The 49,714-nt window shown below is 46.5% G+C and carries 47 protein-coding genes, 1 tRNA gene, 1 rRNA gene, 1 other RNA gene and 1 riboswitch; of the genes, 38 read left to right on the forward strand and 12 right to left on the reverse strand.

The genetic code is table 11. The annotated features are described in order from the left end of the window. The 10 genes from rrf to QVE09_RS30645 form a co-directional block, all read left to right on the forward strand. Nucleotides 1–109: ribosomal RNA gene (gene rrf, locus QVE09_RS30600) — 5S ribosomal RNA — on the forward strand; the annotation flags it as partial. A 367-nt stretch (nt 110–476) separates the two neighbouring features. Then, complete coding sequence (gene guaB, locus QVE09_RS30605) at nt 477–1,934, forward strand: IMP dehydrogenase (protein ID WP_289390816.1); 1,458 nt, start codon at nt 477–479, stop codon at nt 1,932–1,934. 417 nt (nt 1,935–2,351) lie between these two features. Then, complete coding sequence (locus QVE09_RS30610) at nt 2,352–3,737, forward strand: D-alanyl-D-alanine carboxypeptidase family protein (RefSeq protein WP_315939815.1); 1,386 nt, start codon at nt 2,352–2,354, stop codon at nt 3,735–3,737. A 240-nt stretch (nt 3,738–3,977) separates the two neighbouring features. Then, complete coding sequence (pdxT, locus tag QVE09_RS30615; protein ID WP_315939816.1) at nt 3,978–4,568, forward strand: pyridoxal 5'-phosphate synthase glutaminase subunit PdxT; 591 nt, start codon at nt 3,978–3,980, stop codon at nt 4,566–4,568. A 273-nt stretch (nt 4,569–4,841) separates the two neighbouring features. Then, the gene (serS, locus tag QVE09_RS30620; RefSeq protein ID WP_315939817.1) at nt 4,842–6,125 is read left to right on the forward strand and encodes a serine--tRNA ligase; all 1,284 of its coding nucleotides are present in this window, start codon (nt 4,842–4,844) and stop codon (nt 6,123–6,125) included. A 193-nt stretch (nt 6,126–6,318) separates the two neighbouring features. Beyond that, a tRNA-Ser gene (locus QVE09_RS30625) sits at nt 6,319–6,407 on the forward strand. 192 nt (nt 6,408–6,599) lie between these two features. Continuing rightward, nucleotides 6,600–6,938, forward strand: coding sequence for a hypothetical protein (locus QVE09_RS30630; RefSeq protein ID WP_315939818.1), 339 nt, complete (start codon nt 6,600–6,602; stop codon nt 6,936–6,938). 29 nt (nt 6,939–6,967) lie between these two features. Then, entirely contained in the window at nt 6,968–7,144 is a 177-nt protein-coding gene (locus QVE09_RS30635; protein ID WP_017691325.1) for a hypothetical protein, read from the forward strand. A gap of 21 nt (nt 7,145–7,165) precedes the next feature. Further along, complete coding sequence (locus QVE09_RS30640; RefSeq protein ID WP_315939819.1) at nt 7,166–7,318, forward strand: small acid-soluble spore protein P; 153 nt, start codon at nt 7,166–7,168, stop codon at nt 7,316–7,318. Between the two features lie 234 nt (nt 7,319–7,552). Further along, a complete protein-coding gene (locus QVE09_RS30645; protein ID WP_315939820.1) occupies nt 7,553–8,647 on the forward strand; it encodes a hypothetical protein in 1,095 nt (364 codons plus the stop codon). Nucleotides 8,648–8,905: 258 nt separating this feature from the next. Here the strand turns inward: QVE09_RS30645 and QVE09_RS30650 are convergent, their stop codons facing one another. Together QVE09_RS30650 and tadA are read right to left on the reverse strand one after the other, a co-directional pair. Continuing rightward, a complete protein-coding gene (locus tag QVE09_RS30650; RefSeq protein WP_315939821.1) occupies nt 8,906–9,475 on the reverse strand; it encodes a GNAT family N-acetyltransferase in 570 nt (189 codons plus the stop codon). A 43-nt stretch (nt 9,476–9,518) separates the two neighbouring features. Then, complete coding sequence (gene tadA / locus QVE09_RS30655; protein ID WP_315939822.1) at nt 9,519–10,025, reverse strand: tRNA adenosine(34) deaminase TadA; 507 nt, start codon at nt 10,023–10,025, stop codon at nt 9,519–9,521. 332 nt (nt 10,026–10,357) lie between these two features. Here tadA and QVE09_RS30660 point away from each other — a divergent pair, with 332 nt between their 5' ends. Together QVE09_RS30660 and rluF are read left to right on the forward strand one after the other, a co-directional pair. Further along, nucleotides 10,358–12,697, forward strand: coding sequence for an ATP-binding protein (locus tag QVE09_RS30660; protein ID WP_315939823.1), 2,340 nt, complete (start codon nt 10,358–10,360; stop codon nt 12,695–12,697). Between the two features lie 18 nt (nt 12,698–12,715). Further along, a complete protein-coding gene (gene rluF / locus QVE09_RS30665; RefSeq protein WP_315939824.1) occupies nt 12,716–13,417 on the forward strand; it encodes a 23S rRNA pseudouridine(2604) synthase RluF in 702 nt (233 codons plus the stop codon). A 221-nt stretch (nt 13,418–13,638) separates the two neighbouring features. On the opposite strand, the gene motB is transcribed toward rluF, so the two are convergent. Both motB and motA read right to left on the reverse strand, forming a co-directional pair. Beyond that, nucleotides 13,639–14,457 carry a flagellar motor protein MotB gene (motB, locus tag QVE09_RS30670; RefSeq protein WP_315939825.1) on the reverse strand — a complete coding sequence of 273 codons (819 nt, stop codon included), beginning with the start codon at nt 14,455–14,457 and terminating at the stop codon, nt 13,639–13,641. Further along, entirely contained in the window at nt 14,444–15,244 is an 801-nt protein-coding gene (gene motA, locus QVE09_RS30675) for a flagellar motor stator protein MotA (protein WP_017691317.1), read from the reverse strand. Before motA ends, motB begins: the two co-directional genes overlap by 14 nt. A gap of 234 nt (nt 15,245–15,478) precedes the next feature. On the opposite strand from motA, the gene QVE09_RS30680 reads away from it, so the two are divergent. Genes QVE09_RS30680 through rbsK form a run of 4 tightly spaced genes read left to right on the forward strand, consistent with a single transcriptional unit; the run spans nt 15,479 to nt 17,347 of the window. After that, nucleotides 15,479–15,772, forward strand: coding sequence for a hypothetical protein (locus tag QVE09_RS30680; RefSeq protein WP_315939826.1), 294 nt, complete (start codon nt 15,479–15,481; stop codon nt 15,770–15,772). Between the two features lie 25 nt (nt 15,773–15,797). Further along, nucleotides 15,798–15,992: a hypothetical protein gene (locus tag QVE09_RS30685; protein ID WP_315939827.1), complete on the forward strand. Its 195-nt coding sequence runs from the start codon at nt 15,798–15,800 to the stop codon at nt 15,990–15,992. Between the two features lie 30 nt (nt 15,993–16,022). Beyond that, nucleotides 16,023–16,319 carry a 4a-hydroxytetrahydrobiopterin dehydratase gene (locus tag QVE09_RS30690; RefSeq protein ID WP_062838136.1) on the forward strand — a complete coding sequence of 99 codons (297 nt, stop codon included), beginning with the start codon at nt 16,023–16,025 and terminating at the stop codon, nt 16,317–16,319. 14 nt (nt 16,320–16,333) lie between these two features. Continuing rightward, nucleotides 16,334–17,347, forward strand: coding sequence for a ribokinase (gene rbsK / locus QVE09_RS30695; RefSeq protein WP_315939828.1), 1,014 nt, complete (start codon nt 16,334–16,336; stop codon nt 17,345–17,347). 74 nt (nt 17,348–17,421) lie between these two features. Here the strand turns inward: rbsK and QVE09_RS30700 are convergent, their stop codons facing one another. The 5 genes from QVE09_RS30700 to QVE09_RS30720 all read right to left on the reverse strand — a co-directional run bounded on the left by QVE09_RS30700 (nt 17,422) and on the right by QVE09_RS30720 (nt 22,487). Beyond that, a complete protein-coding gene (locus QVE09_RS30700) occupies nt 17,422–17,778 on the reverse strand; it encodes a c-type cytochrome (RefSeq protein WP_036607288.1) in 357 nt (118 codons plus the stop codon). 148 nt (nt 17,779–17,926) lie between these two features. Then, entirely contained in the window at nt 17,927–18,421 is a 495-nt protein-coding gene (locus QVE09_RS30705; protein ID WP_315939829.1) for a GNAT family N-acetyltransferase, read from the reverse strand. Between the two features lie 355 nt (nt 18,422–18,776). Next, entirely contained in the window at nt 18,777–19,247 is a 471-nt protein-coding gene (locus tag QVE09_RS30710) for a C40 family peptidase (protein WP_017691311.1), read from the reverse strand. Between the two features lie 3 nt (nt 19,248–19,250). Next, nucleotides 19,251–19,388, reverse strand: a riboswitch (cyclic di-AMP (ydaO/yuaA leader). 254 nt (nt 19,389–19,642) lie between these two features. Next, nucleotides 19,643–20,485, reverse strand: coding sequence for a hypothetical protein (locus QVE09_RS30715; RefSeq protein WP_315939830.1), 843 nt, complete (start codon nt 20,483–20,485; stop codon nt 19,643–19,645). Nucleotides 20,486–20,495: 10 nt separating this feature from the next. Further along, nucleotides 20,496–22,487: a M1 family metallopeptidase gene (locus QVE09_RS30720; protein WP_315939831.1), complete on the reverse strand. Its 1,992-nt coding sequence runs from the start codon at nt 22,485–22,487 to the stop codon at nt 20,496–20,498. A 101-nt stretch (nt 22,488–22,588) separates the two neighbouring features. On the opposite strand from QVE09_RS30720, the gene QVE09_RS30725 reads away from it, so the two are divergent. Next, the gene (locus tag QVE09_RS30725) at nt 22,589–23,092 is read left to right on the forward strand and encodes a YwhD family protein (protein WP_017691308.1); all 504 of its coding nucleotides are present in this window, start codon (nt 22,589–22,591) and stop codon (nt 23,090–23,092) included. A gap of 198 nt (nt 23,093–23,290) precedes the next feature. Here QVE09_RS30725 and QVE09_RS30730 read toward each other — a convergent pair whose 3' ends face one another. After that, nucleotides 23,291–25,369, reverse strand: a complete 2,079-nt coding sequence (locus QVE09_RS30730; RefSeq protein ID WP_315939832.1) for a transglycosylase domain-containing protein — start codon at nt 25,367–25,369, stop codon at nt 23,291–23,293. A 412-nt stretch (nt 25,370–25,781) separates the two neighbouring features. Between QVE09_RS30730 and speE the strand changes: the two genes are divergently transcribed. Beyond that, nucleotides 25,782–26,609, forward strand: a complete 828-nt coding sequence (speE, locus tag QVE09_RS30735; RefSeq protein ID WP_017691306.1) for a polyamine aminopropyltransferase — start codon at nt 25,782–25,784, stop codon at nt 26,607–26,609. Nucleotides 26,610–26,624: 15 nt separating this feature from the next. Next, a complete protein-coding gene (gene speB, locus QVE09_RS30740; protein ID WP_017691305.1) occupies nt 26,625–27,494 on the forward strand; it encodes an agmatinase in 870 nt (289 codons plus the stop codon). Nucleotides 27,495–27,924: 430 nt separating this feature from the next. Here speB and QVE09_RS30745 read toward each other — a convergent pair whose 3' ends face one another. Beyond that, nucleotides 27,925–28,056, reverse strand: coding sequence for a hypothetical protein (locus QVE09_RS30745; protein WP_017691304.1), 132 nt, complete (start codon nt 28,054–28,056; stop codon nt 27,925–27,927). A gap of 618 nt (nt 28,057–28,674) precedes the next feature. Between QVE09_RS30745 and QVE09_RS30750 the strand changes: the two genes are divergently transcribed. The 5 genes from QVE09_RS30750 (at nt 28,675) to argS (ending at nt 34,198) form a co-directional block, all read left to right on the forward strand. Continuing rightward, nucleotides 28,675–29,862 carry a WD40/YVTN/BNR-like repeat-containing protein gene (locus tag QVE09_RS30750; protein ID WP_315939833.1) on the forward strand — a complete coding sequence of 396 codons (1,188 nt, stop codon included), beginning with the start codon at nt 28,675–28,677 and terminating at the stop codon, nt 29,860–29,862. A 218-nt stretch (nt 29,863–30,080) separates the two neighbouring features. Next, on the forward strand, nt 30,081–31,556 hold the full coding sequence (locus QVE09_RS30755) for an alpha-N-arabinofuranosidase (RefSeq protein ID WP_315939834.1): 1,476 nt from the start codon (nt 30,081–30,083) through the stop codon (nt 31,554–31,556). 5 nt (nt 31,557–31,561) lie between these two features. After that, nucleotides 31,562–31,831, forward strand: coding sequence for a DUF6171 family protein (locus QVE09_RS30760; protein WP_315939835.1), 270 nt, complete (start codon nt 31,562–31,564; stop codon nt 31,829–31,831). Between the two features lie 265 nt (nt 31,832–32,096). Continuing rightward, the gene (locus tag QVE09_RS30765) at nt 32,097–32,522 is read left to right on the forward strand and encodes a YwiB family protein (protein ID WP_315939836.1); all 426 of its coding nucleotides are present in this window, start codon (nt 32,097–32,099) and stop codon (nt 32,520–32,522) included. Then, nucleotides 32,519–34,198 (forward strand): arginine--tRNA ligase, encoded by a 1,680-nt coding sequence (gene argS, locus QVE09_RS30770; protein ID WP_249913826.1) that lies wholly within the window; start codon nt 32,519–32,521, stop codon nt 34,196–34,198. The genes QVE09_RS30765 and argS overlap by 4 nt, the downstream gene beginning before the upstream one ends. Before the next feature lie 278 nt (nt 34,199–34,476). On the opposite strand, the gene QVE09_RS30775 is transcribed toward argS, so the two are convergent. Further along, nucleotides 34,477–35,631, reverse strand: coding sequence for a S8 family peptidase (locus QVE09_RS30775; RefSeq protein WP_315939837.1), 1,155 nt, complete (start codon nt 35,629–35,631; stop codon nt 34,477–34,479). A 462-nt stretch (nt 35,632–36,093) separates the two neighbouring features. Between QVE09_RS30775 and rpoE the strand changes: the two genes are divergently transcribed. From rpoE to QVE09_RS30845, 14 genes are all read left to right on the forward strand, one after another. Next, the gene (gene rpoE / locus QVE09_RS30780; RefSeq protein WP_315939838.1) at nt 36,094–36,663 is read left to right on the forward strand and encodes a DNA-directed RNA polymerase subunit delta; all 570 of its coding nucleotides are present in this window, start codon (nt 36,094–36,096) and stop codon (nt 36,661–36,663) included. Between the two features lie 453 nt (nt 36,664–37,116). Then, nucleotides 37,117–38,721, forward strand: coding sequence for a CTP synthase (locus QVE09_RS30785; RefSeq protein ID WP_315939839.1), 1,605 nt, complete (start codon nt 37,117–37,119; stop codon nt 38,719–38,721). Between the two features lie 230 nt (nt 38,722–38,951). Then, the gene (locus tag QVE09_RS30790) at nt 38,952–39,338 is read left to right on the forward strand and encodes a response regulator (protein WP_017691292.1); all 387 of its coding nucleotides are present in this window, start codon (nt 38,952–38,954) and stop codon (nt 39,336–39,338) included. A 260-nt stretch (nt 39,339–39,598) separates the two neighbouring features. Next, on the forward strand, nt 39,599–40,453 hold the full coding sequence (gene fba, locus QVE09_RS30795) for a class II fructose-1,6-bisphosphate aldolase (RefSeq protein ID WP_036607263.1): 855 nt from the start codon (nt 39,599–39,601) through the stop codon (nt 40,451–40,453). 147 nt (nt 40,454–40,600) lie between these two features. Further along, nucleotides 40,601–41,854, forward strand: coding sequence for a UDP-N-acetylglucosamine 1-carboxyvinyltransferase (locus tag QVE09_RS30800; RefSeq protein ID WP_036607261.1), 1,254 nt, complete (start codon nt 40,601–40,603; stop codon nt 41,852–41,854). Nucleotides 41,855–42,319: 465 nt separating this feature from the next. Further along, entirely contained in the window at nt 42,320–43,645 is a 1,326-nt protein-coding gene (rho, locus tag QVE09_RS30805; RefSeq protein WP_036607258.1) for a transcription termination factor Rho, read from the forward strand. A gap of 97 nt (nt 43,646–43,742) precedes the next feature. Next, entirely contained in the window at nt 43,743–45,017 is a 1,275-nt protein-coding gene (locus QVE09_RS30810; protein WP_074092949.1) for a radical SAM family protein, read from the forward strand. A gap of 102 nt (nt 45,018–45,119) precedes the next feature. Next, a complete protein-coding gene (gene rpmE / locus QVE09_RS30815; RefSeq protein ID WP_036607255.1) occupies nt 45,120–45,317 on the forward strand; it encodes a 50S ribosomal protein L31 in 198 nt (65 codons plus the stop codon). A 146-nt stretch (nt 45,318–45,463) separates the two neighbouring features. After that, nucleotides 45,464–45,731: signal recognition particle sRNA large type (gene ffs / locus QVE09_RS30820), an RNA gene on the forward strand. Nucleotides 45,732–45,905: 174 nt separating this feature from the next. Beyond that, the gene (gene dnaX, locus QVE09_RS30825; RefSeq protein WP_074092950.1) at nt 45,906–47,651 is read left to right on the forward strand and encodes a DNA polymerase III subunit gamma/tau; all 1,746 of its coding nucleotides are present in this window, start codon (nt 45,906–45,908) and stop codon (nt 47,649–47,651) included. A 41-nt stretch (nt 47,652–47,692) separates the two neighbouring features. Beyond that, the gene (locus tag QVE09_RS30830; RefSeq protein WP_036607248.1) at nt 47,693–48,004 is read left to right on the forward strand and encodes a YbaB/EbfC family nucleoid-associated protein; all 312 of its coding nucleotides are present in this window, start codon (nt 47,693–47,695) and stop codon (nt 48,002–48,004) included. Between the two features lie 35 nt (nt 48,005–48,039). Further along, complete coding sequence (recR, locus tag QVE09_RS30835; RefSeq protein WP_062838113.1) at nt 48,040–48,639, forward strand: recombination mediator RecR; 600 nt, start codon at nt 48,040–48,042, stop codon at nt 48,637–48,639. 242 nt (nt 48,640–48,881) lie between these two features. Next, the gene (locus tag QVE09_RS30840) at nt 48,882–49,109 is read left to right on the forward strand and encodes a DUF2508 family protein (protein WP_051447031.1); all 228 of its coding nucleotides are present in this window, start codon (nt 48,882–48,884) and stop codon (nt 49,107–49,109) included. Between the two features lie 34 nt (nt 49,110–49,143). Beyond that, nucleotides 49,144–49,413 (forward strand): pro-sigmaK processing inhibitor BofA family protein, encoded by a 270-nt coding sequence (locus tag QVE09_RS30845; RefSeq protein ID WP_315939840.1) that lies wholly within the window; start codon nt 49,144–49,146, stop codon nt 49,411–49,413. Nucleotides 49,414–49,714 lie beyond the last annotated feature (301 nt).

Raw genomic sequence — 49,714 nt, forward strand, 5'->3', positions numbered from 1 at the left:
CGATGGCGGAGGGGTTCCACACGTACCCATCCCGAACACGACCGTTAAGCCCTCTAGCGCCGATGGTACTTGGACCGCAGGGTCCTGGGAGAGTAGGACGCCGCCAAGCAAAGAACCACTGCCGATGTTATTCGGTGGTGGTTTTTATTATATAGTTTTATTATGCAGTATGGGATTAAAATACAGATTGGATGTATTGATTTATCAGCACTATAGGTTGTATACATGTAACGTTATTCGATACGAATTGACGTTTTTTTGTGTAATAACTAGACTTGTCCGCTCTGGAAAAACAGTTGTGTTCATCAGGCAATACACCTGATATAACCAAGTACTTTTCCTTGACAGTCTAAATATCGCTTTGCTAAGATGGCAATAATAAATTTTTCAGAAAACGTATTTTCGGCGTAAAATACAGCCTGGAATCTTCGGGTTTTGGACCGTAAAGCTGAGCAAACATAAGGAGGAACACTTGCGTGTGGGAAGATAAATTTGGTAAGGAAGGCCTCACCTTTGATGATGTATTGCTAGTGCCACGGAAATCCGAGACACTGCCTAAAGAAGTAGATGTATCTATTCGTTTGAGCGATAATGTAAAGCTAAATATTCCTTTGATTAGTGCGGGTATGGATACGGTAACTGAAGCGACATTGGCTATTGCCATTGCACGTGAAGGCGGTATCGGTATTATTCATAAAAATATGTCGGTTGAACAACAGGCAGAAGAAGTAGATCGTGTTAAGCGTTCGGAGAGTGGTGTTATTACGAATCCATTCTCACTGACGGCAGATCATCTGGTATCTGATGCGGAAGCAGTAATGGCGAAATATCGGATCTCCGGTGTACCTATTATTGAAGGAGATCAGAAGCTGGTTGGTATTTTGACTAACCGCGATTTGCGTTTTATCCATGATTACGGCATCAAAATTAGCGAGGTCATGACTCGTGAGAATCTGGTTACCGCTCCTGTAGGCACTACACTGCAAGAAGCTGAGGGTATCCTTCAGAAGCACAAGATTGAAAAACTTCCATTAGTTGATGAGACAAACACATTGAAAGGTCTTATCACGATTAAAGATATTGAGAAAGCCATTCAATTCCCTCATGCAGCCAAAGACGCTCAAGGGCGTCTGTTGGTTGGTGCAGCGATTGGTATTTCCAAAGATACATTTGAACGTGCTGATGCTTTGGTACAAGCTGGTGTTGACCTGATTACGGTAGACTCGGCTCACGGACATCACATCAATATCATTGAAGCTGTACGTCAGCTTCGTGAACGTTTCCCTAGTCTGACCATCGTTGCAGGTAACGTCGCTACTGGCGCAGCCACTCGTGATCTGATCGAAGCAGGGGCTTCGGTAGTCAAAGTGGGTATTGGTCCAGGTTCGATTTGTACAACACGTGTTATCGCTGGTATTGGTGTACCTCAAGTAACTGCAGTCTACGATTGTGCAACGGTGGCACGTGAATATGGAGTTCCGATTATCGCGGATGGCGGAATTAAATATTCTGGTGAAATTACGAAGGCACTGGCTGCAGGCGCACACGCGGTGATGCTGGGAAGTTTGTTTGCCGGCACAGCAGAAAGCCCGGGAGAAACTGAAATCTTCCAAGGACGTAGCTACAAAGTATACCGCGGTATGGGTTCAATGGCTGCAATGAAACAAGGTAGTAAAGATCGTTACTTCCAAGATGATGACAAGAAACTGGTTCCGGAAGGAATCGAAGGTCGTGTCGCTTACAAAGGACCATTGTCTGATACGATCCACCAACTGATTGGTGGTCTGCGTTCGGGTATGGGATACTGTGGTACAAGTAACTTGGAGCAACTTCGTAACGATACAGGCTTTATCCGAATTACAGGTGCGGGACTGCGCGAAAGTCATCCGCATGATGTACAGATCACAAAAGAAGCACCTAACTACTCGTTGTAATCTGAAGAGAGTTAATCATTTCCAGGACAGACCCGGTGAATTTCACCGGGTCTGTCTTTTTTTGCAGATACCCCTGTGATAGAATAGAACAAGCGGTGACGATCCATGGATGGATTAAGGCGTTGCGGCGACTATTTGACGTGAATCTATGAATATGGTTTGAAAAGCAAATGCAGTGCCAGAAATGGCTGCCAGTTAAACAGAAGCGCGGACGTCCTTTTACATAAGCATTCGCAAAATGCGGACTAAGTGACAATCGATAACGAACTTTGGGAGCAATAATATTGCTCGTTCGATACAGCGCATATAGCACACATCTCACACATTAAACATGCAGGTTAGGGAAACAAGAAAATCGCAGCATAAGCTGCACTGAAGCAAATAACAATGCTTTGGATCGAAGGGAGTATTCATCAATTGAAAGCCAAACACATGAATAAAAAGAAACGCCAAATGCTCAAAAAGAGCGTAGCCTCGGTAATGCTAATTAACATGCTTTGCATGTCTGCAGTGATGCCGGTCATGGCTGCTGCGGATAACTCCGGACAGGTTCTGACTGCTGCGGCAACAACAAAGACGGAGAAAGCCGTGCAGGTTCCTGGGGTAGACTCACTTGGGCTTGAAGTTAGATCTGCGGTACTTATGGAAGCCTCAACGGGACAGATTCTACTAAATGTCGATGCGGATAAAGCGATGCCACCTGCAAGTATGACCAAAATGATGACAGAGTATATTGTCGCTGAACAAGTCAAACAAGGTAAATTCGGTTGGGACGATATTGTAACTGTTAAAAAGAACGCTGCACAAAGTATCGGGTCGCGAATTTTCCTGGCGGAAGGTGACCAGCACACAGTTAAGGATCTCTATATTGCTATGGCTGTTGGCTCTGCCAATGATGCTACGGTTGCTTTGGCTGAACATGTTGCAGGTTCGGAAGAAGCTTTCGTGAAAATGATGAATGATGAAGCGAAGCGTATGGGCATGAAGGATACGTTCTTCATTAACTCTTCCGGTCTTGATCGAGCAGATATGCCTGCCGACTTCCGTCCATCTGAAGACAAGGAAACAGTGATGTCCGCAATGGATGCTGCGATTCTGTGCAGATATATCATCATGGATCACCCGGACTACAAAGATTTTACAACTATTCAATCCTATAAGTTCCGTCCAAATGATAAAGCTCCAATTATCAATTACAACTGGATGCTGGAAGCGAATAAAAATATAACCAACTTCAAAAGCTATGCCTATGAAGGTCTGGATGGAATGAAAACAGGCCATACCACGAACGCAGGTAATAACTTTACAGGTACAGCAGAACGTAACGGTATGCGTCTAATTAGTGTTGTTATGGGCACAGATTCGGAATCGGCACGTTTCAGAGAAACTAAAAAGGTATTGGACTATGGATTTAACAACTTTGAAGTGAAGCAGGCTGTCGCAGGCAAGACCAAAGTGACGGGCTGGGAAGCTGTGCCTGTGAAAAAAGGTAAAGAAACAACCGTTCCTGTCGTAACAGATAATGCGGTAAGTTTCGTTGTACCCAAAGGTACTCAGAACCTGGATGTGACGTTCAAAGCCAACGTAACTGAGGCTGACAAGCTAGTAGCACCAATCAAAGCAGGTACGAAGGTTGGTACAGTAACGTACACGTATAAAGCAGATGGAATTGAGCCTCAGGAAAAAACAGTGAACTTGATCACTGCTGAAGAGGCTGAAAAAGGCGGATGGTTCCGTTTGTTCTTCCGTGCTGTAAAGGATTTCTTCGTGGATCTCTTTGACGGAATCAAAAACCTGTTCTAAGCCTTAGAAAACTTCATGAAAAGAGTATGATCATGATTTTGATGTATATGTGATCATATCATTGACAAAATACAAGTTATTCCGACCGGATGGATTGTATATTTACAATTTTTCCGGTAAAATATCAAGTTAGAATTCATGTAGGATCTTGGAGCAGCGATGAAAGGCATTGAGATTTTCAAACTTGTACCTTCCGAGCGTATGCAAGATCGTGGCTGATAAGAGAAGGGGAATGAGCGTATGAAGATCGGCGTTTTAGCACTTCAAGGAGCTGTCACAGAGCATATTCGGAGCATTGAACGTGCTGGAGCAGAAGGTGTAGCTATCAAACAGGTTCAGCAATTGGAGGACTTGGATGGTCTTATCCTTCCTGGCGGGGAAAGCACAACGATCGGTAAACTGATGCGCAAGTATGGGTTTATGGATGCCATTCGCGCGTTTGCTGCTGAGGGCAAACCGGTATTTGGTACCTGTGCTGGCTTGATCGTTATGGCTAAACACATTGCAGGGCAAGAGGAAGCTCATTTGGAGCTAATGGATATGACTGTATCCCGAAATGCATTTGGACGGCAGAGAGAAAGTTTTGAGACGGATTTGCCAGTCAAAGGCATTGAGGAAACGGTAAGGGCGGTGTTTATACGGGCGCCCTTGATCGAGAGTGTCGGAGACCAGGTCGAGGTTCTCTCCACATACAAGGATGAGATTGTTACTGCTCGTCAAGGGCATTTGCTGGCTTGTTCATACCATCCGGAGTTGACGGATGACTATCGTCTGCATACTTATTTTGTAGACATGGCCAGATCCTATAAACACTCGTCAGACGCTAACTAATGCATGATGTACAACCTATGATCTCCCGGTCATCCGATCACTTCCCCAGAAGCCTTGTAAGGCCGCTGAATGGCAGTTGCATCTGAACGGATGCCTGATGTTGCCTGTATCTGCTTCAAAGCGGGAATCGCAGCGGAGGGTGACACCGGGGATATAGGTTGTTTTTTGGGTTACAGGTTCCGATAAGTATATAGTAAGGTATATACAGTAGAGTTTTGAGAATGGATTTAATATAAAGCTTCACGTTGTGAGGTTATTTAGGAGGGGTATATCGTGCTTGATGTGAAAATATTGCGGAATGAGTATGCGCGTGTAGAAGAAGCATTGACTAAACGTGGCAAATCGCTGGATCTTATCGCTGGATTTACCGAGATGGATGCCAAGCGTCGGGAATTGCTTCAAGAGAGTGAAACGCTGAAGAGTCGTCGGAATACGGTATCCGCGGAAGTTGCTAGACTGAAGAAGAATCGTGAGAATGCGGATGATCTGATTGTGGAGATGCGCGAAGTGTCTGATCGAATCAAAGCCATGGACGAAGAAGTTCGGGAACTGGAAGTGAAGATCAATGATCTCACAATGGCGATTCCTAACATTCCTAACGAAAGTGTACCTATTGGAGCTTCTGAAGACGACAATGTTGAGATTCGTCGTTGGGAAGAGCCCAAGTCATTTACTTTTGCACCAAAAGCCCACTGGGAAATTGCACAGGATCTCGATATTCTTGATTTTGAAGCGGCTGCCAAAGTAACAGGTTCCCGTTTTACCTTTTATAAAGGTCTGGGTGCGCGTCTGGAACGTGCATTGATTAACTTCATGATGGATCTGCACAGCGATCAACATGGATATGAAGAGATTCTGCCTCCTTACATCGTTAATCGGGATAGCTTGTTTGGAACAGGTCAACTGCCTAAGTTCGAAGAAGATCTGTTTAAGTTGAAAGATACTGAATATTATCTGATTCCTACTGCTGAAGTTCCGGTAACGAACTACCATCGCGAAGAGATTCTGAATGTAGATCAATTGCCTAAACATTTTGTGGCATACAGCTCTTGTTTCCGTTCTGAAGCGGGTTCGGCTGGACGGGATACACGCGGCTTGATTCGTCAGCATCAATTCAACAAAGTAGAGCTGCTCAAACTCTCTACTCCGGAGACTTCGTATGAAGAGCTGGAGCAAATGACTCAAAATGCGGAGCGTGTGCTTCAATTATTGGGCTTGCCATATCGCGTACTGACATTGTGTACCGCAGATATGGGCTTCACTTCAGCTAAAACGTATGATATTGAAGTATGGTTACCTGAGAGTAACACCTATCGTGAGATTTCTTCATGCTCCAACTGTGAGGACTTCCAGGCACGTCGTGCCAATATTCGTTTCCGCAGAGAGCCAAAAGCAAAACCGGAATTTGTTCATACATTGAACGGATCAGGATTGGCCGTTGGACGGACGGTAGCCGCTATCCTGGAGAACTATCAACAGGAAGATGGTACGGTTGTTATTCCTGAAGCATTGCGTCCTTATATGGGCGGCACAAGTGTGATTGTACGTCGCTCTTAAGAATTAGCTAACCATCCTCATCAAGAGGGATACAAATTCAATCCGTCATTTCGGAATGGCGGATTGGAGTGTTTTGTATAACGGAGGCAGTTGTCTGATACGGGATTATCAATTTTAATATAAAAAGGTTGCATTATAATGTCGAGATGTGGTATGATAATTTTCGTGGCAAGTTTATAAAAGTTAATTCCCTGGAGAGGTACCGAAGCGGTCATAACGGGGCGGTCTTGAAAACCGTTAGGGGGCAACTCCACGTGGGTTCGAATCCCACCCTCTCCGCCATACTACACTTATAACAAGGATTCGAGCGATCTCGCTCGGGTCCTTTTTTGCGTTGTGAGTTTATTCAGCGTAATGAGCATACAGGTTGGTGACCGATGAATAGGTTGCATAGTACAACGTTATATTTTGAATAAAGCTCATATGTATAAAAACATCTTCATCGCCGCACTTTATAGGAGTGGAGGTGGTAAGATGAACCGCGAGTTAAACATCGATCAGACAGAGCTTGTAGGGGCTTGGCAAGAACGTTTGCCTCAAGTCCTGAATGTTGGAGACCAGGCTCAGGTAATGGCCGATGAAGCCGATCAGCAGGCGATTCGGATACACATTGCTACAGCAGGACACGAGATGTACTCTTTTGATTTCAAATGTGCTTATGTCGATTCCCGTGAAGTCAGCGTACAGCTGATTGATGTGGAACGGGCTGGACGAACGACTGATGAGCGTACAGAACCGATTCAGGAACTGGCTCACGATTATACACGGCACATTCATGAATGCGCCCAGTCGTTACAATCCCAGACGAGATAATAGCCTGAAATCTGAAGGAGTGAACTCAATTGACTAAAGCCAAAGCGGGAGTTGACAAAAACCTGCAAAATGTAGTCGATGATCTGGAGCAGCCAGCCGTAAACAGTCATCATGCCCAGCAAATTCAGCAAGATATTAATGATCGCCGTCATCAGGATGCACTGAATCATGACAAAACGGAAGATAGGGACCCATCCCATTCCTAACAATGATGAGGGGGCAATAATATGAGCAAACCAAAAACAATTCCCGTACCGGAAGCACAAGCATCCGAACAGCATCGTCATTCATCCAAACGCTCTTCCATGCAGGAGCCATTATCCGGTTCCAAAAAAGTAAAAAATCAAAATCATGTGGATCATCTGAATCCCCAAAGTTAATAGAAGAAACAGATTCACGCAAAAGTCCCTTGTTACCTAACAGGGGGCTTTTGCGTATTCATACATATATAAAGACAGGCACATGGTTATTCCCAAAGCTGACATAGGTCTTTGTAGCCATTTTAAAGAGGAAAGATCACATTTTTCCCAAATTAGGTTTCGGTATCTGGTGATATGGTATATCATTGATATTGAATTACTTTTTTTGGGGTTATCACGAGAGGAGAGAAACAAATGACTAAACGTATGGGAGCGCTTCTTCTTACGTTGCTGTTAACCGTATCTATGGCCTTGACAGCATGTAGCAGCAAGCAGGAACCAAAAGAGGCATTGAAGACGGCTGCGGCCAATGCTTCCAAACTGACTTCGTATGAAATGAGTTCCAACTTCACTATTAATGAATTGAGCTATAAACCTGGAGATGCTTCACAAACTGATCCGACCATGACTCAGTTTATGAGCATGCTGAAGGACGCTCAGTTGAATGTAACAGGTGTATACCAAAGTGAGCCAATGCAGACAGAGATGACTCTTGGCATCGAGCTTAAAGGCGACATGGGTATGACCTTTACCATTCCAATGGTGATGACGGCAGAGAAACTCTATGTGAAAGTGCCGAATATTCCGTTCTTCCCGATTCCGGAGAACGTTGTAGGCAAATTCCTGGAACTTGACCTGAAAGAACTGGCTGAGCAAGAGGGTACGGAATGGAACCCGGATGCTATGGACGCAGCCAAAACTCAAAAGCTGAGCAACGAAGTCATGGACGCAGTGCTGAGCGAATACGATCAAGCTAAATTCTTCAAAAATCTAGACACCAAAGATGCACAACTTCCTGAAGGTGTAGATGCGAAGCAGGTTGTACAATTCTCGGTGAATAATGACAATGTTAAAGAAGCAGTTACTGTACTGGTAACAAAAGCTATGCCTAAAGTATTGGATATTCTGTCCAAAGAGGAATATCGTGAAATGCTGCAAATGGATCAGGCTGATATCGACAAAGCTAAAGAAGATTTGAAAATCACTGAAGCAGATCAGGCTGAAATGGCTAAAGACTTGGATAAATTGAAAGATGTTCTTACAATTAACCAATTCAACATCGATTTCGCATTGGACAAAAACGACTTCCCTGTATATCAAAAGATGGTCGCTGATGTGCTGATCAAGCCAGAAGATACAAAAGACGAAGTGAAATTGGCATTTACCGGTTCCAATACGTACACCAAGATTAACGAAAAAGCAGCATTCAAAATCAACATCCCTACTGGCGATGACGTAATTACTATGCAAGAGTTCGAAGAACTGATGAACGCTTCATACGGGTACTAATCTCGCTGAGTTCAAACCGTCTGTGATTCAAGTGAAGGATAATCTCCTTCCGCTTGGGTACAGGCGGTTTTTTGTTACACTGCGTAAGAGGGGATATCCGCAAAATAATTGATCTTTGACTTTGAATCGTGGCTGGTGATCTATACAAATAAAACCGCACTCTCTCCTACATAACTAGGGTAGTGCGGTTTGAATATTAAATTTGTATATTGTTGAATTGGAAATACAGACAGCTTTGTGTGGGAACTTCTAAATTAATTAATTAGCAAGTTCATCCAAGTCTTCAGCAAGTACAGCATAGATCTGATGATCCTGATATTTGCCGTTGATCTTGAGGTATTTGCGAGCAATACCTTCAAACTGGAATCCATTCTTCTCCAATACGCGCTGAGAACCTTTGTTGGAGGGTAAAACGGCAGCCTGAACCCGATTTAACTTCAGCGCACGGAAGCCATAAGCTACGGCCAGTTTAACCGCTGCTGTCATTCGTCCGCCGCCCTGATAATCTGGATGGATAAAGTAACCCATATCAGCATAATTGGCAACGCCCAATACGACATTATTAAGACTTACTTGTCCAATCAGCAGGCTGTCTTTAATGGTATAGATTCCAAATTGATATCCTGTACCTTCTTCTGCTGCCTTGACCCGATCCTTAATCCGCCGAGTCTGAGCATCCAGTGTATAGAATTCATCGTCTCGCATGGGTTCTACAGCCTGGTATGGGGCGCGTGTGACCTGAATCAGGTCCAGATAGGACTGTGTATCCTGGGGTGTGAGCAACCGAAGGCTTATGCCATTGGCTGTATCATAGAGTGTTAGTGCCATTACAGCACACTTCCTTTCTAATTGGGATGTTTGTAGTCGGTGACTACTTTAACCTTTGGCGCAGACTTCTGAAAAATTGAGTTAGCATCGTGGAGCATTCAGGCTGGAGGATATCCGAGATCACCTCGGTGCGATGGTTAAAACGAGGCTCCTGTAGCAGGTTCATCAGTGTACCTGCACAGCCTGCCTTGGGATCAGCCGTACCAAAGATGACGCGGGGGACCCTGGATTGTACAATTGCACCTGCACACATTGGACAAGGTTCCAATGTGACGTACAGAGAACAATCCAACAAACGCCAAGCTCCAATGGTCTCGCTGGCCTGACGAATAGCCACCATCTCTGCATGGGCGGTGGAGTCCAGTGTAGTTTCACGCAGATTATATCCTCGGCCAATAATTTGGTTATGTTGTACGATAACAGCTCCAATCGGCACTTCCCCAAGAGCCTCAGCTTTGTAGGCCTCGGCAATGGCCTCCCGCATCCAGTGCTCATGCTGAGCTTCCTCAGATAAATGCGCAAGATCGGTCTGAAGAAAATGATCAGTCATTACTATATAACTCCTTCCAAAATCGTATATTCAGCGAACAAGTATTCGGGTTGTTAACATGTTGTGTATAGAATTGTGGATAACCGTGTAGTTGCTCACATAGTTATAAACAAACTATCCACAAGCCTGTGGGTATGTGGATAAATATAGTGATTAATTTCATTGTAGAGTTCGAAAATGCAAAAAACAACGAATTTCGAGCTTTTCAGTCATTCGGTAACTTTTGGACACAGGTCAATTATCCTTTTCAAAAAGACATACAAGCGTTATGATGGAGATAGGTTTTGCCATATATCGCCAGAGGGTACAAGCCGAGAGGTGAACTTAAAAACTTGTCTATTAAAACGAAATTATCCATGATTATGTCGTGCTCAGTGCTCGTTATTTTAGTGTTGAATATCGCACTGAGTTATTATACTACAGAAGAGAATCTGAGGCAGGACAGTGAAACCAAGATGGTGCTCACTGCAAAGCAGATTGCAATTGCTGTCGAACAGAATCAATACAGTTCGGATTATGTAAAACGGCAGATTGGAAACAATCTGTGGCTTGCTGCTGTCATGGCGGCGGAAGAATTGGACCCGGATATTAATAATATCACAAATGAAGAACTTGTACGCTTGAGCCAAAAGGTCGGCGTCTCACATATTTCGTTAATGGAGCAGACGGATGATGACATCATTGTTAGCCGCTCTTCGGATCCGAGAGAAATCGGGCTGTCCACCAAATCCATGACCTATTGGTATCAGGCCTTTAAGCAGTTGTTTGAAAAACAACAGGTGACGATTCCCCAAGGGCAGAAGTTGGAGCATTTCTGGTCAGATGGATTCGAATATTCTACATCCAGTCCTTCGGATATTGATATCTGGGGTTACTACCATGATGGAAAGAGAAACTACATAATCAATCCCTTCTATAATAATACGGAAGTTGATGACTATGTGAAAATCTCTAGTCCGGATGAGATTTTAAATAAAATTCGTGAGGTCAATCCCTCCATTCTGGAGATTACAGGCATCAATCCGTTGACTTTTGGCAGCCCGAACATGGGTGATGACGGAAGAGATTCAAACTTTAGCAAGTTGAATAACAGGCCGATTCGTTTTGGTACATACCAGTATGGTTCTACGGATGAGGATCATCGTGCTGTGGTGCGCGCCATTCGAACAGGGCAAAATGTATCTTTTGTCAGTGAAACGCACGAACAGAAGGTACTGAAGAGTTTTATTCCCATTTTCACACCCAATCAGTCTTCCTATGTGATCAGTATTGTCATGGACTATAAGCAAATATCCTCCATGGTATCTGAGCAGTTGGTGAGCCATGCCTCCATATCGTTGGTTTTGCTGGAGATCGTGATCTTTGGCAGCTATCTGCTCGCAGGGTATATTACGCGTCCGATCCAATCCATACTGGGCAAAGTGAATGATGTAGCGGATGGGCACTTTGATTTCCGTCTGAAAGTACGGAGGAAGGATGAACTTGGCCAACTGGCCAATCGTATTAATGCCATGATTCGTAATCTGGGCCATTATACGAGCCGTCTGAAACAGATGTATGAAGAGAATCGGGCGGTGAAAGAGCATCTGGAGTCCATTATCAATCAGACAGCGGATGCCATTCACATTACGGATCTTGAAGGAAAAGTGCTGCGGGTTAACCGGGCATTTGAACAATTATATGGCTTTCGAAGTCGTGAGGTGGAAGGTCGTAATCTGAAGATCATCCCGCCAGAGGCAGAAGAAGAAATGAAACGTCAGCATGCCCAACTCGTTGAGGGGATGTCCATTACGTCCAACGAAACCACCTGGATGAAGAAAGACGGGACCAGAGTAGAAGTCAGTGTCAGTACGGCTCCGGTACGAGACGAGGCTGGAGAGATTACCGCGCTGATTAGTGTCTCCAGGGACATTACAAGCCGTAATCGGATGGAAGAGCTGCTCAGACGCTCTGAGAAGCTGACAACCGTAGGCCAGCTTGCAGCAGGTGTAGCACATGAGATTCGTAATCCACTGACCACGCTGCGCGGATTCCTGCAGTTACAGCAAGAGAGCAACAAGCTGAATCATCGTCATCTGGATCTGATGTTATCGGAACTGGATCGCATCAACCTTATTGTTGGTGAATTTCTGATTCTGGCCAAACCGCAGGCGGTTCATTTTCAGAATCGGGATATTCGTTTTATTCTTGGCGATGTCATCTCGTTACTGGATAGTCAGGCGCATCTGCATGGTGTAGAATTTGTACTGCGTGCCTCATCCGATTCGGCTATGGTACACTGTGAAGAGAACCAGTTGAAGCAGGTATTCATCAATTTGTTGAAAAATGGTATGGAGGCCATGCCAAATGGAGGAAGCATCCACATCAAGCTCAAGCATGACGAGCAGTCGAAACGCGTCAGAATTGAGATCAGGGATGAAGGCATTGGTATCCCGGAAGAGATGATGCCCAAGCTTGGGGAGCCTTTCTTTACGAATAAGGAGTCTGGGACAGGGCTTGGTCTGATGGTCAGTCAGCGAATTATTCAATCACATAAGGGCATGATGGATATTAAAAGCGTCATGAACAAGGGAACAACGGTTATCATTGAACTGCCTGCATCCGAGCAACAACCGGAAGTTATTGAGGCAGATCAGGTAACGGATGAACCAATTACAGATGAAGAGAACTAGATGAGGTGAGATTACCTTTTGCGTATTAATAAATTTATTAGTGAAACAGGTTATTGCTCCCGGCGTGAAGCCGACAAGTTGGTGGATAGTGGTCAAGTAACCATTAATGGAGTTAAGGCTGAGCTGGGCAGTCAGGCAGAAGAAGGCGACGATGTACGAATTAATGGCAAGCCGATCAAGGAAAAGAGAAAACACGTATATATTGCGCTGAATAAACCGATCGGGATCACAAGCACAACCGAGCAGCATATTCAGGGCAATATTGTTGATTTTGTCGGGCACGCTGAACGTATCTTTCCTATTGGACGCTTGGATAAGGACTCGGAAGGTTTGATCCTGATGACCAATGACGGAGATATCGTTAACCGTATTCTTAGAGCAGAAGGACGCCATGAGAAAGAGTATATCGTTACTGTTGATCGATCTGTAACCCCGAGTTTCCTTAGAGGTATGAGCACTGGGGTGAAGATCCTGGGTGAAATGACCTTGCCTTGTACCGTGACCCGGATGACGGATCGAGTATTCCGTATCATCCTGACTGAAGGAAAGAACCGTCAAATTCGGCGGATGTGTAGTGCCTTTGGCTACGAGGTTCGTAAGTTGAAGCGTATTCGGATCATGAACATCCATCTTGGAGAAATGGCGACAGGTTCTTGGAGAGAGCTTACCGCTGCTGAAAAAGCGGAGCTGGGCGGTCTGCTGGACTATTCACTGGAATAGTTGATTCGACTTTGACTAATTGTTTTAACCGATTGAAGCTCTGCTTTCCGTAATGGAGTGCAGGGCTTTTCTTTTTGGTGCAGGGTTAATGAAGGCTGCTCAATAATACCGAATAGTACGGATATATGTAGATAAACCAAGCGTAAGCCTTATATAAACCCAAAAGACCGTTCTCCTTGTACCTGGAGAACGGTCTTTGGTTAATGAATCGCTGCAGGCCTCTAGTTTCCTCCGCCAACGGCTTTTACATTTGTATTGTTACTTTGATACTTCCGAATGATAGATACCTCTACACGGCGATTCTGTGCCCGTCCGGCATTGGTGTCATTGCTGGCAATCGGGTGATACTCTCCATAACCACTTGGTGTGAATTTGGAAGGGTCCAATTGCGAGTTCAGTAACAGGATTTTCAGGAAGTTGAGCGCACGATCCGCACTCAGATCCCAGTTATCCTTATATTGGTTGTTCGAAATGGGAATATTATCGGTATGACCGGATACCACCACTTCATATTCAGGGAACTCCTGCAGCATGCTTGAGATTGCTTTGGCCAGGGATCGTGATTCAGGCTTCACATCTGCTCGGCCTGAGGAGAACAGAGCGTTATCACTGATGGTGATCTTCAATTCAGACTGATTCAACTTGGTGTTCAGCTGGTCTGAAAGTCCGTTCTTCGAGATATACTGGTCAAGCCGTTTCTTGAGCTTCTCCAGATCTTCCTGCTCTTTTTGAGCCATCTGTGCATCCGTAATCTGAGCTGGTGTTTTCTTGGTGATTTCTGTAGGTTCCTGTTTGTTCTTACCCAGATCGGCACCTGGCGTATCCGGATTCATGGACGTATGATCCAGAACACCGGAGCCTCCATTCAGTGCACTGCTTAATGCGGAAGCCATCTGCTCGAACTTGGCTGCATCGAGTGAACTCATGGAGAACAACGTGATAAACAGGGCAAGCAACAAGGTCATCAAGTCAGAATAGGGAAGCAACCAGCTCTCGTCTATATGTTCTTCATGTGGTTCGTGCTTTTTAGCCTTTTTCACCTGATGATCCCTCCTTCTCTTCCAGTTGTTTACGTTCGGAAGGTGTCAGGAATACGGATAACTTTTGGTTGATGGCAATGGTGGATACACCAGACTGTATGGATAACAATCCTTCAACCATCATCAGCTTGATCTCCATTTCTTGCTTGGACATCCGCTTCAGCTTGTTAGACATCGGGTGCCATAACACGTAACCACTAAATATACCAAGGAGTGTTGCGATAAATGCTGCCGCAATCGCATGGGAGAGTTTCTCCATGTCACTGAGATCGGCAAGTGCTGCGATGAGACCTACAACGGCCCCGAGAACCCCGAGCGTTGGCGCGTACATCCCCGCCTGAGCGAAGATCAAGGCACCGCCACGGTGGCGCTCCTCTGTAGCGTGAATATCTTCCATGAGTACATCACTTACAAATTCCTGATCGTTGCCGTCGATAATCATACGCATACCGCCACGAAGGAACTGATCGTCAATCTCTTCTACTTTTGATTCCAGTGCAAGCAAACCTTCACGACGGGTAGTGGAAGCCCAATCCATAAACGTGCCGATCAGGGATACTCGATCAATAAGTACTTGATTTTTGAAAATAATCCCGAAAAGCTTAGGGATTTTCTTAACTTCAGACATCGGAAATGCAATAAAGATGGTTCCTGCAGTACCCACAAAGATAATAACGTAGGCTGCCGGATTGTTAACCAGGTTGATTAAGGGCGCACCCTTCAGGAACATACCGAGTACAAGGGAGACCAGTCCAAAAACTAGTCCAATAATCGTTGAAATGTTCATCATACACCTCATCCATGAGATAAAATTGAATCCTTTCAAGCGGCTGTATTCGGGCTTCCGGACGAATTTTTGGCCGCAATCCGTTCAATGTTAGGCATTCCTCGCGGTTGCTAAAACAGTTCAAACGGTCATATATAGTATTTATCGACCAGAAGGCCTTTTTTTTTAAGGGCTATTTTCAGGTATAATAAGATCAAATCCGCTCCTTAGGGGCCGAATAGGAGTGAAAAGCCAATGGGCGTAAAGCATGGACGGGATTATGAAGGAATTTTGACAGATCTGACAACAGCAATCGGACGCATACCGGATCGGTATGTTTTCTTTGAAATGGACTCGGAAGAGTGGGAGAGATTAGCCGCACCTGAGCAACTCGAAGTGGATGAGGCATTGGCGGAGGATTTGTTCTATGCGCTGGGCGAGGAGTCTGTTATTCCGGTTGGAAGTGGAGTCGTCATCCATGATAAGGAACAGCATCGCATTCATATTTTGATCGGGGAAGAAGAGTTGACGTTTGTACCTTTAATTTAGTGTATTTACATGCATTTTCAGGTGTATGAATGGATCTGGAATTTTCCTCAAAGCCTTATGGTTAGTGGGTCTATGCCATGTAGTTGATTGGATTTTGAAGCTTGTCCGTGGTAAGATGTTAGTCGTGAAATGGGCCAACCGCATGGCGGTGAGCCTGGCCTTTGAGGTTGCTGTTGATAGCGCCGAAGGTGTCGGTGGTTATACGGACGTATGTCTGTAATGTACCATCCTATGGGGAGGAAGATAACGCATGGTTTTTTCGCAAGAGGAAGTCGAAGCTCATCTGGGAAGGCTGGAAGGCTGGGAACTGGAAGAGGGACGGTGGATTGTACGTAAATTCGTGTTCTCCAACTACATGAAAGGGATTGCATTTGTGGATGAGGTCGCTGCGATCTCGGAAGCATTCAATCATCATCCTTTTATTACGATTGATTATACAACGGTTACGCTGCGTCTCACGTCATGGGATGCGGGTGGTATCACATCTGTAGATATCAAGGAAGCAGGGCAATATAACGAAGCTTATGACAAAATGAGGTCGGAATAACGAGGTCGGTTATTATGGCGCGGCCAGAAGTGAGTGAACCATACATGTCAGACTATAATCAGAAACAACCTCTTATTGCTGTCGTTGGCAGCCTCAATATGGATCTCGTGGTGAAGACAGACACGATTCCGGAAGAGGGAGAGACGGTGAGCGGTGAGGAACTGCATTATCTTGCTGGTGGCAAAGGGGCGAACCAGGCTGTTGCCGCTGCGCGTCTGGGTGGACAGACTACGATGATTGGTGCGGTGGGATCGGATGGTTTTGGCGAACGTCTGCTGCACAGTCTGACGGAAAGTGGGGCAGATGCCTCGCAGGTTCGCATATTGGAAGACACGGTTACAGGGACGGCTTCCATTTGGCTCTCTCGGGGAGACAACCGGATTATCGTTATTTCTGGTGCGAATGGGCAAGTGGTGCCTGAGATGCTGGAAGAGGCGGATACGGTAAAAAGCCTGACTGCAGCCGCAGCGGTGCTGCTGCAGCTGGAGATCCCGCTGCCAGCGGTTACCCGCGCCGCCCAACTGGCGGCTGAAGGCAGCGCACTGGTGGTGCTCAACCCGGCTCCTGCGGTGCCGGGTCTGCCCCAGGAGCTCCTGCGGTGCGTCGACGTTGTCACGCCGAACCGCAGTGAGCTTGCCGTGCTTACCGGCCGGGATCATCTCCGGCCGGAAGACCTGGATGCGGCGGTCGCAGAGCTCGCCGCATCCCTCGGGGCCGCTGTCGTCACGACGCTCGGCCCCGAGGGGGCTGTGTACGCGGCAGCGCCTGGTGGCCGCGTACATGCAGGACGTGCCGGCGCTTGCCGTGCGCCCGGCTACGCCGTAAGCGCCGTCGATACGACCGGCGCTGGCGATTGCTTCAACGGCGCGCTGGCGGTAGCCCTCGCGCGCGGTGAGACTTTGGACGCGGCCGTAGGCTTCGCCATGGGTGCGGCCGCGTTATCCGTGACGAAGCTCGGCGCCCAGTCCGGGATGCCGTCCGCACGTGAAGTTGAGGCCTTTCTGGCTGAGCATGCCACAGAGGCCTAATAATTGGTATAACGAAGAGGCTCTTATTCTCCCGAAAGGGGATTAAGGGCCTCTTTGTTATGCGTGTGCAGAGATTATTTTTTCTCTGACAGCCACATGGCGATATTTGCAATCTCTTCGTCCTGCAGTTTACCCTTGAAGGAAGGCATACCACCTTTACCTTTGACAATCGTAGAATAGATCTTCTCCAGATCATCCTGGCTGCCGATGTTAGCCAGAGCAGGTCCTACGCCACCCTGAAGCTGATCCCCGTGACAGGAGATACAATTGGCTTTGACCAGTGCTTCAGCCTGTCCGGCATCCAATGTGACTTCCGGCATGGTTGGCTTGGCTTCTTCAGCCACTTCTTCTTTCCCTGGAAGCGTAAACATTAAAACAATAGCTAAAGCGCATGCTGCAAAAAATACTCCGCTCATGATCCATTTGTGCATCCCTTATGTCCCCTCCAGAATGAAAGATCATCTAACCTGAAACTATCCATATCATTATAACGGAACCTGTACTGACATCATAGCATTTTGTGGGAATTTTTTGAACTAATCACATAACAAGGGGCAAATTTGTTTTTTTCAATGGATTCTAACCGCGAGGCCCTTCATAAACCATACAGTGAAAGGGCTTCAAGCCGCTTGGGGTCTGTCGTTCGTATGTATCCTGGGTGACAAATCCACTCTTCAGATAGACTTGAATGGCACGAGCATTCCAAGTGAGTACTTCCAGATCAATCTCATTCGTGGGATTTCGGCGAATGGCTTCCTGTACAATGGCAGTGACAAAAGCTGTCCCTTGACCCTGACCACACAGCTCTGGATGCATGCCAAGGCCAATCCGGGTTACCCCTTCAAGTGGGAAGTATTGAGCAAATCCACATATACGATCGTTCTGATCCAGGACGATCGCATATTGCTCCTGCCGCAGCTGTGCATCTCCGAATTCCACTTCCAGAGCTTTCATCTGCTCCCAGGAGAGCCAACTGTAGATATTGTAAGGCGGGTCATACTGCCAACTGCAGATAAGCTCCGCATGTTCTTCTCGCATGGGTACAACGTGAAACGTCACAGGGGTTTCCTTCATACACCTGCATGCTCCTTTCCTTGAAACAGAACTCTCTTTTCACTCTACAAAAGAGATATTCATTTAGCAAGTCTTCCTTCCCAAGAAAAAAAATGAAACAAAAGTTCCGGTAATTTCGTTTATATTATAACGGGATGGGTAAAAACATCATAAGGGCACGGACGAACGAACGCAAAATGAACCTGTTGATGTCGCAGGATATGCCCCGAGTATAACTTGCAACATGAATAAGGATTGAAGCACAAAAAAACCGCCGGATACATTCCTGCGGAGAATGTACCGGGCGGTTCTGTTATGCTTCTTGCTTCGTTCCAGTATGGTTAATGGTTACAGCATCATGTTGCTCAGCTTGTCCCTAGTCAAGGGCCAGTGATTCATATGCGTCCGTGCTCATAATCCGTTTCGCGCCAACATAACGATTGGCCCAGTAGTTTTCACTCAATGCACTGATCGTAACACCTTTGGAAGAAGATGAGTGTGCGAACTTTCCATCCCCTACAAAGATTCCTACATGAGATACGCCTTTACCTGTTGTATTAAAGAATACCAGATCGCCAGCTCTCATTTCCATGCGGGATACGGAATCACCCATGTCGAATTGGGAACTGGATTGGCGAGCCAAATCAATACCCAACTTGTCGAATACATACCGTGTAAATCCGGAGCAGTCAAAGCCGTTGAGCGTTGTTCCTCCACTTTGATATGTAGTTCCCATTGCTGAATCAATTACTTTGTCCATCTTAGAATCTGCGAATGCGCTACCTGCACCAAGCGATAATGCGAATGTGATGCTAAGTACAGCTGCGGTTAATTTCTTCTTGAACAAGAGATATTCCCCTTCCAACGCCTGCGAGGTTAGCTTAAGGATTCGGTTGAAGGTCCCCTATGATCCCTCTGTAGCAAGATCAATTCACCCATAACTGGTTCCCCCGCTTCCCAGGTGCCAGGAATTTGGCTATGCTAGTTATGCACCTGCGAAATCAAGAAATGACGATTTAATTTTAAGTAGTTACAAATATGAATGTAAAGATTACAAAGTTGTTACTAAAAACTCACTGCGATTATTGTAACAGAGGAGTACGGCTTTGGCAACGTTTAGCAACAAATTTAGCAAAAAAAACCTCGACCTTTGACGGGGAAAGGTTGAGGTTTGCCTATTTATAAGTACATATTAGGCCATGAGTTTAACATGTGATGGTAACAATTTTTAAACTATCTGCTCTAACCTTTGGATGTTTTGGACTGCCATAACCGGAAATGGGCGCATATTTTCCACAGGCTCAATAGACATCTGGCAAGTGGATACGTCTGTTGTAGTATAAGTCCGGTGAGTCCTGTTAGTAACCATGAGGCTGAAGTGAATGCCCCGAAGATAAGCAGATGAATACCGCCCAGCAGCAGTGCAATGCCGATCACGGTGACGAGATGACGCAGTGCAATCCAGAGCGCTTTGAGTGTGCCGTGAGCGCCGCCTTCTCCTTCTGGTGCCGACACACCGAACTGCATGTAGAGCAGGGCATGGTGGATGATCCAACCATATACAATCCAGGCAGCAACATAAGGTATACCAGGCAAAAGTAATTGAAGGGAATGAAATCCGTCCATGAGAATCGAGTAAAGCTTCGGTATGAGCCAGTAGGCGGGCAGAAGTATCAATAAAGTACGTATGGTGTGGAGCAGCAGCATCGGTTTCCACAGATTTTTGATTCCGCGGACGAAGGGGATGCGCTCTTCTGTAGAATTAAAGTGCTGAAGTGAGTAGAGCAGTCCTGCCTGAATGAGGGGGCTGATCAACATGCGAGCCAGCAGCATGCCCCCCAGAATCCATAGATAACGATGAACCTCCGGATGGGTAGACAGGTTAAGTTGACTTTCCATTTTGAACAAAAGTGTACTCAGCTCCCCGGCATCAGCATCTGGATAGCGCAGGAGTAGTGGGATGACCGCCGATTGTACCATTCGATAGAAGAAATATCCCCAAATGAGTTGATAAAGAAATAAGAGTGCGGCAATGAACATATGCTGACGGACGAGAAACCAGCCTTCACGTATTTTCGCTTTCACCGTTTCCACCTCACCATGACAGACCTCCGAATATGGCTTCTATTAGTTTGGTTACACTCATGCTCCAGCGGGACTTCGTCTGCTCATCCAGTCCGGATTTCAGGAAATTATTCATATGGCGGTTCTCCAGCACGATCGTGTACAGGGGATCGGTCATGGCCCAGGATACGGGGGATGTGTGAGTTAATTTATAGGTGATGCGATCTTCTTTGCCATTCCATTGTTTGGTGAGGACATGCCCGTCTTCAAAAGCTATGCGAACAGGAACCGCGCTGTAATCACTGCCTTTTTTTGCGATCGTCACGGATGACTCGTACAATGTTTGACCGTCTTTCTGTACGGGTGTAACACGAATCTTCTCTACAGTAAAGTCAGCCATCCCGTTACCATAGACGTATTGGTCAAAATAATCAGACCAGGAAGTGCGGGTCACTTGTTCCACAATTTTCTGGAAATCAGCCGAAGTGGGATGTTTGAAACGGTACTTCTTCACATAGGTAGAGAGAATACGCTCCATCTTCTTAGCACCAACTTGATGTTCGATGCCGAGCAATACTAGCTTGCCGCGTGTGTAGACATTGGCTGCATACTCATCCTGTGAATCGAACTTCCAGGACTCTTGTGTTAAGGATGAAGGAGATGTAATCAGTCCCGATTGTACCGGCAGATTCGGAATCAATCCGTATTCCTGCTCCATCAGTTTGTCTTCAGCATAAGAGGTGAATCCCTCATCCAGCCAGGCTTCTTCGAATTCGTTGCTGGCAACCATGCCGTAGAAGTACTGGTGTCCGATCTCGTGGACTACGGTACGTTCCAGGTCATAACCTGGCGTAGTATCATCGGCTCCAAAGGCCGTAACTAGCGTAGGGTATTCCATACCTCCAGCACCGTTCCCCGCTTTGGGTGGAACTACGATGGATAAGGTTGCGTAAGGATATGGGCCAAACCATTTGCTATAATTGGCTAGTGCGGCCTTCGCGGCGTAGAAATAACGTTCTTTCAGATCCTGATGAGCAGGGTCCAGATATAACTTGATTCGTACACCAGGCACATTGGGTGCAGAGAATGGCTCCTCTGCGTACACAAAATCGGGTGAGGCTGCCCATGCGAAGTCATGCACATCATCGGCGTAGAATTGATAGACCTTTTCTCCGTTCTTCACCACGGCTTGCTGCGTCGGAAATCCGGTAGCAGCAACTTTGTATGTTTCAGGCACCCGAATACGTACACTATATATACCGAAGTCGGCGTAAAACTCTGAATTGCCATGGTACTGGTGCAGATTCCAGCCTTCCGTTGTTCGTCCACGCCTGCCCACAGGTTCATAGGCACTTAATTTGGGAAACCATTGACCTGCCATGACAAAATGATCAGCAGTTCCCATCCGGGCAAAAATCTTCGGCAGATTCACTTCAAATCGAGTGTGGAGCGTGATGCTTTCCCCGCCTTTGACGGGTTTGGGCAAGCGTACTTTAATGAGGGTGGTGTCCTTGATATTTCCGTCATCTGGTTGCACATACTGCATCCGGTGTAGCAGAGAGAGCCCGTCCTCCGTTTTCATTTCGGTAATGTTCATGGAGCCGTAACCATTGGTAGGCATGACATCACCCCGAAGCTTTCCACCGGATTCCTTCATAAAGGTGGTGTCAGCAGAAGAGAAGGCGTTGGGATACATATGAAAGTAAAGCTCGCTGACGGTTTTTTTACCTGGATGTGTCCAGGTAATCGTCTGAGTCCCTTCCAGTACATTCCCTTCAACCAGTTTTACATCCATGTGATATTCCACAACACGGTTGCTGTACACTTCGGCAGTAGGGGTCTGTACACTTTCTGGAGGTGCTGGCGTTGGGGCTATTGCCTTAGGCTTGCCCGATTCGGGGGCGAGTACTGGCAATTCGGAATGAGTTGAGCGATTATAACCCAGAGTGATCCATATCCCTCCGGCAAGTACACACAGGGCCAGGGATGCAGTGAGCCAGCTCTTGGCGCGTCGTGGAATCATCGTTAAATACCTCCCGTTGACAAGCATCTACAGCATGTATATGTTTGCAATGGGGCAATTATTAGTTAAAATATTTGTATCAACCCTTGGAGGTTATAAACATGGACCAAAACGAGCAAAACGGCAAAAAACAGATTGCCTTGAATATCGTTAGTGCAAAAAGCAAGCATAAAGGCTTCGGTGCAGGCTCCATTGAGCTGAATAACCTTTCCCCGGTCATTATTGATAATGGCGAAGCCAAAATCGATATCGGTGCGATGCATGCAAAGAGCAAAGTGGAACGCAATATCAAGTTCTCAACCAATCGTGAAGATGTACCCAACGGACGCCAGGTATGGCTGGTCTGGGTAGCTGTCGATCGCACGGAGGAAGGCCAACTGTATGGTGGAGCAACGGCATGTGAGATGTGGATTGATACGGAAGCAAGACGTGGATGGAAACTGTTGGCGGAACATGTGAATCGCATGGATTATGCCTTGAAGCGTCGCTTCATGCTGGATGAGCTTGGACCTGAAGCTCGAGCTGCACTTAAGACACTGCTGATCTCACACAACGAAGACTGGTGGAATGCTTCTCCAGATGTACTGAAGGAAGCACTCGCCTAAGGCAGATCTTTCAACACAGTCTGAAAGAAAAAAAGCAAAAGGGCCCTTGACCGGAAAGTTCGGTTGGGGGTCTTTTGCTTGTGCATTAATCGTATTCATTGATCTGAATAATTATGAGTTTTCATTCGAAGCGAATTTCCAATTGTTCAATATAACCAGGGGTTATAGGTGACGTAACTAAGTCATTGCGCATTTACGTCATTCTACCCACCAACGTTTGAAATCTCCCCACCATGAATGTTTCTCTTCCTGTATGCCTTGTTGATTCTGTACCTGACGTGTCTTCTCATCTTCTCCAGAATCCGAATCATCCGTCGTGCCATGGCATACCTCTGTCGGTTCAGTACCATCAATAAAAACTTCTAGCCGTTTCTCTTCACAACCGTTGCCTGCCAGCTTGCCGGATTCCGGATCAATATAAACACTTACGACATGATCAGGTACGGTGAAGATTTTGGGTGGTACGCTCGCAAGTGCCTGTTCTGTGAACTGGGCAAAGATCGGCGCTGCCCGGCGGCCATCCGAAGTCGAGATGGCTTTGCCTTGGTCGTACCCAACCCATACAGCGGTGGAGAGCTCGGGTGTGAACCCAACCAGCCAGGCATCCGTATTGGTTGTTCCCGTTTTTCCCGCTACCGGACGTTTGATCGCCTTAGACACCCGGTTGCCCGTTCCTCCATTTTCGAAGACACTTTCCATTAAACGAGTCAGTACATAAGCTGCCGCAGGTTCCACAACGGTCTCAGCCTTCGTCTGAGGCGATTCATAGAGCACACGTCCTGCGGCATCTGTTACTTGCAGAATGGCGACAGGTGGCGTTCGTTGTCCACCAGCAGCGATGACGGAAAAGGCCGACGCCATCTCCAGCGGGCTGACAGGTGACGTTCCCAGTGCAAGAGAAGGTACGGCGCTCAGATTGCTTGTAATGCCGAGGTTTTTTGCCATACTCACAACCTGCTCAGGACCGATCTGCATAATGGTGTTCACCGCATAAATATTATCTGAAGCGGCGATCGCCTGTCTTAGATCAATCTCACCCAGATACTTGTCTCCAAAGTTGCCGGGTTTATAGGTTTTGCGGTCATTGTCATAGTGAAACAGGGTAGGTTCACTGTTAAATATGGATGCACTGGTGAGTTGCTTGGACTCCAGGGCTGCCAGATACATAATGGGTTTAAACGCCGAACCTGGCTGACGCGTAGTCGCCAGTACATGGTTAATCTGATTGGTGCGGTAATTCTTGCCGCCCACCATGGCTTTGATGTAACCCGTCCGAGGGTCGATGGACACGAGGGCCGTCTCCAGCTCACTTTTGGCATCCATGCCCTTCGCTATGGCGTCTTCAGCAGCTTTTTGCACACGCAGATCCAGAGTGGTGTAGATATTCAATCCCCCATGATCCAGCATCGCTTCACTGATTCCCAGCTCTTTGATGGCCAGATTCCGGATATAGTCACGGAAATACGGGGCACTTTCCACCGTTTTACGCTCACTTTCCGGTTTGAACGAAAGCATTTTCTCATAGGCCTTATCCGCTTCGGCCTGGGTGATCTTGCCGATATCAGCCATGGCATTCAGCACAATCTTCTGTCGGTCTTTGGCATTCTTCATATGGTTATAGGGTGAATAGTAGGTAGGTCCTTTCGGGATTCCTGCCAGCATGGCACTCTCTGCAAGATCCAGCTGTTTGGCTGATTTGCCAAAATACATTCGTGAAGCCGCTTCGATTCCGTACGCACCATGCCCATAATAGATTTCGTTCAGATACATCTGCAAAATTTCATCCTTGCTGTATTTCATCTCCAATTGCGCCGTGTACATGGCTTCCTTGGCTTTGCGAGTCCATGTTTTCTCATGAGATAGATACAGGTTACGCGCCAGCTGTTGAGTCAATGTACTCGCACCTTGCGACATCTGCATATGTTCGAGGTTAACGAGCACAGCCCGTCCCATCCCTTGCACGTCGAACCCGTAGTGATTATAGAATTTGCGGTCCTCTACAGCCAGAGTGGCATTGACCAGATCTGGAGCGATATCCTCCAGTTGAACGGGTACAGAGTCTTTGCCACCTGCGGAGAAGGTAGAAATGACTTCACCCTGACTGTCCAGTAATCTGGAATTCCGGTCAGAGTCTGCGAGGGGCAGACTGGTTGCGTATAGATAGACCAACCCTGCAGCGGTAGCAAGTATAGCGAGCACGGCGAGCAGAGACAGGTTTTTAATGAATTTTCGAACAGGGAACCCGCGTTTGCGGGTCTTTTGATTTGGCTTGGTCATGGAACGGGCTCCTCTCTTTTCTTCCAGTATGGGACTTGATTGGCAGGGATATTCAATCGGGTGCATAAGCAAACAAAATGTAGCATTTCCGCCTTAAAAACCGTTTTGCAGTATAAACGTCAATCGCGTATAATGCAAAAGGGTAATGAAAAGGTAAGATTCGGCACAAGATACTAAAGCGCGTAAGGACGAACAGACGAATGGTCATTGATTCATTGATTAGTCAGACGCTCTGCACGCTCTGGTCAATTTAATCTATATAATGAAGTGAACCGCGGACCTTTCCCGCAGGCCAGCAATGATAACGCGATATGGCGCCGAACGCTGGACGTGCTTGGGCGAACCGATTATAGTGCACCGCGCTTGATCGGGTATGGCTGATCATTAACTTTACGGAAAGAAGGTAGAGATTATGGAATTGTGGTTTACGGAGAAACAGACCCCGGTATTCGGGATCACCGCGAAGATTAAGCAGACCTATGTTACAGAGAAAACGGATTTTCAAGATTTGGCCATGGTAGAGACCGAAGAATTCGGTAACATGTTGCTTCTTGATGGCATGGTGATGACGACTGTAAAAGACGAATTCGTATATCACGAAATGGCGGCACACCCTGCGCTGAACACTCACCCGAATCCGAAAAAAGTTCTGGTTGTCGGTGGCGGCGATGGCGGAGTCATTCGTGAAGTCATTAAACATGCTGCTGTAGAAAAAGCAGTTCTCGTCGAAATTGACGGTAAAGTCATTGAATACTCTAAAAAATATTTGCCTGAAATCGCCGGCAAGTTGGACGAGCCTAATGTTGAAGTGCTCGTAAACGACGGCTACATGCATATTATTGAACATAAAAATGAATACGATGTGATCATCGTAGATTCTACGGAGCCTGTAGGCCCGGCTGCGCCATTGTTTGAGCGTGGGTTCTACCAAGGCATCTACGAAGCATTGAAAGAAGACGGAATCTTCGTTGCCCAAACGGACAACCCTTGGTTCAAGGCGGATCTGATTCAGAAGGTGAACAAAGACGTCAAAGAAATCTTCCCGATCGTACATGTGTACGGCTGTAATATTCCAACCTATCCAAGTGGTTTGTGGACATTCACCATGGGTAGCAAGAAACATGACCCGCTCGAAGTGGATGAGACTCAAATCCCGGAGATGGATACCAAGTATTACTCTCCGCGTCTGCACAAAGCAGCATTTGTACTTCCTAAATTCGTGGAAGATTTAACGAAATAAAAGGGGAAATCATTAATGAAACTGGATCAAGCTTATTCAGGAAACGTATTTATTTGCAGCTCTGAGGATTATGAGAACTCCAAAGCAGTTATCTATGGCATGCCGATGGATTACACCGTCAGCTTCCGTCCGGGTTCCCGTTTCGGCCCATCTCATATCCGTCAGGCATCGGTTGGACTTGAAGAGTACAGCCCATATCTCGACAAAAGCATTGTAGACATGACATACTTTGACGCTGGAGACCTGCTCTTGCCTTTCGGTAACGCGGGACGCAGCCTTGAGGTAATTCATGAATACATCGGCAGTCTGCTCGCTGACGACAAATTCCCAGTTGGTCTCGGTGGCGAGCATCTGGTTACTTGGCCAGTCATCCAACAGATGTACAAGAAATACCCGGATCTTATTCTGATTCATATTGATGCACACGCTGACCTTCGTGAAAACTACGAAGGCGAGCCATTGTCCCACTCCACGCCAGTGCGTAAAGCGGCTGAGTTGATGGGTGGCCAAAACATCTATCAGTTCGGTATCCGTTCTGGCTCTCGTGAGGAGTTCCAGTATGGCCGCGAGAACATCAACTTCTATCCATTTGAAGTGGCAGCTCCGATGAAGGAAGCTCTTCCGAAGATGGGCAACCGTCCGGTGTATGTGACCATCGACATCGATGTGCTTGATCCTTCAGCAGCACCAGGAACAGGTACGGCAGAAGCGGGCGGCATTACGTCCAAGGAACTGCTGGAAGCCATTCATATGATCGCAGGATCTGATGTAAATGTAGTTGGTTGTGACTTGGTTGAAGTTGCACCAATCTATGATCCAACACAACAGACACAGATTGTAGCTGCCAAGCTGATCCGTGAAATGCTGCTTGGATTCGTGAAATAATCACAGAATAATCGATAAGTATAACGCTCTCTGTCTGCGCGGTTTCCAATCTGTGCAGGGGAGGGCGTTTTTTATTGCTAACGTTTATCTGCCTGTCCTCAACTATTCCAGCTTAAGGAACGGGCTGGATGATAGAGCCGAGATTATTCTGCCAAACAAAATAACGAAGTTAAATTAAGTTAAGTTAACTTAACTTAATTTAACTTTTGTACAGAGCTGTGCTATACTGACTATATAAGCATTCAGTAGTATATTAATTGATATATTACATTCGTGAAGTATATGGTGATCGGGTTCGACCATATACTAAAAAAGAGCCTTCACCGCGTCAACGGTAAAGACTCTTAGGACCCGAAAGGCTGTGGATTGCCACGGCGTGCATGAACTAAATAATGCTATTCAAGCGAAACCCACCGTCAGGCTTCCGACCTTATGAGGTGGGTTTTCGCTTGCTACGAAACTTTTTACGCAACCAACGGTAAAGCTTTCGCCCACTCAGTACAATACTGAGGATCGCAGCAATCCATCGGATTACATCAAGCAACGCCACAAGTTTGACCATCGACGTCACCCCCTTTCGGGAAGCTGCGCCGTGGTCTGGAAAACATCCACCGATATTCAAAAGTCCATAACATTAATTATAGCACGTATGTTCCCTTGTCTCTACCATTTATTTCATGTGTTAGTATAGCTCGCACATGCAGATTTCCTGCCTTGGCATGACTCCATCTTAGTATTTATGTATAATATGGAAATATAGGAAGGTGAACAAATATGCGTGTGATTCGGGCTCAATTGAGTATGTATCCCAAATGGCTAACTGCAGTTTTTATAGTGTTTGTCATCAATTTTGTATTAGCAGTGACGATATTTCTCAACTTCACGTTGATGGTGGCTGATCTGGCCATGCTTTTTGCTGCATATAGTATTCGTGAATATAAATACAACAAAATATATTTTAGTTTATGCCTTTTATTAAGTATCAGTTTTGTTATCCTTGCTGTGGTGACGTATCCCATTTAACTTAGAGTACACAACGTTTGGTGATGAACCACCCTTGCCTACATGATCCAATCATGGGTAAAGGTGGTTTTTTTTTTGCGAAATTGTCATCAGGGTTAATCAGATTGTTACGTTAGAACCATCATATTTGGGTAAAACCATAGAAGGAGGTGTTACGATGACAACCAAGAGTACAATGACATGGAAACGGATTGGTGCACTCGCATTATCGTTAACGCTGGCTTGGGGGATGGGACCGGTACATACGCTATCAGGTGCTAACGCTGCATCCCCACAGGCATGTGGAAAGGGAGATCATGGACTATCTGCTACATTGAAAAAGGGCAGCGGTGTGGAAGAGCAACACCTGCAATTTACTGACATTGATTTTCTTAATGATACAACTGGACGAGCTGGGGGTGAAGGCTTCCTGATCGGTACTTCGAATGCAGGATGTACGTGGCAGTCCATTTATAGCGGACAATGGCAATTCACACAGCTTGATTTTCCGAATAATGTGAACGGATATGCGCTGGCGCGAGTGAAGGATTCACCTGCAACCTATCTGATCCGTACCAATGATGGAGGATCTAACTGGACGCGGCTCAACACGCCGGGCATTCAATTCAAACGGATTGATTTTCGCAATAAAGATGTAGGTTATGGTTACACCTATAATGGGGCATATCAGACGAAGGATGGCGGGGTAACCTGGAGTAAAATGAACACGCCTGCCAACACGCGTGCAGCTGCCTTTACGACAGAGAAGCAAGGGTATGCCGTCGTGGTTGTACCTGGATCGGGATATCATTTCAAGCAAACGAGTGATGGCGGCAAAAACTGGACAACCTCTCTTCGAGTTGTCTCGGACACATGGAGCGGAGCGGATCTGTATGCACATGGCCAGCAGGTATGGGCTCTTCTGTATGGTGATGCAGGCATGTCCCAACAATCGTACTCCCTCTATGCGAGCGGTAATCAAGGCAAGAACTGGACCCAAGTATTTGCGCAATCTACAGCAGGAGGAGGACCTGCACCCGGTACAAACATTACGGGCAAAGGAACCGGACCCGCCAATCCAGGTGGTCATCCCGGAAACATGGCGTTGATTGGTAATCGGACGGCTTATCTGTCTGCAGGTTCACCCGCAGCTGGCAAAGTGGGTATTGGACGTTCTTATGATACAGGTTCCACGTGGAAAAACGTTGACTTGAAAGATCCGGGGTACAGTTCCCGTATCTCTTTCCCATCGGCCAAGACGGGGTGGCTCGTAGTAACAAGTGATAACTCCCCTGCGATCTATCAGACTAAAGATGGTGGAACGACGTGGACACAAAAAATGTTGTTGCCTTCAGAGCAGGATTAAATAGCCTGTTATTCTGAAATAACAACGGGGCAAATCCAAATTAGAAATGAATGATAATCAATTTGGTATGTCTCCGCATGGATATCTATAATGAACAAGCCCCTTCCTGGCTAATGATGCGGGAAGGGGCTTGTTTGTGTAGAAATAAAAACGGTTGAAACCTACTCTAAAACAAGTTATTGTAAGCGATAACAATACATTATATGGAGGTTGAAATAATGGTTGATGTTATTCTAAAGGCTAATTCAGATCAAGGATTAATAAATCGCAATATATATGGTCACTTTTCCGAACACTTGGGACGTTGTATTTATGAGGGGCTGTGGGTAGGAGAAGATTCGCCTATTCCGAATACAGATGGGATTCGGAATGATGTATTGACGGCTTTGCAGAAGCTTAATATTCCTGTACTTCGCTGGCCAGGCGGTTGTTTTGCCGATGAATATCACTGGAAAGATGGTGTGGGTCCGAAGAGTGAGCGTGCTCGTATGATTAATACACACTGGGGCGGTGTGGAAGAGAACAACCACTTTGGTACACATGAATTCTTGAGATTATGTGAGCTACTCGGCACGGAGCCATATATCAGTGGTAACCTGGGTAGCGGTACAGTACAAGAGATGCAGGAATGGGTGGAATACATCACGTTTGACGGCGAATCTCCGATGGCGAACTGGCGTAAGAGTAACGGTAGGGAAGAACCGTGGAAACTGAAATATTTTGGCGTGGGAAATGAGAACTGGGGATGCGGCGGCAATATGCGTCCTGAATATTATGCGGATGAATATCGCCGGTATGCTACATATGTACGTAACTATTCCGGGAACGAGATCTATAAAATCGCTTGTGGACCCAACGAAGGCAACTATGAATGGATGGAAGTCCTGATGCGAGAGGCTGCTCGCTTTATGGACGGAATCAGTCTTCATTATTACACCATCCCTACAGGAGAGTGGAATGATAAAGGTGCAGCTACAGGATTCGGCGAGGCTGAATGGTTCACCACCTTGAAGAAGACGTTATATATGGAAGAACTGCTGGTGAAACACTCCGAGATTATGGACAAATATGATCCAGAGGGCAGAGTCGGCATTATTGTGGACGAATGGGGCACGTGGTATAACGTTGAGCCGGGAACCAATCCAGGGTTCCTATATCAACAGAATACGATGCGGGACGCTGTACTTGCAGGTGTTAACCTGAATATTTTCAACCAACATAATAAACGGGTACACATGGCGAATCTTGCACAGATCGTCAATGTGCTTCAATCACTTGTGCTCACGGAAGGGGACAAAATGCTCCTGACACCTACGTATCATGTATTTGATATGTATCAGGTTCATATGGATGCGCAGCGACTGGATTTGAATTATGAAAGCCCTGGATATACCTTCGGAGAAGAAACCATTCCTCAGCTCAGCTTGTCAGCCTCCCGCAACAAGGATGGGGTCATTCATGTGACAGCTTGTAATCTGAGTCATACCGATGAGTTGGAAGTTGTGTGTCAGCTGGACGCAGCTCAAGCGGCTAAAGTATCCGGGCAGATTCTGCACCATACTGATTTTGGTGCATTCAATACCTTTGAACAGCCGAATCATGTTCAGCCTGTGGCGTGGGAAAGACTCACACTGGAGAATAACATCTTGCGTTTTGTTCTTCCTCCAGCTTCGGTTGGGGTCATCGCTGTTTAGGGTTAATGATGAAAAGGCAGGAACCTTGCAAGGGCTGCAATGATCAGTATGATGTGAAGATTAGCGATGCCAAAATGGCCAGACTTGTGGAGATTGCCTCGCGTTCGCGTCCGACGGTACAGGATGAGGAATATGAACGTCGGCTCTCCATCTGCTCTGCTTGTCCGGGATTGCAATATGGCACAACTTGTCGGCACTGTGGCTGTCTCGTACAGGTGCGAGCGAAGCTGAGTGAGTCGACATGTCCTTTTCCTTATGAATCGCAATGGACCTGATCGGATGAATGAATCTTATTATAATGAAGCAAAAGGGAGTTGCACTTTACAGGTGTGGCTCTTCTTTTTTGGCTTGATGAGGAAAAAACTCTGAATTTGGATTTGAATTGAGCGAGGGAACTGGATATAGTTATACAGTAGAGTGTAGGATAGCGAGCTATCCGGGAATATGAGCGCGTATAGCGACACAACAATACGGGAAGGGCTGTTCTCACCGGCCGTGCCTGATTTTGCGTCGCCTCGAATATAATGGAGGTTAACATTCATGTCGAACATGCGACCGGTACACATCCGGCTGCACAGCCGTTATGAAGGTGAAGATGTGCTGCAGGAAATGCAGGGTGAAGCCGTGTTAAAAGGGTCCGTTCTTTATGTTCGTTATGAAGAACCGCAGGTTGGACCTGAAGGAGGCACAACCCGTACAACAATGAAGCTGGGCGGACAATCCATCAAGATTATACGTCATGGTGAGGTGGAATCGGAGCAGACTTTTGAATTGAATCGGAAGCTTCCTGGTTTCTACCGATCGCCATACATGTCGTTTGCCCTGTCCACGCATACACAGAAGCTGGAACTTTCCATTCAGGGATTGAGCGCACGCGCAGCGTGGAGCTACGACTTTTACCGCTTTGATGAAGAATCCGGACATTTCGCGATTAGTTTGCATATACAGGAGGAACCAATTTCATGACACGTAATCCACTAGATACGATTAACGAACGGGTAAGTACGGCCATCGGCAACGCCATTGTGACGGCCGGAATTGTTACGCAGGACGAATTGCCAGCCATCACATTGGAAGTGCCGCGTGAGAAGACACACGGGGACTTGGCGACCAATGCTGCCATGCAGCTGACCAAGATTGCCAAGCGCAATCCGCGTCAGATTGCTGAAGAGATCATTGCCAATCTGAATCTGGCTGAAGCGGGAATCGAGAAGGCTGAGATTGCGGGCCCAGGATTCATTAACTTCAAATTGGACAAGAGTTACCTTTACCCAGTACTTGCGCTTGTGCAGGAGCAGGGTAAAGATTACGGAAGAATCAACATCGGAGAAGGACGCAAAGTCGAGATGGAGTTTGTCAGTGCCAACCCGACAGGCAGCCTGCATCTGGGCCATGCCCGTGGAGCAGCTGTAGGTGATGCACTATGTAACATCCTTGACTACGCAGGATATGATGTAACCCGTGAATACTACATTAATGATGCAGGTAATCAGGTGTTTAATCTGGCTCGTTCCATTGAAGCTCGTTATCTGCAAGAGCTAGGTCAGGATGCTGAGATGCCTGAAGACGGTTATCACGGTGAAGATATTAAAGGATTCGCCAAGCAACTTGTTGCTGAAAAGGGTGACGAATTGCTGTCCATGCATCCGGGTGACCGTGCGGCTTATTTCCGTGACTTTGGCCTGGAGAAGGAACTGGACAAGATCAAACGTGACTTGAATCGCTTCCGTGTTAACTTTGACATCTGGTTCAGCGAAACTTCCCTGTATGACAACGGAGAAGTTCTGCGAGTACTTGATGAATTGCGTGACCGCAATGAGATCTATGAGCAAGATGGAGCAACTTGGTTGAAAACGATGCAGTATGGTGACGACAAAGAACGTGTATTGATCAAGAACGATGGCACGTACACGTATCTGACGCCGGACATTGCTTATCACCGTGACAAATATGCGCGTGGATACGACACAATGATCAACATCTGGGGTGCCGATCACCACGGATATATTCCACGGATGAAAGCCGCGATGCAAGCACTGGGTAATGACCCTGAGAAACTGGTGGTCTTGATTGCACAGATGGTGAGCTTGTTCCAGAACGGTGAAAAAGTGAAGATGTCCAAGCGTACAGGTAAAGCTGTAACGATGGAAGACCTGATGGATGAAGTCGGCATTGATGCCATCCGTTACTTCTTCACAATGCGCAGCATGGACTCCCATCTGGACTTTGACATGGACCTTGCCATTTCGACATCCAATGAGAATCCGGTATTCTACGTACAATACGCGCATGCACGTGTATGCAGCGTATACCGTCAGGCTGAAGAACAAGGTATTGAACTGCTGCCATTGGCACAGATTGACCTGTCCAAGCTCACAACAGAGCACGAGTATGACCTTCTCCGCAAAATGGGAGAGCTGCCTGAAGAAATCTCGGCAGCGGCAACAGGATATGCGCCTCATCGTATCATCCGTTATGTATACGAGCTGGCATCCCTGTTCCACAGCTACTACCGTGCAGAACGCGTTATTACGGAAGATGCGCAGCAAACTCAAGCACGTCTGGCACTGATCGGTGCTGTGCGTACCGTTATCGCAACAGCGCTTCGTCTGGTAGGCGTAACTGCTCCAGACAAAATGTAAATTCCAGGCTCGCGGCTTGCCGTCGCTCTGCCTAAGGCAAAAAGTCTCCATGTCCACGTTGTATCTTCAACGTGGTACATGGAGACTTTTTTGTTGTGTACCGGAGCTGCAGAAAACGAAATGCCTGGTCCAAGGCACACTAGCCTGCCCTGACATCACAGCGGGCGCAACCTAGAGTCTCAGCCGCTACGTAATACTCCTCGTGCGTACTGCCTGAGCCAGGCTACTGCGTTTCGCCACGCCTCAATCAAGTTCTGCTTACGGCTGGCAGAGCTGGCTCACTCCCCGCCCTCCTGCATTAGCTTCAGGGCATCAATCTCACCACCGCGCACCTTACTTTTTGCGGTGGTGGTCTTGCGGGCGCGCAGAGGGATTGTAGCACGCTTGACGAGTGTCTTGATTTCACTGGGGGATAACCCTGGATGTTTTGAGAGCAGCAAGGCGATAGCGCCACTCACATGGGACGTCGCCATGGATGTGCCACTCATCTCGTGATGCTTGCCTTGTACCCAAGAGGAGACGATCTTATCACCGGGTGCATAGACATCCACGTATGCGCCACGATTGCTGAAGGACGCAATGCGTCTGTTTTTGTCGGTTGCCCCAACGGATATGGTCTGCGGATACCTTGCCGGATAATCAATACTGCGGCGTTTGCCGTCATTTCCTGACGAAGCAACAATGACGATTCCGGCATGATATGCACGATTGACAACGTCAAGAAGCGCCTTGCTGCGTGTTTTCATGCCAAAGCTCATATTGATGATATCGACCTTGTTGCGTACACACCAGTCGATGCCAAGTACAATGTCGGATACATAAGCCGATCCGTTGTGGTCAAATGCTTTCACCGGATAGATCAGGGAGCGTGGAGCTACACCAATCATGCCTGCGGTACTGTTGGCAGCAGCGATAGTCCCTGCAATGTGGGTGCCGTGTCCGTTATCATCATGAGGAAGCAGGCTGCGGTTTAACAGATTGATTCCGCGTGCCAGTGAATAGCGAAGATCAGGATGGTGATAATCAGCACCTGTATCAATCACACCGATTTTAATCCGGTGCCCGGTAGACACAGACCATACTTTGGGCGCCCGAATCTGCTTCACTCCCCAGGGTATGCCTTGAGCATTGCTTGGTTTGCTGTGGAGTGCGGTGGCATGAAGGGAGATGGGTACGTCTGCTTCAATCGTAATTTCATCTCCATAGCGGTGCAGGTCCTCCGGGTGTTGGACTGGAGCGATAATGGAATGAGCCAGTCGCGAGGAACGGACAGCCCCAAGATCGGTGAATTCATTCCGCATTCGAGACAATTCTACGAGGCAGGCCTCGTACTGTTGCGGTTTGGCAAATCGGATCAAATATCGCCCTCCCTGTTCTGGTTCAGGGCGTCGCATTCCGTCAATCAATTGATGCAATAAACCAGTATAGTCCATAATGGGCAGCCCCCCTCGGGATGAACATGCTGAGGTATTCTATGAATGCGCTCATCCCGCCGCATGGGGAACTTGCCCTTTTTTTACAAAAACACATTCTCTTCGTGTCAAAACGGGCGCAGGGACATATGATGGATGGAGAGCTAGAGGGCTCTTGCGGGGAACCTGGTGAGGAGTAATCCTCCAAGGGTATACAGTCAGAAGGCGGAGGGGACTCCGTCTTTTTTATTATGGAGTTGTCTCTTTGGCAAAAGAGGATATTCTTGTGGGTTCGATGTCACTTCACGTTCAATATATGGACATATTGTTGCTGCTCTCCGCATTTGCGTCACATCCGTACATAAAAACTTGCTTTTTAACGCTAAATAGGTTTTACTTAGGTTTGTTAATGGATATGTTATACGTAACAGTCCAGTTCGTAGGGGTTAAAAAGTGAATTTTGTGTGAGAGGAAGTGTCTGCAGTGAGTACCTCGCTCAATTTGAAAATTGATAAAGAAAAGGTAAAAGAGATCCCTTTGGTGGACCTTGCCTTTATGGTGCTGAAAGCGGCTAATACGCCGTATTACTATCGTGACTTGATGAATGAGGTAGCGAAGCAGCGCGGAATGACTGATGAAGAAATCAACGAGTTTATCGCCCAGCTATATACCGAGATTAATATCGATGGCCGTTTTGCTTGCGTCGGTACAAGTCTGTGGGGCTTGAAGCGCTGGTATCCGGTAGCTGGAACAGAAGATTCCATGACGGGTGCGAAGCGTCCGCGTATCATCAACGATGAAGACGATGATCTGGAAGATGAAGACTTCGGTGAAGAAGAAGACAGCTATAACAGCGATGAAGACTTCGACAGCCCGGATAAAGACGAAGAAGAAGACGAAGAAGATGAAGAAGAAGACGACATCTTTGACGAAGAAGACAGCGAAGAAGAAGTGCTGGTTGAAGATGACGATCTGGAAGATGAAGACCTCGAAGAAGACGAAGAAGAGTCCGAAAACGAGGATGAATTTGACGACGATTCTGATAATCGGTAGTCATTTTTGACGTCTATAATTTACCCGTTTCCCCGGAATAGTCAGCCTTGACAGCGGACGGGGTAACGGGTAAACTATTGCATGGGCTTATGAATGAGCGACAATATATTTATGTTTTTTATAGAAGGTGCCCCGTCCTGCGGGAGTACTTTTTTTTGTATTTTTAGAGGCATAATTTTGCAAAATGATTTCTTTTCCGTATGCTCCCGGCCAACATTTCGTGGCCCGTTTTTGTATATCAAAAACACCAAATGGAATGAAGGCTACCGGAATATTTGCACCATTTTTTGCTGTAGAACAACGTGTATTTAAACCGTCTTCGCAGAAAGAGCAGTTCGCAGATGCAGGGAATTTCTTCCATTGCTCTTTTTAACGATGATTACCTGGGAAACAGGTTACGATAACACCATATATCGCCTGAATTTCTGTACTTATATTAGGAGGGTAATAACAGTGACAAAGTATATTTTCGTGACAGGCGGAGTTGTGTCCTCCCTGGGCAAAGGGATTACGGCTGCTTCGCTGGGCAGATTGCTGAAAAACAGAGGGCTTAAAGTAACGATCCAGAAATTTGATCCATATATCAACATCGACCCGGGGACAATGAGTCCTTATCAGCACGGCGAGGTTTTTGTAACGGATGATGGCGCGGAAACGGATCTGGATCTTGGCCACTATGAACGTTTTATTGATATCAATCTCTCCAAAAACAGCAACGTCACGACTGGTAAAGTATACTCTTCCGTCATCAGCAAAGAGCGACGCGGGGAATATCTGGGCGGAACGGTACAAGTTATTCCACACATTACGAACGAGATCAAAGAGCGTGTATTCCGCGCTGGACGTGAAGCGGGTTCGGATGTGGTTATTACGGAAATTGGTGGAACAGTGGGCGACATCGAGAGTTTGCCTTTCCTGGAAGCCATTCGTCAGATCAAGAGTGATGTAGGTCGCGACAATGTGATGTACATCCACGTAACACTTATTCCTTATATCAAAGCAGCTGGTGAAGTGAAAACAAAACCAACGCAACATAGTGTTAAGGAATTACGCAGCATCGGTATTCAACCGAATGTGATTGTATGCCGTACCGAGTATGAATTGTCTAACGACATGAAAGCCAAGATTGCTCTCTTCTGCGACATTGATGAGAATGCCGTGGTTGAATGTCGTGATGCAGACACGTTGTATCAAGTACCTTTGAACCTACGTGAAGAAGGCTTGGATGAGATCGTGGTAAATCACCTGAAACTGACTACTCCTGCACCGGATATGAGCGAGTGGGAAGGGCTGGTTGACCGGATCAACAAGTTGGAGCATACAGTTGAGATCGCTATTGTTGGTAAATATGTAGCGTTGCATGATGCATACCTGAGTGTTGTTGAGTCGTTGTCTCATGCAGGATTTGCATCCAATGCTGATGTGAAAATTCGCTGGGTTCCTTCTGAAGATATTACGGATGAGAATGTAGGCGACCTGTTACATGGTATTGGCGGTATCCTTGTTCCTGGTGGATTCGGAGATCGTGGTATTGAAGGTAAAGTATCGGCAATCCGTTATGCTCGTGAGAAACAAATTCCGTTCTTCGGTATTTGCCTGGGTATGCAGGTTTCCGTTATTGAGTATGCACGTTCCATCGTTGGTTTGAATGGTGCGAACAGTTCCGAAATTAATCCGGCTACGGAATTCCCTGTGATCGATCTGTTGCCTGAGCAAAAAGATATCGAGAATCTGGGTGGCACGATGCGTCTGGGTCTGTATCCTTGTAAGCTCCAGGAAGGTTCTTTGGCGATGGCTTGTTATGATGACGAGCTGGTGTATGAGAGACACCGTCACCGGTATGAGTTCAACAATGAATATCGTGAAACGATCGAAAAAGCAGGACTGGTCATCTCGGGTACATCCCCGGATGGACGTCTGGTTGAGATCGTGGAACTTCCAGGACACCCATGGTTCCTGGCGGTACAATTCCATCCGGAATTCACTTCCCGTCCGAACCGTCCGCAACCATTGTTCCGTGAGTTTGTAAAAGCTTCTCTGGAGAATGCGCAGAAGTAATACATGGTTGTATTGTTTAACGTAATAGATATTGGGGATGTTCCTGGCAACCATAGCGGATGCCGGAACATCCTTTTTTTTTTCGTAAAAAGCAGGTGGAAATGCTTTTTGTCATTTTGTGAAGGTAGCAGGATTTTAATGGAAGAGGTAGAATACTTATCATGACGACTATGGGATAGTTATCCAGATTCGAAGATGTACATGCTTTCCTAATTCTAGGAGGTTACAGAGTGGAAGATAAAAAAGTTTTGATTGTTGATGACCAGAATGGTATTCGAATCCTGTTAATGGAAGTGTTCAGCAGTGAGGGGTATAACACGTTTCAAGCACCCAACGGCAAGGTTGCTCTGGAGATTGTGAATAATGACAAGCCTGACCTGGTATTGCTCGATATGAAGATTCCTGGGATGGATGGTCTGGAAATCCTGAAGCATATTAAAGAAATTGATCCGGGTATCAAGGTGATCATGATGACCGCTTATGGTGAACTGGACATGATTAAGGAAGCCACGGATCTCGGAGCGCTCATGCACTTTACGAAACCGTTTGATATCGACGAGATGCGAGTGGCTGTGAATATGCAACTTCGCAACGGTACTGCCAATAAATGCAGCTGAATCCTGTTGATACAGGATTTTTTTGCGTGTGGAGAACATAGAAGGTACTTGGTGGGAAAATGAGGTATTTCACTCCTTCATCCGGGGAATATTGGAAATGGGGAAGTTATAAAGCGGTGTCTATGAAAACTGTGCTGCAAAGCACAGCATTTTTGCAAATGCTTGTTTAGTATTTGACATGGGATGTGGTATAATAAGCCCGTATGTGATTTCGGCTAAAAACCATAGACACAACCCAAACCCCTAGGAGGATTGAAACCATGCCATTAGTATCTATGACAGACATGTTGAACAAAGCACTTGAAGGAAAATATGCAGTTGGTCAATACAACATCAATAACCTTGAGTGGACTCAAGCGATTCTTGGTGCTGCTGAAGAAGAGAAATCCCCAGTAATCTTGGGTGTATCCGAAGGCGCAGCACGTCACATTGGTGGCTTCTACACTGTAGTTAAAATGGTAGAAGGACTCATTCACGACATGAAAATCACTGTTCCAGTTGCAATTCACCTGGACCACGGTTCAAGCTTCGACAAGTGTAAAGAAGCGATCGACGCTGGATTCACATCCGTAATGATCGACGGTTCCCACCACTCTATCGATGAGAACATCGAAATGACTAAAAAAGTTGTTGAATATGCACACGCTAAAGGCGTTTCTGTAGAAGCTGAAGTAGGTACTGTAGGCGGACAAGAAGACGACGTTATTGGCGGTATCATGTACGCTGACCTGAACGAGTGTATCCGTATCGTTAAAGAAACAGGTATCGATACATTGGCACCAGCTCTTGGTTCCGTACACGGTCCTTACCATGGCGAGCCTAACCTGGGCTTCAAAGAAATGGAAGAAGTTCGTGACGCGGTACAAGTTCCACTCGTATTGCACGGTGGTACAGGTATCCCTAAACACGACATCGACAAAGCCATTTCCCTGGGTACGTCCAAAATTAACGTAAACACAGAGAACCAAATTGCTTTTGCAAGAGTGGTTCGCGAAGTGCTTGCAGCTAAACCAGACGCTTACGATCCACGTACATTCATCGTACCAGGCCGTGAAGCAATTAAAGAAACCGTTAAAGGTAAAATCCGCGAGTTTGGTTCTAACAACAAAGCGTAATTTATCTTTACCAGTTCCATACTGTGAAATGGAAAAACACCGCCTAGCCGGTGTCTTTCCATTTTCACACCATATTTCTACATCGGAAGCCAACAGCACGTATTGCCGTTCATCGGCTGCAAAACACGTAGGGGGACATTAAGCTTTATGGAAAAATTGATGATTAGTGGCGGACGTCCGTTACAGGGAACTGTAACTATAAGCGGCGCCAAGAACAGCGCCATTGCGCTTATTCCTGCAGCATTGCTTGCCGAGTCAGAAGTCGTGTTGGACAACCTGCCGCTTTTGAGTGACGTGGCGGTTTATGCAGAAATTTTGGAGGAACTCGGAGCACATGTGACTTGGGAAGGCAGTCAGATGAAGATTGACCCTTCTGACATCAAATCCATTCCTATGCCGAATGGTCCCGTGAAGAAGCTTCGTGCTTCGTATTATATGATGGGTGCATTGCTAGGGCGTTTCAAAGAAGCGACCATAGGTTTACCAGGGGGCTGTAATTTTGAGCCTCGTCCAATTGATCAACATATTAAAGGGTTTGAAGCGCTTGGCGCAACCGTAACAAACGAACATGGCTCCATTCATTTGCATGCCAAAGAGCTGCGCGGAGCAAAAATCTATCTTGATGTAAGCAGTGTCGGCGCAACCATTAATATCATGCTGGCGGCTACTCGTGCCAAAGGCTCTACAATTATCGAAAACGCGGCTAAAGAGCCTGAGATTATAGATGTAGCAACACTTCTGAATTCCATGGGTGCCAGCATCAAGGGTGCAGGTACCGAAACGATCCGTATTGAAGGGGTCTCGGAGCTTAAAGGCTGCCGTCATTCCATCATTCCGGACCGTATCCAAGCAGGTACGTATATGATCGCTGCAGCGGCGACGCGCGGAGATGTTCTGATTGACAATGTGATTCCCAAACATCTGGAAGCTTTAACGGCAAAGCTGCTGGAGATGGGTGTTGGCATTGAGGAATTGGATGAAAGTATACGTGTCATTGGTAAACCAAGCTATAACCACGTTGACGTGAAGGCACTTGTATATCCTGGTTTCCCAACGGATCTACAGTCACCAATGACCAGTGTTTTAACACAGGCAACCGGTGTGAGTGTCCTGAGCGACTTTGTATACAGTAATCGATTCAAGCATGTGCCTGAGTTAGTGCGGATGGGTGCAAAGATTCGAGTAGAAGGACGGTCAGCGATTATTGAAGGCAGTGCATTAAACGCGGCCAAAGTAAAAGCATCCGATCTTCGCGCTGGAGCAGCGCTGGTGATTGCAGGTCTCACCGTCAGTGAAGGTGTGACTGAAGTAACGGGGGTCGAATATATCGACCGCGGTTATGATCATCTGGTGACTAATCTGCGCCTGCTCGGTGCAGATGTATGGCGGGAAACTGATTAATAGGAAGCATGATGCATGATTCAGTCATACACATGTTTATTTTAACTGAACTGCATATCTTTTCGGTGATTAGGTAAACCTGTTTTAATAGAGTTCTCAGTCTCTCCGGCATAAGACGAAATGTTACTGTTTCCTTTACCGGAGGGTCTTTTTTTGAAATAAACTTCATATGGCTGTAAGAACATCATTTCTTATCCCCAACCCCCGGTTTTGTTTGAACTGCGCTCCATAGCCGGTCTATCCGGATTGATCGCCTCATTGCATCGTTCACTCAATAGCGGATCTTGCCGAATGTTGGCCATCCCACCCGGAAACTTACACTCAAAGACAAGTATTTGCATTATAACGGTTACATTCCGTACAATGGACAGAAGAGATTGTGGCAGACGCCGCTCTCTATAGCCGGAACATCTAGCGAAACTATCCATTTCACACGGACTTATTAATTGAATAGGTGGTTATTATATGGATCTACAAATTTCCGATTTGGAAGAAATGAAACTAACGGACCTTTACAAACTGGCCAAAAAATATCAGATACCTTACTATGGTACGTTAAAAAAGAAAGAATTAATCTTTGCCATATTACGCGCACAGGCTGAACAGAGCGGCCTGATGTTCATGCAAGGCGTACTCGAGATTTTACCTGAAGGTTACGGATTCTTAAGACCAATCAACTACTTGCCAAGTACGGAAGACATCTACATCTCAGCTTCTCAGATTCGCAAGTTTGACCTAAGAACAGGTGACCTCGTATCAGGTAAGTGTAGAACGCCTAAGGAAAACGAGAGATACTTCGGTTTGTTGCAAGTCAACGCTGTAAATGGTGAGAATCCATCGGCGGCTGCAGAGCGACTTCACTTCCCGGCACTAACCCCACTGTATCCGCAGAAAAAACTGGTTCTCGAAACATCCCCCAACCATTTGTCCACACGAATTATGGATGTGCTCGCCCCGGTAGGATTGGGACAGCGCGGATTGATCGTAGCACCTCCCAAAGCGGGTAAAACGCTTCTCCTCAAAGAAATTGCCAACAGCATCTCAACTAACAATCCTGAAATTGAACTATTTGTCCTGTTGATTGATGAACGTCCAGAGGAAGTAACGGATATGTCGCGTTCGGTAAAAGGGGAAGTTGTGGCTTCGACATTTGATGAACTGCCTGAGAATCATATTAAGGTGGCGGAATTGGTGCTTGAGCGTGCGCTTCGTCTCGTTGAGGCCAAAAAGGATGTTGTTATCCTGCTGGATAGCATTACGCGTCTTGCCCGTGCATATAACCTGGTTATTCCACCATCCGGTCGTACGCTTAGTGGTGGTATTGACCCAGCTGCATTCCATCGTCCGAAACGTTTCTTCGGTTCTGCCCGGAATGTGGAGGAAGGCGGAAGCCTGACTATTCTGGCAACTGCATTAATTGATACCGGATCACGTATGGATGACGTCATTTATGAAGAGTTTAAGGGTACAGGTAATATGGAGCTGCATCTGGACCGTCGTCTGGCAGAGCGTCGTATATTCCCGGCAATCGACATTCGTCGTTCCGGTACACGTCGTGAAGAAGTGTTGCTCAGCAAGGAAGAGTTGGATACAATCTGGGCGATTCGTAAAAACATGAATGATTCCCATGACTTTGTCGAAGGATTCCTGAAAAAACTTCGTAACAGCAAGACAAATGCAGAGTTTTTGGCGGCATTTGATTCGGCAGGTAATAGCCCGACAAGCAATTCGGGTACAACAACAACCCGTCGCTCCCCTAGACAGACAGCTACGTCAGGTACATCGACGTAAGTGTCGTTCGACTAATCACTTTATTTTTGCAGCATTGCTGTGAATGTTATAATACACTCGTCGTTAGGTTTAACCCATTAGATGTGAGGAGAACATCATGTATTTAGTATACGCAGATGAAAAAGGTAATGTATTTGATCATCCTTCCCTGTACGGGCTTGCCCGGAGTGGAGATATGATCGTTGAGATTATGGAAGATGAGTTAATTCCTTTGCCAGAGGGTGCAACGTTGGTTGGACTCCCAAGCACCCGGCCCATTGGTATGGACCCGGACACCGGTGAGATGTTGCCAATGCCAACGGACACACAGGCTGTAGGTGCCTTGCTTCCGCAAGGATTCACTCGTTTGTGTCTCCCGGGATATGTGAAGACGGATAAGGAGTATAAGTTGCCTTTGTTCGGTTATTCCGCAGTAGTCTGGAAAGATGGCGGTTTCTATGTCACCGCTTCGAAGTCGGATAGTCCTGAAAAATGGAATCCACTCAACTGTGATCGTGACGATGTGCGTTCCGGGGTTAAACGATTGACGGAGCAATACCCCGAGAACCGTCTTTACACCCATCTATCCAACTGTGCGCTTGGATATGAATGTCTAACTTCATCGAACACGTTCCTGAATCGTTGGGAAGGTGGAGTGCCAGTATCCTATTCTTGCAATGCAGGTTGTTTCGGGTGTATCTCCGAGCAACCGGATGATAGCGGCTTTGTTTCCCCGCAGACACGTATGAACTTCCGACCACGTGTGGATGAGATTGTGGAGGTTATGCTGGAACACCTGAAGACGCCGGAGTCCATTATTAGCTTTGGACAAGGTTGTGAAGGTGAGCCTTCCACGCAGGCCAAGCTGATTATTGAAGCGATTCGCGAAGTGCGTTCCGTAACGGACATGGGGTATATCAATATTAATACCAATGCCGGTCTGAATGATCACATTAGAGGTATTGTAGATGCTGGATTGGATCTGATGCGTGTAAGTACAATTAGTGCACTGGATGACCATTACAACGCCTACTATAAACCGCGTGGTTATACCTTAGCGAATGTTGAAAAGTCGATGAAATACGCAGCGCAGCAGGGTGTATACACCTCCATTAACTATTTGATCTTCCCGGGCGTAACAGATCGTGAAGAAGAGATTGAGGCGATGATTGAGTTTGCAAGAAGAACTGATCTACGCTTGATTCAGATGCGTAATCTCAATATTGATCCGGAGAGCTATCTGGAATTAATTCCTCCAGCTCAAGGTGATATCTTGGGCATGAAGCAGATGATTGAGATTTTTGAAGACGAGTTGCCTGATGTTGTGATCGGATCGTATACCCATGTTCCACCCGCTGGAATGGCACGTCCAAAACGGTTGATTACCTCTTAACAATAATGGATTGCAACAGGCACAAGGCCGTGTTATAATCTCAGAGTTGTGCCATTTACTCTGGGTCCGCTTGAGGCTCAGGGCGGAAAGAGGTGAAAGGTAATGAAAGAAGCAATTCATCCTAATTACACGATTGGTCAAGTATCTTGCGCTTGCGGGAATACTTTTGAGACAGGTTCGGTTAAAGACGGACTTCGTGTAGAGATTTGCTCCGCGTGCCACCCGTTCTTCACAGGTAAACAGAAGTTTATCGATGCTGGCGGCCGTGTTGATCGTTTCAAGAAGAAATACGGAATCTAATAGGACAATTCTTGGAGTTGTCTGCTAATTGCATCCAACGCACCCCTGCTGATCTGGCAGGGGTTTTTATATGTTATATGTAAGCATGGTTGCTTCCGAGTTCCTCTGGTTGCAATTTGGATAACCTTACGTTATACTATTTCTTACCGTGCTAGATGGGGAGGTAGCGGTGCCCTGTAACTCGCAATCCGCTATAGCGAGGTTGAATTCCTGCTAGAGGTTTTGCCGATGTGAGGTTTGGTCCCTAAACGTGGTGTTGACGGTTGGGTCCTCCGCAATGAGTACTCATGAACCTGGTCAGGTCCGGAAGGAAGCAGCCATAAGTGAGATCACTCTTGTGCCGGAGGGTTGCCTAGCCCGAGCTATTGTTCAGGGGTGCCACTTGGATCGCAAATATCGATAGCAGGTGCACGGCTTACCATTTAAATGTAGAGACCTTTGCAGTTGTATGTATGCAGGGGTCTTTTTGATATGTCTTAAAAAACCATGCATGAATGAGTCAGATAAAGTTTGGATTCACCCTGGAATATAGTATAATGGGGGAACGACAAAGGACTCGAATGCGAAGTGGAAGGAAGGTAACGCATCATGGAGCATATCGCGTTATACCGGGCTTGGCGTCCCCAGTCGTTTCAAGATATGGTGGGGCAACAGCATATTATTCAGACCTTGCAGAACGCGATTCGTGAACAGCGGACTTCCCATGCCTACTTATTTAGCGGGCCCAGAGGAACGGGAAAGACAAGTGCCGCCAAGATTTTGGCCAAAGCTGTGAACTGCGAACGTGGGCCTGCGCCTGAACCTTGTAACGAGTGTGAAGCTTGCCGCAGGATTACGACTGGCGCTGTGATGGACGTGCAGGAGATTGACGCTGCATCCAACCGGGGCGTTGAGGAAATCCGTGATCTTCGGGAAAAGGTTAAATATGCGCCAACCGAAGTCCGGCAGAAAGTCTATATTATTGATGAAGTGCACATGCTGACGACGGAGGCATTCAATGCTTTACTCAAAACATTGGAAGAGCCACCGCCACATGTGATGTTTATTTTGGCAACAACGGAACCGCACCGCCTTCCGGCTACCATTATATCGCGCTGTCAGCGATTTGATTTTCGCCGGGTATCCCTAGAAGAGCAGACAGCAAGACTTACACTGATCTGTGAACAGGAAGGCATGGAAGCTGACCAGGATGCGCTCCAATACATTGCCCGTTTATCGGACGGTGGAATGAGGGATGCACTTAGTGTGCTGGATCAGATCTCTTCATTTACGGATGGACGAGTAACGTACCAGCAGGTCATGGACATGACGGGTGGAATTGCTTCAGAGCAATTTGCCAAACTGGCTGCTTCGCTGCTCAAAGGTGATGTTGGTCATATTTTGCAGATGATTGAAGGTTTCATGCATGAAGGAAAGAGTGCAGACAAGTGCATGGAGAATTTACTGTATTATTTCCGTGATTTGCTTATGATTAAGATGGTGCCTGATGCAGATAAACTGACGGACCGCGTACTTAATCCGGAGTCTTTCCGTGATATGGCGGAGTCATTCACCAAGGAACAACTGTTCCACATGATTGACACCCTTAATCGGTACCAGAGTGAAATGAAATATGCAGTACAGCCACAGACATTATTCGAAGTTGCATTGCTTAAACTGTGTAGTATTCCTGCTCAAGGTGAGGCTTCTGTTCAGGTGGGAACTTCAGCTCATGCAGCACCTGCTGATGGGGGAGAGATCAACCGCTTGAAGCAGCAGCTTGCTGAGTTGGAGAAGAAGTTGGATCGTGCACTAAAAAGTGGGTTGTCTGGTGGAGAAGGTGCATCGAGCGCTCCATCGCGTCCGGCAACAAGAGCTCCTGTATCGAGAGGCAACTCGCCTGCGAAGCTTCCTGCACAGTTAGATCAGTATGTTGCGCGCAAGGGAGCCCCTGAGTTCGCGGAGATCAGCAAAAAATGGAGTCAGATCCTGCAACGAGTGAAGGAAGAGAGGGTTACCGTCCACGCCTGGTTTGTGGATGGTGAGCCGGTGTCGTTGCTTGAAGACAATGTGTTGGTTGCTTTCAAAAACAACATTCACCGTGAAACAACGGAGAAGCAGGCTAACCGTGAAGTCATTGAGCGGGTGTTGTCCGAACAGCTTGGGCGTCCTGCACGATTGGTGACGATGATGCTCAAAGATTGGACCGGAGCAATGGAGGGAGCTTCTGAAGCGCCAAAGGAGGACTTTAAGCTTGAACCTGAGCATGAAGACGGCGGTTCAGGCAACAAACAGCCTTGGATTGATGAAGCCATCCAGCTCTTTGGTGAAGACCTTGTAGTGATCAAAGAATAATGCGCATCGCGCGATAACCATAACAAAGGAGATGAACAATTATGAACAACATGAACCAAATGATGAAACAAGTGAAGAAAATGCAGGAGCAAATGCTGAAAGCACAAGAGGAACTGGCGGACAAAACAGTCCAAGGTACATCTGGTGGCGGTGTAGTGACGGCTGAAGTTAACGGACACAAGAAATTGCTTGCTATCACGATCAAACCTGAAGCGGTAGATCCGGAAGATGTTGAAATGTTGCAGGATCTCGTTATGACAGCTGTTAATGATGCAATGGCCAAAGCTGATGAGATTGCCAACAAGGATATGGGCAAATTCACAGGCGGCATGAATATTCCGGGATTATTTTAATTAAAAATTGATCCTGTCAAAGGAGACACAATCGATTGTATTATCCCGAACCAATAGCCAAGCTGATTGATGCCTTCACCCGGTTGCCGGGTGTGGGTCCCAAGACGGCAGCACGTTTAGCTTTTCATGTGCTTAACATGAAGGAAGATGACGTTATCGATTTTGCCAAAGCACTCGTAAGTGTAAAGCGTAATCTTCATTACTGTTCTGTATGTTGTAATATCACTGATACGGACCCGTGTCGCATCTGTCAGGATAAGTCCAGGGATGTCTCTGTAATCTGTGTAGTTCAGGATTCGAAAGATCTGGTGGCCATGGAGCGAACCAAGGAATTTGATGGATACTATCATGTGTTACAGGGCGCGATTTCACCTATGGAGGGAATTGGCCCAGACGATATTCGTTTGAAGGAACTCCTGATCCGATTAAGTGATGAACGTATAAAAGAGATCATCCTGGCGACGAACCCCAATATTGAGGGTGAGGCTACAGCGATGTACATCTCCCGCTTGGTGCGTCCGTTTGAGATCAGTGTAACCCGGATTGCGCATGGATTGCCTGTAGGTGGCGATCTTGAGTATGCGGATGAAGTGACCCTTTCGAAAGCATTGGAAGGGCGCAGGGAGATGCGTTAGTGTGTTTAATTTGTATTACGCAGTGCACTTCCTTGGAGACTTCGGATGCTAAATAAGTTTCGATGTGCAAAGAGAGCCTTAGGGCTCTCTTTTTTTTTTTTTTTTTTGTGAAGAAAATGAATGCCTGAGTTCTAAGTTTGTCCTTTCCCTGATAAGTATGAGAATATGCTGTGCTGATCAGGAGGGGAGAGTTTATGTTTTTGTGGCGAAATACACGGAACTCGGTAGAGAAACACAACAGAATGTTGAAGGAACTTGAGGCGGATCAGATCTATGCAGATATTCAGATGGCTAAGCAGGAATGGGAACGGGCTATGAGACAGTTCGAAGATGCACAGGGGCAGGATGAGATTGATTATGCCATTTATGTATTGGAGGCAGCTGAGCGGAAGTACCAAATCCATTTGAGAAGAGCAAAGCGAGCCAGAGCTAATGATGATGTTACATCACAGCGAGGGGTTAGTATGTAGAGTCACGTTTACATTAAACACGGAGGTGTAACATATGAAGAGTATCATACTGGGGAGTGTATTGGTTGTATCGTTACTGGGACTTATCGTTGTTTTATTCAGAAAGCGGATAGGGTTATCGTTTTTCACGTCATTTGGAATTCATCTGGTGCTGGCTGCAGTGGGGATATATATCGTGAATTATTCCGGCTGGATTACAGGAACCTACATCCCACTGAACCCTGCAACGATAGGGACTGTGACTGTTTTGGGGTTGCCAGGTGTGGGACTATTATTAGGATTGAAAATTTCTTTGTTCGGATAGTTGACTCCCAGGATATTTATATGGTACATTATATCTCGTTGCTTTGCTTGCTTGGTTAGATGTTTTAGATGAAATGAAGGAGTTCATTACGAACTTCGAAAAAGAATTTCAAAAAAACACTTGACCAAAACAAATGAAGTGTGATATATTATAAAAGTCGCCGCTGAGAGAAAATGGTGACAATAAAACGAGTTTGATCTTTGAAAACTGAACAACGAGTGAGTAAACATTCTGCTTGCAGAATGAACGCGAAAGTTTGAAACAAGCCTTGGCTTGAATCAACTGGAGCATAAATGAGATT

The sequence above is a fragment of the Paenibacillus sp. ClWae2A genome (genome assembly GCF_032452295.1).
In the GTDB taxonomy this organism is placed as follows: Bacteria; Bacillota; Bacilli; order Paenibacillales; family Paenibacillaceae; genus Paenibacillus.

Excerpts from the sequence above, each read along its gene's own strand:
- tadA (WP_315939822.1), bottom strand. The coding sequence starts at position 10,025 with ATGACTGATCATTTTCTTCAGACCGATCTTGCGCATTTATCTGAGGAA.
- QVE09_RS30840 (WP_051447031.1), top strand. The coding sequence starts at position 48,882 with ATGTTGAAGGAACTTGAGGCGGATCAGATCTATGCAGATATTCAGATG.
- QVE09_RS30640 (WP_315939819.1), top strand. The coding sequence starts at position 7,166 with ATGAGCAAACCAAAAACAATTCCCGTACCGGAAGCACAAGCATCCGAA.
- motA (WP_017691317.1), bottom strand. The coding sequence starts at position 15,244 with ATGAACATTTCAACGATTATTGGACTAGTTTTTGGACTGGTCTCCCTT.
- QVE09_RS30645 (WP_315939820.1), top strand. The coding sequence starts at position 7,553 with ATGACTAAACGTATGGGAGCGCTTCTTCTTACGTTGCTGTTAACCGTA.
- QVE09_RS30830 (WP_036607248.1), top strand. The coding sequence starts at position 47,693 with ATGAACAACATGAACCAAATGATGAAACAAGTGAAGAAAATGCAGGAG.
- QVE09_RS30730 (WP_315939832.1), bottom strand. The coding sequence starts at position 25,369 with ATGACCAAGCCAAATCAAAAGACCCGCAAACGCGGGTTCCCTGTTCGA.
- QVE09_RS30775 (WP_315939837.1), bottom strand. The coding sequence starts at position 35,631 with ATGGACTATACTGGTTTATTGCATCAATTGATTGACGGAATGCGACGC.
- QVE09_RS30745 (WP_017691304.1), bottom strand. The coding sequence starts at position 28,056 with ATGGTCAAACTTGTGGCGTTGCTTGATGTAATCCGATGGATTGCTGCG.
- QVE09_RS30700 (WP_036607288.1), bottom strand. The coding sequence starts at position 17,778 with ATGCACAAATGGATCATGAGCGGAGTATTTTTTGCAGCATGCGCTTTA.
- QVE09_RS30630 (WP_315939818.1), top strand. The coding sequence starts at position 6,600 with ATGAACCGCGAGTTAAACATCGATCAGACAGAGCTTGTAGGGGCTTGG.
- QVE09_RS30680 (WP_315939826.1), top strand. The coding sequence starts at position 15,479 with ATGGGCGTAAAGCATGGACGGGATTATGAAGGAATTTTGACAGATCTG.
- QVE09_RS30845 (WP_315939840.1), top strand. The coding sequence starts at position 49,144 with ATGAAGAGTATCATACTGGGGAGTGTATTGGTTGTATCGTTACTGGGA.
- argS (WP_249913826.1), top strand. The coding sequence starts at position 32,519 with ATGACACGTAATCCACTAGATACGATTAACGAACGGGTAAGTACGGCC.
- QVE09_RS30750 (WP_315939833.1), top strand. The coding sequence starts at position 28,675 with ATGACAACCAAGAGTACAATGACATGGAAACGGATTGGTGCACTCGCA.
- speB (WP_017691305.1), top strand. The coding sequence starts at position 26,625 with ATGAAACTGGATCAAGCTTATTCAGGAAACGTATTTATTTGCAGCTCT.
- QVE09_RS30760 (WP_315939835.1), top strand. The coding sequence starts at position 31,562 with ATGATGAAAAGGCAGGAACCTTGCAAGGGCTGCAATGATCAGTATGAT.
- QVE09_RS30705 (WP_315939829.1), bottom strand. The coding sequence starts at position 18,421 with ATGAAGGAAACCCCTGTGACGTTTCACGTTGTACCCATGCGAGAAGAA.
- QVE09_RS30720 (WP_315939831.1), bottom strand. The coding sequence starts at position 22,487 with ATGATTCCACGACGCGCCAAGAGCTGGCTCACTGCATCCCTGGCCCTG.
- QVE09_RS30690 (WP_062838136.1), top strand. The coding sequence starts at position 16,023 with ATGGTTTTTTCGCAAGAGGAAGTCGAAGCTCATCTGGGAAGGCTGGAA.
- rho (WP_036607258.1), top strand. The coding sequence starts at position 42,320 with ATGGATCTACAAATTTCCGATTTGGAAGAAATGAAACTAACGGACCTT.
- QVE09_RS30650 (WP_315939821.1), bottom strand. The coding sequence starts at position 9,475 with ATGGCACTAACACTCTATGATACAGCCAATGGCATAAGCCTTCGGTTG.
- rbsK (WP_315939828.1), top strand. The coding sequence starts at position 16,334 with ATGGCGCGGCCAGAAGTGAGTGAACCATACATGTCAGACTATAATCAG.
- QVE09_RS30725 (WP_017691308.1), top strand. The coding sequence starts at position 22,589 with ATGGACCAAAACGAGCAAAACGGCAAAAAACAGATTGCCTTGAATATC.
- dnaX (WP_074092950.1), top strand. The coding sequence starts at position 45,906 with ATGGAGCATATCGCGTTATACCGGGCTTGGCGTCCCCAGTCGTTTCAA.
- rpmE (WP_036607255.1), top strand. The coding sequence starts at position 45,120 with ATGAAAGAAGCAATTCATCCTAATTACACGATTGGTCAAGTATCTTGC.
- QVE09_RS30800 (WP_036607261.1), top strand. The coding sequence starts at position 40,601 with ATGGAAAAATTGATGATTAGTGGCGGACGTCCGTTACAGGGAACTGTA.
- QVE09_RS30755 (WP_315939834.1), top strand. The coding sequence starts at position 30,081 with ATGGTTGATGTTATTCTAAAGGCTAATTCAGATCAAGGATTAATAAAT.
- speE (WP_017691306.1), top strand. The coding sequence starts at position 25,782 with ATGGAATTGTGGTTTACGGAGAAACAGACCCCGGTATTCGGGATCACC.
- QVE09_RS30685 (WP_315939827.1), top strand. The coding sequence starts at position 15,798 with ATGAATGGATCTGGAATTTTCCTCAAAGCCTTATGGTTAGTGGGTCTA.
- pdxT (WP_315939816.1), top strand. The coding sequence starts at position 3,978 with ATGAAGATCGGCGTTTTAGCACTTCAAGGAGCTGTCACAGAGCATATT.
- QVE09_RS30765 (WP_315939836.1), top strand. The coding sequence starts at position 32,097 with ATGTCGAACATGCGACCGGTACACATCCGGCTGCACAGCCGTTATGAA.
- QVE09_RS30810 (WP_074092949.1), top strand. The coding sequence starts at position 43,743 with ATGTATTTAGTATACGCAGATGAAAAAGGTAATGTATTTGATCATCCT.
- fba (WP_036607263.1), top strand. The coding sequence starts at position 39,599 with ATGCCATTAGTATCTATGACAGACATGTTGAACAAAGCACTTGAAGGA.